Origin of the sequence: Pseudoalteromonas sp. UBA6610, assembly GCF_002433295.1 — a bacterium.
Taxonomy (GTDB): Bacteria; Pseudomonadota; Gammaproteobacteria; order Enterobacterales; family Alteromonadaceae; genus Pseudoalteromonas; species Pseudoalteromonas atlantica.
In genome coordinates this window covers 17,491-64,790 of sequence record NZ_DJHW01000090.1, presented here as the reverse complement: position 1 = coordinate 64,790, position 47,300 = coordinate 17,491, and the positions used below count along the sequence as shown (strand labels likewise).

At 41.0% G+C, this 47,300-nt stretch carries 41 protein-coding genes; 25 read left to right on the top strand and 16 right to left on the bottom strand.

Translation table 11 applies throughout. The features are described 5' to 3' along the window. The 3 genes from B4F91_RS12075 to B4F91_RS12065 form a co-directional block, all read left to right on the top strand. Positions 1 to 508 (top strand): energy transducer TonB (locus B4F91_RS12075; RefSeq protein WP_288635785.1); only part of this gene is annotated, 508 nt, incomplete at its 5' end. An 11-nt stretch (positions 509 to 519) separates the two neighbouring features. Continuing rightward, a complete protein-coding gene (locus tag B4F91_RS12070; RefSeq protein WP_004588132.1) occupies positions 520 to 1,779 on the top strand; it encodes a tetratricopeptide repeat protein in 1,260 nt (419 codons plus the stop codon). A gap of 63 nt (positions 1,780 to 1,842) precedes the next feature. Continuing rightward, positions 1,843 to 2,886: a hypothetical protein gene (locus B4F91_RS12065; protein WP_286939174.1), complete on the top strand. Its 1,044-nt coding sequence runs from the start codon at positions 1,843 to 1,845 to the stop codon at positions 2,884 to 2,886. 4 nt (positions 2,887 to 2,890) lie between these two features. Here B4F91_RS12065 and B4F91_RS12060 read toward each other — a convergent pair whose 3' ends face one another. Then, positions 2,891 to 3,223 (bottom strand): TraR/DksA C4-type zinc finger protein, encoded by a 333-nt coding sequence (locus tag B4F91_RS12060; RefSeq protein WP_004588130.1) that lies wholly within the window; start codon positions 3,221 to 3,223, stop codon positions 2,891 to 2,893. Between the two features lie 57 nt (positions 3,224 to 3,280). Then, entirely contained in the window at positions 3,281 to 4,261 is a 981-nt protein-coding gene (locus B4F91_RS12055; RefSeq protein ID WP_096041497.1) for a tRNA-dihydrouridine synthase, read from the bottom strand. 227 nt (positions 4,262 to 4,488) lie between these two features. Here B4F91_RS12055 and B4F91_RS12050 point away from each other — a divergent pair, with 227 nt between their 5' ends. From B4F91_RS12050 to adk, 11 genes are all read left to right on the top strand, one after another. Beyond that, positions 4,489 to 4,974 (top strand): hypothetical protein, encoded by a 486-nt coding sequence (locus B4F91_RS12050; protein ID WP_024033363.1) that lies wholly within the window; start codon positions 4,489 to 4,491, stop codon positions 4,972 to 4,974. Between the two features lie 113 nt (positions 4,975 to 5,087). Next, positions 5,088 to 5,915 carry a DUF692 domain-containing protein gene (locus B4F91_RS12045; protein WP_095206655.1) on the top strand — a complete coding sequence of 276 codons (828 nt, stop codon included), beginning with the start codon at positions 5,088 to 5,090 and terminating at the stop codon, positions 5,913 to 5,915. A 10-nt stretch (positions 5,916 to 5,925) separates the two neighbouring features. After that, entirely contained in the window at positions 5,926 to 6,678 is a 753-nt protein-coding gene (locus tag B4F91_RS12040) for a DNA-binding domain-containing protein (protein ID WP_286939171.1), read from the top strand. A 72-nt stretch (positions 6,679 to 6,750) separates the two neighbouring features. Further along, positions 6,751 to 6,873 carry a hypothetical protein gene (locus tag B4F91_RS12035; protein WP_004588125.1) on the top strand — a complete coding sequence of 41 codons (123 nt, stop codon included), beginning with the start codon at positions 6,751 to 6,753 and terminating at the stop codon, positions 6,871 to 6,873. A 172-nt stretch (positions 6,874 to 7,045) separates the two neighbouring features. Continuing rightward, complete coding sequence (gene apt, locus B4F91_RS12030) at positions 7,046 to 7,591, top strand: adenine phosphoribosyltransferase (RefSeq protein WP_004588124.1); 546 nt, start codon at positions 7,046 to 7,048, stop codon at positions 7,589 to 7,591. A 3-nt stretch (positions 7,592 to 7,594) separates the two neighbouring features. Next, positions 7,595 to 10,063 (top strand): DNA polymerase III subunit gamma/tau, encoded by a 2,469-nt coding sequence (dnaX, locus tag B4F91_RS12025; RefSeq protein WP_286939170.1) that lies wholly within the window; start codon positions 7,595 to 7,597, stop codon positions 10,061 to 10,063. 59 nt (positions 10,064 to 10,122) lie between these two features. Next, the gene (locus B4F91_RS12020) at positions 10,123 to 10,449 is read left to right on the top strand and encodes a YbaB/EbfC family nucleoid-associated protein (RefSeq protein ID WP_004588122.1); all 327 of its coding nucleotides are present in this window, start codon (positions 10,123 to 10,125) and stop codon (positions 10,447 to 10,449) included. A gap of 6 nt (positions 10,450 to 10,455) precedes the next feature. After that, positions 10,456 to 11,064 (top strand): recombination mediator RecR, encoded by a 609-nt coding sequence (gene recR, locus B4F91_RS12015; RefSeq protein ID WP_004588121.1) that lies wholly within the window; start codon positions 10,456 to 10,458, stop codon positions 11,062 to 11,064. Positions 11,065 to 11,330: 266 nt separating this feature from the next. Beyond that, positions 11,331 to 13,235: an MFS transporter gene (locus B4F91_RS12010; protein WP_286939169.1), complete on the top strand. Its 1,905-nt coding sequence runs from the start codon at positions 11,331 to 11,333 to the stop codon at positions 13,233 to 13,235. Between the two features lie 145 nt (positions 13,236 to 13,380). Then, complete coding sequence (htpG, locus tag B4F91_RS12005) at positions 13,381 to 15,294, top strand: molecular chaperone HtpG (protein ID WP_121637648.1); 1,914 nt, start codon at positions 13,381 to 13,383, stop codon at positions 15,292 to 15,294. 182 nt (positions 15,295 to 15,476) lie between these two features. Next, positions 15,477 to 16,121: an adenylate kinase gene (gene adk, locus B4F91_RS12000; RefSeq protein WP_004588118.1), complete on the top strand. Its 645-nt coding sequence runs from the start codon at positions 15,477 to 15,479 to the stop codon at positions 16,119 to 16,121. A gap of 113 nt (positions 16,122 to 16,234) precedes the next feature. Here adk and tpx read toward each other — a convergent pair whose 3' ends face one another. Next, positions 16,235 to 16,822 (bottom strand): thiol peroxidase, encoded by a 588-nt coding sequence (gene tpx, locus B4F91_RS11995; RefSeq protein ID WP_121637647.1) that lies wholly within the window; start codon positions 16,820 to 16,822, stop codon positions 16,235 to 16,237. A 216-nt stretch (positions 16,823 to 17,038) separates the two neighbouring features. On the opposite strand from tpx, the gene B4F91_RS11990 reads away from it, so the two are divergent. After that, positions 17,039 to 18,043, top strand: a complete 1,005-nt coding sequence (locus tag B4F91_RS11990) for a response regulator (protein ID WP_004588116.1) — start codon at positions 17,039 to 17,041, stop codon at positions 18,041 to 18,043. Positions 18,044 to 18,046: 3 nt separating this feature from the next. Beyond that, a complete protein-coding gene (locus B4F91_RS11985) occupies positions 18,047 to 19,018 on the top strand; it encodes a sensor domain-containing diguanylate cyclase (RefSeq protein WP_004588115.1) in 972 nt (323 codons plus the stop codon). Positions 19,019 to 19,170: 152 nt separating this feature from the next. Here the strand turns inward: B4F91_RS11985 and B4F91_RS11980 are convergent, their stop codons facing one another. The 4 genes from B4F91_RS11980 to B4F91_RS11965 form a co-directional block, all read right to left on the bottom strand. Next, positions 19,171 to 20,685 (bottom strand): SpoVR family protein, encoded by a 1,515-nt coding sequence (locus tag B4F91_RS11980; RefSeq protein ID WP_286939162.1) that lies wholly within the window; start codon positions 20,683 to 20,685, stop codon positions 19,171 to 19,173. Between the two features lie 17 nt (positions 20,686 to 20,702). After that, positions 20,703 to 21,986, bottom strand: coding sequence for a YeaH/YhbH family protein (locus B4F91_RS11975; protein ID WP_055255013.1), 1,284 nt, complete (start codon positions 21,984 to 21,986; stop codon positions 20,703 to 20,705). Between the two features lie 26 nt (positions 21,987 to 22,012). Then, positions 22,013 to 23,935: a PrkA family serine protein kinase gene (locus B4F91_RS11970; RefSeq protein WP_004588112.1), complete on the bottom strand. Its 1,923-nt coding sequence runs from the start codon at positions 23,933 to 23,935 to the stop codon at positions 22,013 to 22,015. 209 nt (positions 23,936 to 24,144) lie between these two features. Continuing rightward, on the bottom strand, positions 24,145 to 24,726 hold the full coding sequence (locus tag B4F91_RS11965) for a Fe-Mn family superoxide dismutase (RefSeq protein ID WP_004588111.1): 582 nt from the start codon (positions 24,724 to 24,726) through the stop codon (positions 24,145 to 24,147). Positions 24,727 to 24,993: 267 nt separating this feature from the next. On the opposite strand from B4F91_RS11965, the gene B4F91_RS11960 reads away from it, so the two are divergent. Next, positions 24,994 to 25,332: a Grx4 family monothiol glutaredoxin gene (locus B4F91_RS11960; protein ID WP_004588110.1), complete on the top strand. Its 339-nt coding sequence runs from the start codon at positions 24,994 to 24,996 to the stop codon at positions 25,330 to 25,332. A gap of 260 nt (positions 25,333 to 25,592) precedes the next feature. Here the strand turns inward: B4F91_RS11960 and B4F91_RS11955 are convergent, their stop codons facing one another. Next, on the bottom strand, positions 25,593 to 25,745 hold the full coding sequence (locus B4F91_RS11955; RefSeq protein ID WP_157686048.1) for a hypothetical protein: 153 nt from the start codon (positions 25,743 to 25,745) through the stop codon (positions 25,593 to 25,595). A gap of 436 nt (positions 25,746 to 26,181) precedes the next feature. Between B4F91_RS11955 and gltB the strand changes: the two genes are divergently transcribed. The 3 genes from gltB to B4F91_RS11940 all read left to right on the top strand — a co-directional run bounded on the left by gltB (position 26,182) and on the right by B4F91_RS11940 (position 33,303). Then, positions 26,182 to 30,639 carry a glutamate synthase large subunit gene (gene gltB, locus B4F91_RS11950; protein ID WP_286939161.1) on the top strand — a complete coding sequence of 1,486 codons (4,458 nt, stop codon included), beginning with the start codon at positions 26,182 to 26,184 and terminating at the stop codon, positions 30,637 to 30,639. A gap of 9 nt (positions 30,640 to 30,648) precedes the next feature. Beyond that, a complete protein-coding gene (locus B4F91_RS11945) occupies positions 30,649 to 32,064 on the top strand; it encodes an FAD-dependent oxidoreductase (RefSeq protein WP_004588108.1) in 1,416 nt (471 codons plus the stop codon). Between the two features lie 219 nt (positions 32,065 to 32,283). Next, positions 32,284 to 33,303: a GGDEF domain-containing protein gene (locus B4F91_RS11940; RefSeq protein ID WP_286937002.1), complete on the top strand. Its 1,020-nt coding sequence runs from the start codon at positions 32,284 to 32,286 to the stop codon at positions 33,301 to 33,303. 12 nt (positions 33,304 to 33,315) lie between these two features. On the opposite strand, the gene B4F91_RS11935 is transcribed toward B4F91_RS11940, so the two are convergent. The 4 genes from B4F91_RS11935 to nadK all read right to left on the bottom strand — a co-directional run bounded on the left by B4F91_RS11935 (position 33,316) and on the right by nadK (position 36,940). Next, positions 33,316 to 33,627 (bottom strand): hypothetical protein, encoded by a 312-nt coding sequence (locus B4F91_RS11935; RefSeq protein WP_286937004.1) that lies wholly within the window; start codon positions 33,625 to 33,627, stop codon positions 33,316 to 33,318. A 37-nt stretch (positions 33,628 to 33,664) separates the two neighbouring features. Beyond that, positions 33,665 to 35,338 carry a DNA repair protein RecN gene (recN, locus tag B4F91_RS11930; RefSeq protein ID WP_024033375.1) on the bottom strand — a complete coding sequence of 558 codons (1,674 nt, stop codon included), beginning with the start codon at positions 35,336 to 35,338 and terminating at the stop codon, positions 33,665 to 33,667. Between the two features lie 75 nt (positions 35,339 to 35,413). Continuing rightward, positions 35,414 to 35,980: a hypothetical protein gene (locus B4F91_RS11925; RefSeq protein WP_096041509.1), complete on the bottom strand. Its 567-nt coding sequence runs from the start codon at positions 35,978 to 35,980 to the stop codon at positions 35,414 to 35,416. 75 nt (positions 35,981 to 36,055) lie between these two features. Further along, positions 36,056 to 36,940 (bottom strand): NAD(+) kinase, encoded by an 885-nt coding sequence (gene nadK, locus B4F91_RS11920; protein ID WP_004588103.1) that lies wholly within the window; start codon positions 36,938 to 36,940, stop codon positions 36,056 to 36,058. A gap of 284 nt (positions 36,941 to 37,224) precedes the next feature. Between nadK and B4F91_RS11915 the strand changes: the two genes are divergently transcribed. Continuing rightward, a complete protein-coding gene (locus B4F91_RS11915; RefSeq protein WP_054983110.1) occupies positions 37,225 to 38,190 on the top strand; it encodes an HrcA family transcriptional regulator in 966 nt (321 codons plus the stop codon). A gap of 58 nt (positions 38,191 to 38,248) precedes the next feature. Then, complete coding sequence (gene grpE / locus B4F91_RS11910; RefSeq protein ID WP_024033377.1) at positions 38,249 to 38,863, top strand: nucleotide exchange factor GrpE; 615 nt, start codon at positions 38,249 to 38,251, stop codon at positions 38,861 to 38,863. Between the two features lie 28 nt (positions 38,864 to 38,891). On the opposite strand, the gene B4F91_RS11905 is transcribed toward grpE, so the two are convergent. Next, complete coding sequence (locus tag B4F91_RS11905; protein WP_286937006.1) at positions 38,892 to 40,091, bottom strand: Bcr/CflA family efflux MFS transporter; 1,200 nt, start codon at positions 40,089 to 40,091, stop codon at positions 38,892 to 38,894. 194 nt (positions 40,092 to 40,285) lie between these two features. Here B4F91_RS11905 and B4F91_RS11900 point away from each other — a divergent pair, with 194 nt between their 5' ends. Continuing rightward, positions 40,286 to 41,083 (top strand): M48 family metallopeptidase, encoded by a 798-nt coding sequence (locus B4F91_RS11900; RefSeq protein ID WP_024033379.1) that lies wholly within the window; start codon positions 40,286 to 40,288, stop codon positions 41,081 to 41,083. Positions 41,084 to 41,155: 72 nt separating this feature from the next. Here the strand turns inward: B4F91_RS11900 and B4F91_RS11895 are convergent, their stop codons facing one another. The 3 genes from B4F91_RS11895 to B4F91_RS11885 form a co-directional block, all read right to left on the bottom strand. Further along, entirely contained in the window at positions 41,156 to 42,169 is a 1,014-nt protein-coding gene (locus B4F91_RS11895) for an alpha/beta fold hydrolase (protein WP_286937008.1), read from the bottom strand. A gap of 162 nt (positions 42,170 to 42,331) precedes the next feature. Beyond that, positions 42,332 to 43,120: a hypothetical protein gene (locus B4F91_RS11890; protein WP_055255029.1), complete on the bottom strand. Its 789-nt coding sequence runs from the start codon at positions 43,118 to 43,120 to the stop codon at positions 42,332 to 42,334. 134 nt (positions 43,121 to 43,254) lie between these two features. Then, the gene (locus B4F91_RS11885) at positions 43,255 to 44,568 is read right to left on the bottom strand and encodes a Na+/H+ antiporter NhaC family protein (RefSeq protein ID WP_004588096.1); all 1,314 of its coding nucleotides are present in this window, start codon (positions 44,566 to 44,568) and stop codon (positions 43,255 to 43,257) included. Positions 44,569 to 44,907: 339 nt separating this feature from the next. Between B4F91_RS11885 and dapB the strand changes: the two genes are divergently transcribed. After that, positions 44,908 to 45,705 carry a 4-hydroxy-tetrahydrodipicolinate reductase gene (gene dapB, locus B4F91_RS11880; RefSeq protein WP_138685009.1) on the top strand — a complete coding sequence of 266 codons (798 nt, stop codon included), beginning with the start codon at positions 44,908 to 44,910 and terminating at the stop codon, positions 45,703 to 45,705. Positions 45,706 to 46,069: 364 nt separating this feature from the next. Next, on the top strand, positions 46,070 to 47,206 hold the full coding sequence (carA, locus tag B4F91_RS11875) for a glutamine-hydrolyzing carbamoyl-phosphate synthase small subunit (protein WP_004588094.1): 1,137 nt from the start codon (positions 46,070 to 46,072) through the stop codon (positions 47,204 to 47,206). The last annotated feature ends 94 nt before the right edge of the window (positions 47,207 to 47,300 follow it).

Below are 47,300 nucleotides of genomic sequence, written 5' to 3'. Positions count from 1 at the left end.
AAAAGAGCAGATCATAGTCGAAATAATGACGAATCCGCCTGAATCTAAGGTGCAGGAGAGGAAGCGTGTTCCGCCTCCGCCTCCGCCACCGCCAAAGCAGCCGCCTAAACCGCAGCCGCCACAGCCGGAGAATAACAATCCTAACCCTGGTGCTATGTCATTTAACATGGGTAGCATTGATGTAGGAAGTTCGGCTGGTGGACTAAGTGGTCCAGGTGCATTTGGACGAGATGGTGATGCGACACCTATCGTTCGTATTGAACCAAAATATCCAACGCAAGCAGCGCGTGATGGTAAAGAAGGTTGGGTACAACTTTCGTTCACAATTGATGAGTTAGGTGGTGTGACTGACGTTCAAGTTATTGACGCAGAACCAAAACGTATCTTTGACCGTGAAGCTAAACGTGCATTACGCAAGTGGAAATACCGTCCTAAAATTATTGACGGTAAACCACAGAAACAAGTTGGTTTACAAGTTCAACTAGACTTTAAACTTAACCAAGGCTAAGGAGGCGAGTAATGAGAAATTTATCTAAAGTAACTGCTCTTGCAATTCTTATGTCTGTGTCAGGTGCAGCTATAACTGCACCTGTATTAGCAGCGCCGGATTACGCTAAAATTGAAGAGCGTAAAAAAGCCAAGACTAAAATCATGGGCGAGCGTACTGGTAAAAAGGTAATTAAAGCGTTTGACTTGTACAATGAAGACAAAATTGATGAAGCAATTGCCTTGTTAAAAGAGATTGACGCATCTAACGACTTCGATAAAGCGACTGTAAATCGTTACTTAGGTAGCATGTACGCGCAAAAAGAGAAGTACGATGAAGCGATTAAATACTCTAGACAAGCTGTTGCCCCTGATATTTTAAACTTCGCAGATCACGAGCAAACTTTAAAGCTATTAGGTGATTTATACGCAGGTACTGAAAAGTTCCAAGAAGCCAAAAAAGCTTATACAGCTTGGATGGACTTCACCGGCGAAGAAGATCCTAAAGTGTATACTCGTATCGCGCAAGCTAACTATCAGTTAGGTCAGTTTCGTGATGTTTTTAAACCTGCCGACAAGGCAATCTCTTTACAAAAGGAGCCTAACAAGGCCCCTTACCAATTAAAATTAGGTTCTTACTTTGAACTTAAAGATTACGCCAACATGGTGAAAATTGGTGAAGAGATTGTACGTGTTTGGCCAGATGACAAAAAAGCCTGGGTTAGTTTAGGTAAATACTACCTACAAACCGAAGACTACTCTAAAGGTCTAGCGACCATGGAAGTAGCATTCAAAAATGGCTATTTTGAAGCGGAAGTAGATTACAAAGTACTTTCTAACTTTTACTCTTTAAACGAAATTCCATTTAAAGCGGCTAAAACCCTTGAAAATGCGATTAAAGAAGACAAAGTTAAGCGTACTAAGCAAAATGTTAACGCAATTGCTAGTAACTACCACCGTTCTAAAGACATCGAAAAAGCTGCTAAGTACTACGAAGAAGCTGCTAAATTTGACGACGATGCAGAGCTTTACCGCAAAGCAGGATCGTTACTTTTACAATCTGAGAACTTTAGTGCTGCTGTTGTTCGTTTGAACAAAGCGTTAGAGCTTGGCTCTGACAAAAAAGGCACCATTTATTCAGACTTAGCTGAAGCGTACTACTACCAAGCTAAATACAAGCAAGCTTATGCTGCTATTACTAAAGCAATGGACGACCCACGCACACGTAAGTTTGCTAAAGGTTGGTCTACATTTATTAAAGATAAAGCCGCTCGCAACGGTGTTAAAATTTAACTTTAATTTGTTTTAGCAATTATATAAAAAGCCCCTTTGGGGCTTTTTTTATTGGAATTTATAATGAATAAAACGCATTTTTTGTCTGTCCTATTTAGTCTGTTTTTGGTTGCTTGTTCAAAACAACCACTGCCTTTTGAATCTTATGATGCTGCGCAGCAGAGTATTAAAAGTTTAAACACGGCGCTAAAACCTGTGGGCACTGAAAGTGTATCCACTGAACAAGTACTGCCTTTTTCCTCAGCGTATTTATCGCTTCGTCATCAGATGTATCAGCGCCTACAAACAATGACACTTTCAAACGCGCAAACGCAGCAGCTAAATTACTTAATTATTGCTGAGCGTTTTCCTGAGCGCTTTTTCAGCTGGCCTGCACAGGTCAATGTGTTAGATAACTTTTTATCAGCGCAAATGCAAATTACTAAGTCTAACGAGGTAATTGAGTGGCTTAAGTTCACTCAAGATCAATTAGATAGTGCGCTGCAAAGCAATTTGAGATTAAACAAGATTGAATTAAACCTCCTGCAGGGTTACTTACAAACGCCACTATTAAAACAATCTAGCGCAAACGATTTAAAAGCCCAGATTGCAGAGTTTAATGATTACTTGGCCCAATACAAACCAAGGGGAAGCATTGGCTTACGTGGACTTGCTAATGGCAGTGAATGGTATCAAAGTAAACTAAATTACTTCAGTGGGGCAGTTAAGTCGCCTTTGCAATGGGTTGATACTATTAATCAGCATCTTCAAATTGACTCGCATACTGCGCCTAATTTGAGCTATATCGAGCAGCATAATACTTCGTTTATTAGCCAATACTTAAGCAAGGCGCCAAAAGTAAAAGGGATTGATTGGCAAACTGATTACATGCTGTTGCCCGCTATGGCTAAAAATAGCGAGCTAAGCCCAGAAGATAAAAGGCTAATGCTTGCGCTAATGGAAACCGATGTGGGCATACACTACCATGCATGGACCTTATCTCAGGCAAAAGTGAACTTAGTAAAACGATTAGCTATTTCACAGCGCGATGCGCAGTACTTAGTTGAAGATAGTGTGCTTTACCCAGGCCAGGCTTTTAGTTTTGCCGAGCAACTATTAACACTTTAAACGCTTATGTGCGCTTAGCGCACATTTCACAACGCTGTGTTGCAGGGTCTTTTTTAAGTAACCGCTCAGAAATTGCTTCTTCACAATCGCAGCAATAGCCGTATTGACCAATATCAATTTGGCTTATTGCCGCTTCTAATTCTGTCAGCCTATTAACTAAAGTTTGATATTCAGGACCTAAGTGGTAGGTGGCCGTGTCAAGCCATTCGTTATGCTGGCTAGTTAATATAACGTCACGTAGCTTAAGATGGGCAGGGTGTGCAGATTGGCTCAGCATCGCTAATATTACTGATTTAACGTGTGCTATTTCACTGTGCAGTTGTTGCTGATAAAGCATATTGGTATAACCTTCATTTAGCGTTTCGTTATACCGGTATTATCTGAGCTGCGCTGCTTATACGCTATGATTTGAATCAAGTTGCGGAGACTTAGCGTATTTTTTTAAAACCTGTGCTACATCACCTTTTACTTTAAGACGTCTTATTTCATCAAATAGTGCATTAGCTTGTGGGTATTGGCGTTTTAGATAACCCAGCCATTGTTTAGTACGAGAGGCAAAATATTTTTCATCTTGTGTGGGGTCTTGATGAATAGCAGAGTGAATCAAATGATAAATTATATGTTCCCACTCTAGGCCATTATATTGTTCATTATTAACATGAGCTTTAATTTTTTTTGCTAAATCAGGGTGAGAAAGCGCACCGCGCCCTAGCATTAAATCGCTACACTGGCTTCGGGTTTGGCAAAGTAGAGCATCTTCCACTTGCCAAATTTCACCATTGGCAACCACGGCTATGTTTTTACCTTTTATTAGCGGGGGGATTTTTTCCCAGTATGCAGGTGGGTTATAACCATCACGCTTAGTACGGGCGTGTATTGCAATACTATCTGCACCGGCGCTGACAACGGCATCTACAATTTCTTGGCTATTGCTATCATCATCAAAGCCCAAGCGTATTTTAGCGCTTACTTGATGTTTACTATCTACCGCATCCCTTACCGCTTTGATTATGTTATACATATGATCAGGGTCTTTTAGCAGTACAGCGCCCCCGCGGCTTTTATTTACCGTTTTTGCAGGGCAGCCAAAATTAAGATCTATACCGTGGGAGCCTAATTCGATAGCTCTAACCGCATTTTCTGCTAATACGTCGGCCACTTGCCCTAATAACTGTACGCGCACAGGAGTACCGGCTTTGGTTAAACCGTTATTATTGAGCTCAGGGCAATAGCGATGAAAAACTTTAGCCGGTAAACATTTATCAATTACTCTAACAAATTCTGTTACGCATAGGTCAAAGCCACCAATATTGGTAAGAAGTTGGCGCATTTTAAAATCAACAACACCTTCCATAGGCGCTAAAACAAGTTTCATAGAGTATTTTTATTGAAAAAACGGGTGCGTAGTGTACCTGCAAAGTATGGTTTGATAAAACTTAAATTACTGCCCATATTTGTATGTATAAATTTAAAAGTAAAAAAAATGAAAATAAATGAAAGTTTTTATTTGATAGCGGGTCTATTTAATTATACAAGCAACGCATAATTGACAATAATTAGCTTGCGTTATCTTAATACACACTTATATAAGAGAGTCATACAATGAATACAGTAAAGAAAAACTCAATCGCGTTAACCTTAGGTGCAGTAGTTGTTGGCTCTGCAAGTTTTGCCTCTGCAGATGCACAAGCAAACCCATTTGAATTTCAACAGCTAGTAACCGGATACCAGCTTGATGCGGCAGAAGGTAAGTGCGGTGAAGGCAAATGTGGCGGCGACGCAAAAGGTAAAAAAGAAGGTAAGTGCGGCGAAGGCAAATGTGGCGGTGACGCAAAAGGTAAAAAAGAAGGTAAGTGCGGCGAAGGCAAATGTGGCGGCGACGCAAAAGGTAAAAAAGAAGGCAAGTGCGGCGAAGGCAAATGTGGCGGCGACGCAAAAGGCAAAAAAGAAGGTAAGTGCGGCGAAGGCAAATGTGGCGGCGACGCAAAAGGCAAAAAAGAAGGTAAATGCGGCGAAGGTAAATGTGGTGGCGACGCAAAAGGCAAAAAAGAAGGTAAATGCGGCGAAGGCAAATGTGGCGGCCAATAACAGGCTGATTTAAGTACCTGATTTACTCAGATATACGTTATGCTAAAAGGGCCAAAAGGCCCTTTTTGTTTTAGGAGATAATGATGAGAGCAACACAGAACTCAGCATTTGGGATGGTGGGCTTAGGTCTTCGTCGAGAGATGCTTGATGAATTACTAGCGCATACACCAAAGCAAATTGATTTTATGGAAGTAGCGCCTGAAAACTGGCTTAAGCTGGGAGGGCGCTTTAAAAAACAATTTAAAACCTTAACTGACGCCAATAATTTTGTTTGCCATGGTTTATCGCTTTCTATCGGCTCGCCTGAACCTCTTGATATTGAATTTGTTAAATCGCTAAAAACGTTTTTTGATCAGCACAACATTAAACTATTCAGTGAGCACCTAAGTTACTGCTCTGGAAAAGGGCATATGTACGATTTAATGCCAATCCCTTTTACTGAAGATGCCATTGCACACGTTGTACCTCGCATCAAACAAGTGCAAGATATTTTAGAGCGCCAAATAGCCATCGAAAATGTCTCTTATTATGCGGCGCCTGGCCAGCAGTTATCTGAGCTTGAATTTACAAACACGATTTTAGAGCAAGCCGATTGTAAACTACTGCTTGATGTAAATAATATTTATGTTAATTCCATTAATCATGGTTACAACGCCGAAGCGTTTTTATTAGGGTTGCCTTCAAAACGCATTGCATATGGGCACGTAGCTGGGCACTACAATGAAGCCGATGATTTAATTGTTGATACCCACGGCGCTGATGTTATTGACCCCGTATGGGACTTACTTGATAAAGCGTACCAAGCGCATGGGGTGTTTCCTACCTTATTGGAGCGTGATTTTAATATTCCAAGTATAAATACACTTACAAAAGAGCTTGATATTATTCACGATTTACAAAATAAGCAGTTATGCGCATCGCCTACTCAGCAATTAGCATAAAGGAAGAAATATGAGCTTTATTGACAGCCAGAATGAGTTTATGGCGCACATACGTGAGCCTGAACATAACCCAAAGCCTAAAGATATTGAAGATAGACGCATGGCGATTTACCGTGACTTATTTTTTAATAATATTGCAGGGTTTATCTCATCTGGTTTTCCGGTGCTTAAAACTTTATATACACAGCAGCAATGGCAAAAATTAATAAGGGCATTTTTTAGTGAGCATGACTGCATGTCGCCTTATTTTTTAGACATAGCAGGGGAATTTATTAATTACTTATCGAGCAGCTATACCCTGCAAGAGTACGATTATGCATTTATGCTGGAGCTGGCACATTATGAGTGGATAGAGCTTGATATTTCCGTGGCTAATGAAGATACCAATGAGCAACGCTTAAAAAGCACTGAACTAACCAATTCTACACTTTACTTATCGAGTGTAGCGCGTAATTTAAGCTACCAGTATGCGGTGCAAAATATCAGCACAGAGTATAAACCCAGCACGCCATCTGAGCAGCCTAATTACTTTGTTGTATACAGAGATGATAACGACGACGTACAGTTTTTAGCCACAAATGCAATGACCGCCTTGCTACTTTCAATAATAGAATCCAATGCGGGCATTGACTTTGAGAGTGTATGCCAGCAGGTTTTAGTCCACGCGCCCAATTTTAGTGAACAACAAATTGCACATGGTGCGTTAAGTACGCTTAATGCAATGTGCGAGCGCGGTATTATCGTGACAAAAAATCAACATTAAGGTCTTTATAGATGTTTTTACTTCGTCTATCATGGCAGCCTTATTTGTCGTGCTTAAAAAAAGGTTATACCAATGTCAGATGATAAAGACTTTAAAGATCCGTTTAACGCTACTTACTTTATTGCTTTTTTAGCAGTTTTTGTAGGTATTGGCTGTTTAAATGCGATTTTAGGCTGGATCACAAGCCTAACTTAAAGCTCCTTGCTCTATTAAGGCTGTTGTTTATATCAGCCTTAAGCTTCTTTTCTTCCTCCACCCTTATAATTTTCAAACCACCTTGGTATTAATAACAGCAAACTCGCATTTTAACGTCAGTTAAGGTTATAATCAGCTGCTTTGAAATATAAACTATTGAGCAATTAAACTTATGACTCAAGTAACACCCGCTATTATTAAAAACAGTATCGCAACCATTGCCGACTATCCTAAACCAGGCATTATGTTTCGTGATGTAACAACACTAATGGCAAATCCAGAAGCCTTTAAAGCAACAATCGATGCTTTTATAAACGAATATAAAAACCAAGGCTTTACAAAAATTATTGGTACAGAATCTCGCGGCTTTATTTTTGGTGCACCGCTATCTTACGCGTTAGGGATCCCTTTTATTCCTGTTCGTAAGCCAGGCAAGCTACCACGCGAAGTGATTCGCCAAGATTACCTACTTGAATACGGTGAAGACACATTAGAGCTTCATGTTGATGCTATTGTCCCAGGCGACAAAGTATTATTAGTTGACGATTTATTAGCTACCGGTGGCACAATTGAAGCCACAGCAAAGCTAGTTGCAAAATTAGGCGGCACAGCCACTGATGCAGCGTTTGTTGTTTCATTACCAGAGCTTGGTGGTGAGCAGCGTATAGAAAAAATGGGTATTAAAATCTTAAAACTGGTTGAGTTTGAAGGCGAGTAATTGATGAGTTATCAGGTTCTAGCGAGAAAATGGCGTCCGCAAACCTTTCATGAATTGGTTGGCCAGTCTCATGTAAAGCAAGCGCTTGTTAATGCGCTAACGCAAAATAGACTGCATCACGCTTATTTATTCACTGGAACCCGTGGTGTCGGTAAAACGACCATTGCGCGTATTTTTGCTAAAAGCTTAAATTGTGATGAGGGTATATCGGCATCTCCTTGTGGGCAATGTAGCAGTTGTACTGACATAGAAGCAGGGCGATACATTGACTTACTTGAAATCGATGCCGCTTCTCGTACCAAAGTAGAAGATACTCGTGAAATTCTTGATAACGTTCAATATGCACCCACGCGTGGACGTTACAAAGTATACCTAATAGATGAAGTACACATGCTCTCTAAGCATAGCTTTAACGCGTTATTAAAAACGTTAGAAGAGCCGCCAGAGCATGTGAAATTTTTATTGGCAACCACTGATCCGCAAAAGTTACCTGTTACCATTTTATCGCGCTGTTTACAGTTTAACTTAAATGCACTTTCGCAAAGCGAAATTAAAACTCAGCTTGAGCATGTCCTTACTCAAGAGGAGTTAAAATTTGATAAAGATGCGCTAAGTATTATTGCAAAAGCCGCCGATGGCAGTATGCGTGACGCGTTGAGCTTAACAGATCAAGCTATTGCGCAAACCAACGGCGACATAAACAATCAAGCCGTACAAGCTATGCTTGGTTTAATGGACACACATTACAGCCAAAGTTTGCTTGCTGCTTTGTTAGCACAAGATGGTGGCGCACTGATGGACGAAATAGCCCAAGTAGCGAGCCGTAATCCTAACTATATTGCACTACTTGATGATTTAATTGCATTAACTCACCTTATTCAATTAACTCAGCTTGTCCCGCAAGCAGCGCAACTTGATGATAAAAACGCCGATTATATTAGCCATGTTGCACAGCACACCCAGGCTCAACAAATACAGGTTTATTACCAGTTACTATTAAACGGTAAAAAAGACTTACAATGGGCGCCAGAGCCTCGTTTAGGCTTTGAAATGATAATGCTGCGTTTATTAGCATTTGAGTCTGCAGGTACAACGTCTGCTCAATCGCTTCCTGAGCCTAGTGACACACCAAGTGCTGCAATGCCTGCGCCTACTAGTAGTAAAGGCCGTGCCGATGCGCTGCGTGATATATTAAATAAAAATAAAACACCTTCGCAAGACGAACCCCCTGCTCCGCAAGCAATGGTTGAGAAAAGCCAAAACCAAAGCACAGCGCAAAGCCAAACAATTGATGAACCAGTAGAGCAACCGCCCACAGAGAAGCTAACACGCTCGCCAAGTGAGCAACACAGCAACAGCGTATCACCTGCGGCTCAAAGCCTGCAAAACGATATACCGAGCCCTGTGCGGCAAAGTGCGCACATTGCTAAGAGTGACGATGCTGCTGAGCGCCAAAGTGAAGACGATGCTTATCTGCAACACAGTAATATGGAGCAAAGCTTAGCTGCACAATTTGATGATGTTATGAGCAGTGCGGTAGATCAAGGTTATAACCCTGCACCTGTAGCGCAACACACACAACCCGCGCCTGAAAACGCCGATGCTAAAGATAGCAGTGTGCGTGAACAAGAAGCTCAAGCACAATCAGCAATTGCGCGAATTTTACGGGATAGAAATATATCGGGGGCAGGCAGGCTTTCAGGGGGGAGTGTAAATACCTCTGAGCAAGCGCAAACACCAAAAACACCTGCCCAAGCTACGCCTAACAGCGAAGCAAAGCCACATAATACAAGCCCGCAAGCGAGTGAGTCACAAAACGATTCACCGCCATGGCATGACCATGCGCAAGGCGATAGCGAAAAAAAGCCAACGCTCCCAGTAACAGGGAGCCAAACGCCAGCTGAGCCAGTAACGCAAAGCCAGCCAGTGCGTAAGGTTGATTTTAAAGAAAAGCATCAAACAATTACTGAAAACTTAGCGCCTGAGCTGCTTGAGCAAATTAACCCGCAAAAAAAGCCTGAGGTAATAGAGCATGAGCCCGCTATACCGGTCCCAGATGATTTTCAAAGCCCAATTAGCGAGATTAAATTTGCGCATCAGCAAGATGAGTGGGCTTATTTAATTAAGCGTATGGGGCTTGGTGGGCGAATGCGCCAATTTGCATTACACTCGATTTTTACTAAGCAAGGCGACAGTTTACATATTGACGTGGATGAATCGCAAAAACACTTAGATACGCCCATGCTTAGGCAAAAGCTCGATGCGGCGTTATCAAGCATTTACGGGCATAACGTATCGCTGAGTATTAACTTTGCAAAAGGGGTGATTGACTCGCCTTATTTAATTCAGCAAAAAATAGATGCAGGGCGACACCAGCAAGCAATTGATGTGATCACATCTGATGAAAACATAGTACAATTTCAGCAGCTATTTAGCGCCGAAATTGACGAAAACAGTATTCAGGCATTGTAATTAAATACAATCGCCCTTATCTTCATGACAACTAGAGTTTAAAAGAAAGAGAGAAAATTATGTTTAAAGGTGGAATGGGTAACATGATGAAGCAAGCGCAGCAAATGCAAGAGCGCATGCAAAAAGCCCAAGACGAAATCGCGACAATGGAAGTTGTTGGCGAAGCCGGCGCAGGCCTTGTAAAAGTAACCATGCTTGGTAATCATAACGTGCGTCGTGTTGAGCTTGATGAAAGCCTTATGGAAGACGACAAAGACATGATTGAAGATTTACTTGCTGCAGCATGTAACGATGCTGTTCGCCGCGTTGCTGACGAAACGCAAGAGCGTATGGGCAAAGTAACTGGCGGTATGCAATTACCACCAGGTATGAAAATGCCGTTTTAAGCAAATATGCAACTTTCAGATAGTTTAACGCAGCTTATAGAAGCGCTACGTTGCCAACCGGGTATTGGTCCTAAGTCGGCTCAACGCATTGCGTTTCATTTATTAGAGCGAGATCGTAAAGGCGGTACTCAACTTGGTAACGCATTGACCAAAGCCATGGGCGCGGTTGGGCATTGTCAGTCGTGCCGCACTTTTACTGAGCAAGCGCAGTGTGATATTTGCTTAAGTACAAAACGCCAAGACAGTGGTGTGCTGTGTGTTGTTGAATCGCCTACCGATGTGTTGGCAATAGAGCAAACGGGCCAATACCTTGGTTTGTATTTTGTACTTATGGGGCATTTATCGCCAATTGACGGTATTGGCCCTAAAGAAATTGGCCTTGATATACTTGAACAAAAGCTCTCGCACGGCGGTATTAACGAAGTAATTTTAGCAACCAACCCCACGGTTGAGGGCGAAACCACTGCACATTATATTGCCCAGCTTTGCCATAAATATAAAGTAGGGGCCTCGCGCATAGCGCATGGTATACCTGTTGGTGGCGAGCTTGATTTAGTAGATGGCACAACGTTAATGCATGCATTTAGTGGCCGCCGAGCGGTTATGCAGGACTAACACAACTATCTGAAATCGTTTTAAAAGCCTACATAGTAAAATATGTGGGCTTTTTTGTGTTTGCTATTTAATTACCGTATAACGTGTGTGAGTTTGCCGGTAATCATATTAAATTAATAAATGAGTTAAACTTGGCGACGTTGTGTTATAAATTATTGACTAACAACAACTAGATAACGTGATAGTTGCACGGCTCACGCGCCTTAAAAATATCGCTCAAGTTGGTATAAAAACATCAGGAATTTATCTGATTAGTAAGGAGTACTATGCAAAATAATAAACACGACAATAAAGGCGGCTTACTCAGCAGTAAGCGCTTTTTACCGCTATTTGTAACGCAGTTTTTGTCGGCTATGAATGATAATGTGTATAAGCAATCCGTGCTTATATTGTTAGTGTTTCAAGCTGCAACCCTTGGCGATGGTGCGCTGTATTCAAACCTTGCAGCGGGCTTATTTATATTACCGTTTTTTTTATTTTCAGGAATGGCGGGGCAATTAGCCGAAAAAACAGAAAAATCAAAGCTGATCCGGCTTGTTAAATTTTGCGAAATACCGATTATGGTTATTGGCGCAGCCTCTATTTTTACGCAATATGTATGGCTAATGCTGACCACCGTGTTTTTTATGGGCTTGCAAAGTACTTTTTTTGGCCCGCTTAAGTATTCAATATTGCCGCAGCATGTGGCGCCTAGCGAATTAACAAAAGCCAATGGCTTGGTTGAGTCTGCCACTTTTGTCGCTATTTTAATTGGTACTATTTTTGGCACCTATTACATTACCCAAACAACAGGTCCAACTATTATTAGTATTGCCGTGTTGATACTTGCGGTACTTGGCTTTTTCAGCAGCCGCTTTATTCCTATAAGCCAAGCCAATAATCCTAATTTGCACTTTACCTATAATATTTTTTCATCCACTAAAAATGTATTTAAAGCGCTTAATGCTCAAACAGAATCGGTTGGTAAATCGGTGTTGGGTATAAGCTGGTTTTGGCTAATAGGCGCGGTTATTTTAACGGCATTACCTAATTACGTTAAGCATGTAATGGGTGGCGATGAACTCGTGGTAACCAGTGCGCTGGTGGTGTTTTCGCTAAGCATTGCCGTGGGGTCTTTGTTGTGCGAAAAGCTCTCACGCTCACGTATTGAGCTGGGCATTGTACCTTTTGGCGCTATTTTAATTACGCTATTTTTGTATTTATTAAGCCAAGAGCCGGCTATTAGTCAATATATCGCGCCCTCTGAAAATTTATTAACGCTTAAACAAGTGCTTAATACAGGCGACATGGTATGGCATTTTGTTTGGATGGCAGGTATTGGTATTGCATCCGGCTTTTATACTGTGCCGCTGTATGCGCTTATTCAACAGCGTACCGAGGAGGCAAGTCGTTCGCGGGTGATAGCTGCTAATAATGTGCTTAATGCGCTCTTTATGGTTGGCAGTGCCATATTAAGTATTGTAACGCTCTCTGTTTTAGAGTGGCATATTTCGTCGTTACTATTGCTTTTGGCGGGGCTTAATTTGCTTATCTCTATTTATATTTACACTAAGGTACCGGAATTTTTCTTGCGCTTTGTTATCTATATTTTAGCTATATGCATGTATCGCGTGCGCACAAAAGGGCATGAAAATATTCCAAGCGAAGGCGCAGCCGTTATTGTGGCTAACCATGTAAGCTTTGTAGATTGGATGTTTATTTTAGCCACTTCGCCTAGGCCTATACGCTTTATGGTGTTTGCTCCCATTTATTACTCAAAAGCGCTGCATTGGCTATTTAAAATGGCAAAAGCTATTCCAATTGATAGCGAAAAAGCCAACCCAAAGGCGTTTGCAAAAGCATTTGATGAGGTTGCCGCAGCGCTTGAACGGGGTGAGTTAGTTGGTATTTTTCCTGAAGGAAAACTAACAAGTAATGGTGAAATGGACATGTTTAGGCGGGGCATTGAGCGCATTATAGCGCGCACACCTGTGCCTGTTGTGCCCGTTCACTTAGGTGGCTTGTGGGGCAGTATGTTTAGCCGTAAAGCCAAGTGGCAACTACCACGCCTTAAATGGTCGTTAGTATCGGTGAGTGTGGGAGAGCCGATTGAAGCTGAGCAGGTAAGTGCTAATTATTTGCACGAACAAGTCAGCGCTTTAAAAGCCCAGCACGCTAAAAATGCACCGTAATTTAACTCTAAAAGCCACATTTTTATGTGGCTTTTTATTTATGTCAGCGCAAAAGCTGCTTTTTTAAATTTTTCCCTTGAAGTTACTCCACCTCACCCCATATTAAGTGCATAACGCAGACACTTTGCTAATTGGAGATACATAAATGACTGCAGCACAAAAAGAAACATTAGGCTTTCAAACAGAAGTAAAACAACTATTAAACTTAATGATTCATTCGTTATATTCGAATAAAGAAATATTTTTACGTGAGCTTGTATCAAATGCATCAGATGCCGCCGATAAGCTACGCTTTTTAGCGCTTTCAAATGGCGACCTTTACCAAGGTGATGCCGATTTACGTGTACGTATTAGCGCAGATAAAGAAGCGAACACAATTACCATATCTGACAATGGTATTGGTATGACGCGTGAAGAAGTGATTAGCTCTTTAGGAACTATTGCTAAGTCGGGTACTGCTGAGTTTTTCAAAAACTTAACCGGTGACCAAAGTAAAGACTCGCAATTAATTGGTCAATTTGGTGTTGGTTTTTACTCGGCATTTATTGTGGCTGATGAAGTGACAGTGCGCACGCGTAAAGCGGGTGAAACACAAGCGTACGAGTGGCAATCACAAGGTGAAGGTGAGTACACGTTACAAGAAATTGAAAAAGAAGGCCGTGGTACGGATATCATTTTACACCTGCGTGAAGAAGAAAAAGAATACGCGGATGAATACCGTTTACGTAGCATTGTTACTAAATACTCAGATCATATTTCTACGCCTGTACAAATGTATAAAGCAGAAGTGCCTGAGTCTGAAGGCGAAGACGGCGAAAAAATCCCAGCAGTTCCAGGTGAATGGGAAAGCATTAACCGTGCAACCGCTTTATGGACACGTGATAAGTCAGAGGTTTCTGATGAAGAATACAAAGAGTTTTACAAGCATGTAAGCCATGATTGGGAAGAGCCGCTAAACTGGGCACACAATAAAGTAGAAGGTAAAACTGAGTACACAAGCTTATTGTATATCCCTAAAAAAGCGCCGTTCGATTTATGGAACCGTGAGCGCCAAAGTGGCTTAAAACTGTATGTTCAACGTGTCTTTATTATGGATGACGCTGAGCAGTTTATGCCAAGCTACCTGCGCTTTGTAAAAGGCTTACTTGATTCAAACGATTTACCGCTAAATGTATCGCGCGAAATTTTACAAGATAACAAAGTAACGCAAGCGATTCGTAAAGGGTGTACGTCTCGTATCTTAAAAATGCTAGAGCGTATGGCTAAAAACAAAGCCGAAGACTACCAAACATTTTGGAACGAGTTTGGCCAAGTAATCAAAGAAGGCCCAGCAGAAGATACAGCGAATAAAGAAGCCATTGCTAAATTGTTACGCTTCTCATCTACGCATACCGACTCAGAAACACAAGATGTATCGCTTGAGCAATACATTGAGCGTATGAACGATGAGCAAGATAAAATTTACTACGTGGTTGCTGATTCGTTTACAGCGGCTAAAAACTCGCCGCACTTAGAAATCTTCCGCAAAAAAGGCATCGAAGTATTATTACTAAGTGACCGTGTTGATGAGTGGATGATGAGCCACTTAACTGAGTTTAACGAAAAACCATTCCAGTCAATTACACGTGGCGACCTTGATTTAGGTAAGCTTGACGACGAAGAAACGAAAAAAGCGCAAGAAGAGTCTGAAAAAGAAGTAGAAGGCTTAATTGAGCGCATTAAAACAGCGCTAGGCGAAGAAGTTAAAGAAGTACGCTTTACGCATCGCTTAACAGACTCTCCTGCCTGTGTTGTTAGCGATGAGAACGACATGAGCTCGCAAATGCAAAAGCTTATGGAGTCAGTAGGGCAACCTGTACCAGAGGCTAAGCCAGTGTTTGAGCTTAACCCTGAGCATCAGTTAGTTAAGCACTTAAACGATGAGCAAGACGAAGATAAGTTTGCCCAGTGGTCTCATGTATTACTAGACCAAGCTTTACTTGCTGAACGCGGTACATTAAAAGATCCTACCGGGTTCGTAACACGTTTAAACAAGTTAATGCTTGATTTAAATAAGTAAGGCTAACAGGCTCTTTTAATTGCTAAAAGAGCCTAAAATATAACCATAATTATAAAGGAAGCGTATGCTTCCTTTTTTTATGCGCTCTAAAGTAGGCAATTAGTATAAGTTGCTTGAGTATCTGCAGCGCTTGTGGAAGAATTCAGGCTTTAAAATAAATATCCATACTAGGGGACAATGATATGCGCATTATTCTTTTGGGCGCGCCAGGTGCTGGTAAAGGTACTCAAGCTCAGTTTTTAATGGACAAATACGGTATTCCACAAATTTCTACCGGTGATATGCTTCGTGCAGCCATTAAAGAAGGTACACCACTTGGCTTAGAAGCGAAAAAAGTAATGGATGCAGGTCAGTTAATTTCTGACGATATCATCATTGGTTTAGTGAAAGAGCGTATTGCTAAACCAGACTGCGAACAAGGCTTTTTACTTGATGGCTTCCCACGTACCATTCCACAAGCAGATGCAATGAAAGAAAATGGCGTTGTGGTTGATCACGTTATTGAGTTTGACGTTGCTGATGAAGTAATTGTTGAGCGTATGGGTGGACGTCGCGTACATCCTGGCTCTGGCCGTGTTTATCACGTTGTTTACAACCCACCAAAAGTGGAAGGTAAAGACGATGAAACAGGCGAAGAGCTTATTATTCGTGCAGATGACACGGAAGAAACAGTTCGTAAACGTTTAGCTATTTACCATGAGCAAACTATGCCATTGGTTGATTACTACCAAGCTGAAGCGCAAGCAGGTAACACGCAGTACCATAAAATTGATGGTACGCAAGCTGTTGAAACAGTAAGTCAGCAACTAGCAGAGCTTTTAGGTTAATATAATCTAAACACAGCTTAGGTATTTAAAAACCGCCCTTGGGCGGTTTTTTTGTATTTAGTAGCTTTTAACAATTTAAAATTAAACCACCAAAGGTCAACACGCCCTGTTACCTACAACGTTTTTAGCTTTTCTATTACTGAGTCGTAGTTTGGCTCGGTAGATAAATTAGACACGAGCTGTTTGTATATCACTGTATGGCTTTTATCTAAAATAAGCACAGCGCGAGTTAGTAGCCCCATATCTTTTATAATTAAGCCATATTTTTGGCCAAAGTCTCGCCATACAGAGTCAGAAAGGGCTGTTACTTTGTCGATGTTTTCAGCATTACAAAAGCGTTTTTGAGCAAAAGGTAAATCGGCACTGATGGTCAGTATTGCGGTAGCAGGAAATTGCGTTGCTACTTTTTCATTAAAATGTTTAGTTTGTAAGCTACAAATGCCAGTATCTAAACTTGGCACCACGCTGATTAATACAGCTTGCCCTTTATAATCATTAAGATTTACAGGGGCAAAACCACCATCAACCACTTTAAAATTTGGCGCATTATCACCTACACTTACACCTTTACCTAACAAAGTGACAGGCTTACCTTGAGCAGAGACCTTACCTGCATCAAGCGTGTTTTCTGGGTACTGTGATGCGTGCACAACTGAGCTTAAAGCCAGTGTGCTTAGTGCAAAAATAAGAGAGCGTACCATAGGTTATTTCCTTTTAAATTAACGCAATAGGTTTGAGTGTATTATACTCAATATCACTGACCAAGCGATTAAATATCACTGTAAAAGTAATAATAAGTTCTGTGATATATAAATTGTAAACTGCAAGAACTTTTATTAACATGTAGTTACAAAATGTATCTTTAATAAAGTCATAAGGCCTATTGACAACATTGGGTTAAATAATAGAGAGATAGTATGTCAACATCCGTATTAATATGTGACGACTCAAAATTAGCGAGGCGCCAGCTAGCTCGCTCTTTACCAGATGACTGGGATATTAAAGTAGAGTTTGCTCAAGATGGTGTTGATTGCATCAAAAAACTAAAAATAATCGAGCCTGAAATCCTTTTTCTTGATTTAAACATGCCTGAAATGGACGGTTACGAAGTCCTTATGGCCATGAAAGAGCAAGGCCTTAATATTCTAACCGTGGTTGTATCGGGCGATATTCAGCCAAATGCGCACCAACGCGTACTTGAATTAGGCGCCATTGATTTTATCCAAAAACCTTGCTCACCTGAAAAACTTGCCGATATTATCGAGCATCATGGCATTAAAGATAAAGCCATGCGCGAGCGTCTTGCTCATTCTTTAGGTGAACAAGTAGACCCAGATGTGCGCGATATATACCAAGAGCTTACAAATGTCGCTATGGGCCAAGCAGGCGATTTGCTTGCACGGCTTTTGAATGTGTTTGTAGAGCTGCCAATTCCGAATGTGAATGTGCTTGAAGTTAATGAACTGGATATGGCGCTGCAGTCAATTGACAATAATGCTGCCACATCAGGGGTGTGCCAAGGCTTTATTGGCGGTGGCGTATCGGGCGAGGCATTACTTTTATTAAATGATTCAAGCTTTAAAGAAATTGCGTCACTGATGAATTACGACGGTGAGCTGAACGACAAAGTTGAGCTTGAGCTACTTATGGATATTAGTAATATTTTAATAGGCTCAATTTTAACGGGGCTTTCTAAACAGCTAGATATGTCTTTTAGCCAAGGTCATCCCATTGTACTTGGCCAACATCGCGACGTATCTGAATTGGTTAAATCAAATAAATCTCGTTGGCAAAGAACCTTAGCGATAGAAATAAGCTACGGCATCGAAAACCACGATATTAACTGCGATCTTATGCTGTTATTTACCGAAGATTCACTTAAAACTTTGAAATACAAAGTTGCTTACCTATTAGAAGACTAAGTTATGGCCGCTGATTTAGAAATGAATGAGATCCATTGGTTAATGGATATGTTTAACACGGTTGATGTGGGCCTGGTTGTACTGGATAGAAATTATAAAGTGTGTGTGTGGAATGGCTTTATGGAAAACCATTCTGGGCTATTACCAAGTGCTGTAAAAGACAAAGACCTATTTGATTTATTTCCTTCGATTGATGAAAAATGGTTTAGGAGTAAATCAGAGTCTGTATTTGTACTTAAAAACCGCTCTTTTACTATCTGGGAGCAGCAACCTTACATCTTTCGTTTTAAAAACTACCGCCCCATTACCGGTAAAGCAGATTACATGTACCAAAATGCGACCTTTATTCCACTTACCAATACACTGGGTGAGGTAAGTCATATTTGTATCATTATTTATGATGTTACCGATGTGGCGGTCAATAAAAAAGAATTAGAAGATTTAAATAAGCGTTTAGAGCAAGTAAGCCAAACCGACAGCTTAACGCAACTGTTTAACCGTGGGCATTGGGAAAGCACACTGCACCAAGAGTTTTTACGTGTTAAGCGCAGCGGTGGCAGCAGCACATTATTGATGTTTGATATCGATCATTTTAAAAAAATTAATGATGAGCATGGCCATAGTTGTGGCGATGAAGCGCTACGCCACCTTTCAGAACTGCTACGAACGACGCTTCGCGAAACCGATATAGCAGGGCGTTATGGTGGGGAGGAGTTTGTTGTTACTTTACTCGATACCGACAAGCAAGGCGCAGCAACTTTTGCCGAGCGCATAAGAGCGTTAATAGAAGCCAACCCTTTTGTTTATAAAAACACAAAAATAGAGATGACTGTGAGTGTTGGTTTTGCAGGAAATAGCCCTGACTTTGCAAAACATGAGCGGTGGATTGAAGCCGCTGACAAAGCCCTGTATCACTCAAAAGAGCATGGCCGTAACAGAGTAACCGATTTTGAGGATATAAAAAATGACGCATAAGCGTCATTTTTTATGCGCTGCTAAAATTAAAGCAGCGGTAATATTACTGCTAAATTAAAGTAACCAAGGATGCACCTAATTGCGCTGCAAGCTTTGGCAGTCAATACTTAACAAGGGCTTGGTTAAAGTGCCGTTTTTATCAGCCGTTTTATTTACTCTGTAGTATGGCGAGTATCATCTGCTGGGCATTGGCCAAGAGTAGACACATCGCCTGTACTGGTCTCTTGCTCTAATTGAACCTTGAATCCCCATAACCTGTAAAGGTGTTTTAGCACTTCTTTATGCGAGTCAGCAAGGGGGATATTATTGTGAGGAACATAACGCAACGTTAAAGAACGATCGCCTCTAACATCAACATTATATACTTGAATGTTAGGTTCGTGATTACTCAAATTATATTGCGCTGAAAGCGCTTCGCGTACAGCCTGATAACCGCTATCATCATGTATTGCGCCTACTTCTAGATGTGGATTACGGCAGTGATCGACAATAGTAAACAGCTTAAAATCACGAATCAACTTAGGTGATAAAAATTGGCTTATGAAGCTTTCATCTTTAAAGTTTTCCATCGCAAAATGCAGTGTGTCTAGCCAATTAGTGCCTGCATATTCAGGAAACCAGCGTCTATCTTCATCTGTTGGGTTTTCGCAAATACGGCGAATATCCACCATCATATTAAAACCCAATGCATACGGGTTTATACCTGAATAGTAATTGCTGTTATAAGGTGGCTGATAAACCACGTTGGTATGGCTTTGCAAAAACTCCATCATAAAGGAGTCGGTTAATTTACCTTCATCATATAAGTGGTTCAAAATGGTGTAGTGCCAAAAGGTGGCCCAGCCTTCGTTCATCACTTGGGTTTGTTTTTGCGGATAAAAATATTGCGATATCTTTCGTACAATACGTATTACTTCTCGCTGCCAAGACTCTAATAAAGGCGCGTTTTTCTCAATAAAATATAAAATGTTTTCTTGCGGCTCTTGCGGAAAATGCCTTTCTTGCTTTTTAGCTTCTTGCTGTTGAGCGGGGATAGTGCGCCATAGCTCGTTTACTTGAGATTGCATGTAGTCTTCACGCTCTTTTTGGCGTTTTTGCTCTTCAAAAAGGGAAATTTGCTGCGGGCGTTTATATCTATCTACGCCGTAATTCATCAATGCGTGACACGAATCAATTAAGCTTTCTACTTGTGTAATACCGTATTTTTCTTCGCAGCGGCTAATATAATTTTTAGCAAACACTAAGTAATCTATGATGGAGTCGGCGTCAGTCCATGTTTTAAATAAGTAGTTTCCTTTAAAAAATGAGTTATGGCCATAACAGGCATGCGCCATAACCAGTGCCTGCATAGGGAGTGTGTTTTCTTCCATTAAATAAGCAATACAGGGGTTTGAATTAATCACAATTTCGTAAGCCAGCCCCATTTGCCCACGCTTATAATTTTGTTCGGTTTGTATAAATTTTTTACCATATGACCAATGGCTGTAGCCTATAGGCATGCCAACGCTTGAATAAGCATCCATCATTTGCTCAGCTGTTATTACCTCAATTTGGTTAGGGTAAGTGTCTAACCGGTAATGCTCTGCAACACGGGCTATTTCAGTTTGGTATTGCTCAAGCAGCTCAAAGGTCCAATCTGGGCCATCGCTAATTCGTTCAGTGCTCATAGTAAACCTCGCTTAGGCTAAGCAGCCCCTTGTTGTTGACGATTTTTTTTAAATAGCTCCCTAAACATAGGGTAAATGTCTTCAACACTTTGAATATGTTGTATTGCAAAGTTGCTATGGGTTTGGGTGATGTTTTGATATTCGCGCCACAAGCTTTGGTGCGCACGCGTGGTAATTTCTATATAGGCAAAGTAGCGTACCGCATTAAGTAGCTTATTGCGTAATATTTCACCGCAGTGTGGGGTGTCGTCTGCCCAGTTATCGCCATCAGATGCTTGCGCTGCGTATATATTCCATTGCTCTGAATCATAGCGCTCTTTTATTATTTCGTTCATTAATTTAAGGGCACTGGAGACAATGGTGCCGCCAGTTTCTTGAGAATAAAAAAACTCTTGTTCGTCGACCTCTTTAGCTTGTGTGTGGTGGCGTATATACACCACCTCAATGTCTTTATAACTTCGAGTCAAAAATTGATAGAGCAAAATATAAAAACGCTTTGCCATGTCTTTTGTGGCCTGATCCATCGAGCCTGATACATCCATAATACAAAACATAACGGCTTTGCTGGTGGGGTGGGGGCGTTTTTCATAATTACGAAAACGTAAGTCGTAATTATCAATAAATGGTACGGCTTTTATTTGCTGTTTAAGTTGCTCAATTTCCTCTTGTAATAATGCAATAATGGCTTGGTCGCTGTCGGTTTGCTCACACTCCATCGCAAGTTGACCTTCAAGCTCTGCTAGGCGTCTTTTTTTACCCGCACTCATGGCGACTCTTCTGGCGAGTGAGCCCTGTAATGAGCGTACTATATCAATATTACTGGGCATACCATCGCTACAAAAACCAGCCCGATGAGTTTTCATTTGTACAAGCTTATCTAGCTGGTTTTCTTGTAAGTTGGGCAGTTCTAGGTCTTCAAAGAGTAAATCAAGGTATTCATCTTTAGAAATAGAAAACACAAAGTCATCTTGGCCTTCGCCTGAATCACTTGCATCGCCATCGCCTGCGCCACCACCTTGGCCGCCTTTAGGGCGCTCAATTTTGTCACCTGTTGAAAATTGATCGTTGCCAGGGTGAATTTGTTCTCTGTCGCCCCCTTTACCTTGGTGAAAAATGGGCTCGCTAATATCTCGTTGCGGGATAGATATACTCTCCCCTGAACTTGAGTCGGTAACGCTGCGTTTATTAACCGCATCAGACACTGCTTCTTTTATTTGCTTTTTATAGCGCCTAATAAAGCGCTGACGATTAAGCGTGCTTTTGTTTTTACCATTTAAGCGTCTATCTATAAAATGCGCCATACTGTTCCCCCTAAACTACATGAAGGTTACTGCGATTTTCTAACCCGTAAATACCACTCAGAAAGTAAACGCACTTGTTTTTGCGTGTAGCCTTTTTCAACCATGCGGTTAACAAAGTCCTCGTGTTTTTGTTGATCTTCAGCGGAGGTTTTTGTATTAAAGGAAATAACAGGCAGTAGATCTTCGGTATTTGAGAACATTTTTTTCTCAATCACAGTGCGTAGTTTTTCGTAGCTTGTCCATAACGGGTTTTTACCATTATTGTGAGCGCGTGCACGTAATACAAAGTTAACTATTTCGTTCCTAAAATCTTTGGGATTAGAAATGCCGGCGGGTTTTTCTATTTTTTCAAGTTCTGCATTTAACGAGGCGCGGTCAAATAACTGTCCTGTATCTGGGTCTCTGTATTCTTGATCTTGTATCCAAAAATCAGCATAAATCACATAGCGGTCAAAAATATTTTGGCCATATTCAGAGTATGACTCTAAATATGCGGTTTGTAGTTCTTTACCAATAAACTCAACATATTGCGGAATTAAATAGCCTTTTAAAAAACTTAAATAGCGCTCTTCCACTTCGGCGCTAAATTGTTCACGCTCTATTTGTTGCTCCAAAACATAAAATAAATGCACCGGATTAGCTGCAACCTCGGTGGTATCAAAATTAAATACGCGCGACAAAATCTTAAAAGCAAAACGAGTGGAAAGGCCGGTCATGCCTTCATCTACCCCTGCGTAATCACGATACTCCTGATAAGATTTTGCTTTAGGGTCGGTATCTTTTAGGGTTTCACCATCATAGACCCGCATTTTTGAGTAAATACTAGAGTTTTCAGGCTCTTTTAATCGAGATAAGGTAGTAAATTGCGCTAACGCTTTAAGCGTACCTGGTGCACACGGTGCACTGGCAAGTTCACTATGCTGAATAAGTTTGTCGTAGATTTTTATTTCTTCGGTCACGCGCAGGCAATAAGGGACCTTTACAATATAAACACGATCTAAAAACGCTTCATTGTTTTTATTATTTTTGAATGTTTGCCATTCTGACTCATTTGAGTGGGCTAAAATCATGCCGTTAAAGGGCAGAGCGCTAATACCTTCAGTACCGTTGTAGTTACCCTCTTGCGTTGCGGTAAGGAGTGGATGCAGCACCTTGATAGGGGCTTTAAACATTTCTACAAACTCCATTAAACCTTGGTTTGCTAAACATAAAGAGCCTGAGTAAGCGTAGGCATCGGGGTCGTTTTGAGCAAAGTGCTCAAGCTGGCGAATATCTACTTTGCCCACCAATGCAGAAATATCTTGATTATTTTCATCACCGGGTTCGGTTTTGGCTATACCTATTTGATTTAAAATAGAGGGGTAGCGTTTGACGACTCTAAATTGGCTAATATCGCCGTTAAATTCTTTTAATCGTTTACCAGCCCATGGCGACATAATCGTTTTTAAATAACGTGGTTTAATACCGTATTCTTTTTCGAGAACGTTGGCATCTTCTACTGGGTCAAACAAACTGAGAGGGTGATCGTTTACCGGAGAGCCTTTAATTGAATAGATAGGCACTTGTTGCATTAAATATTTTAGTTTTTCTGCAATTGAAGATTTACCTCCCCCAACAGGGCCGAGTAAATAAAGGACTTGTTTGCATTCTTCTAGGCCTTGAGCCGCATGCTTTAGATAGGAGACAATTTGTTCTATGGCATCTTCCATGCCGTAAAAGTCTGCAAAGGCAGGGTAGCGTGCAACCACTCTATTAGAAAATAACCGGCTTAAACGTGCATCGGTTGCAGTATCAACCATTTGCGGCTCGCCTATTGCCATAAGTAAACGCTCAGGGGCGCTGGCATAAGCTGATTTGTCATTTTTACAAATTTCTAGAAATTCGCTAATGCTGTATTCTTCTTCTTGTGCTGCTTCGTATCGTGCTTGGTAGTGCTCAAAAATAGTCATAATAACCTCCGAAACCCGCTTTAAAAAGGTGCTTACTTTTTAAAGTTTAGTCAGAGATTGATATTTTTGTGCAATAAAATTAAAAATTTAAGTGAAAAAAGATCATGTGGCTAAATTAGCAATTTCGCGCGTATAAAGGCGGTTTTAATTTTATAAAGGCATAAAAAAAGACGCCGAGGCGTCTTTTTAAATCAGCGTATAATAGCTAATTAAGCGAAGTTAGCGTTCGCGAATTCCCAGTTAACAAGCGCCCAAAAACCTTTAAGGTAATCAGGACGAACGTTACGGTAATCAATGTAGTAAGCGTGTTCCCATAAATCCACAGTTAGGATTGGTGTAACACCTTCGTCTGTAAGCGGCGTTGCTGCGTTAGACGTGTTTACGATATCTAATGAACCGTCAGCTAGTTTAACTAACCATGTCCAGCTAGAACCAAAGTTATTAACCGCTTTGTCGTTTAATGCATCTTTAAACGCGTCAAAAGAGCCCCATTTAGCGTTAATAGCGTCAGCGATAGCACCTGTTGGCTCGCCGCCGCCATTTGGAGATAGACAGTTCCAGTAGAAAGTGTGGTTCCAAATTTGTGCAGCGTTGTTAAATACGCCACCTTCAGATGAACAAACAATCTCTTCTAAAGATTTGTTTTCAAATTCAGTACCTGGAATTAAACCGTTTAATTTAACAACGTAAGTGTTGTGGTGCTTACCGTGGTGATACTCAAGAGTTTCTTGTGAAATATGAGGCTCAAGTGCATCAATTGCATATGGTAGTGACGGTAGTTCAAATGCCATTTTTTTATCTCCATCTTCTTTTGGTTGATAACTCGCTTGATAGTACGTAATGCCTGATAGAACAGAGCACTTACCTATACCAAACGAAAATATAGTGTTACTATAATTGTTGAGTATTTTACTCAAGTTTAAGCAAACAGCAATGCTATTGCTAAAGACTATTTCAATTGCGGCTTTATTTGCCCATTTTAAGTTATATATCTGTGGCCACAATGATTTATTTTCAAGCCCTAGGTATATCAAGCTATCGTCATTTTGAGGTTGTAGATGGAAACCATTGATAAAATTAAACAGCAGATTTCAGAAAACCCAATTATCCTTTACATGAAAGGGTCGCCTAAATTACCAAATTGTGGTTTTTCTTCACAAGCGTCACAAGCTCTAATGTCATGTGGCGAACCATTTGCCTATGTTGATATTTTACTTAATCCAGATATTCGCGCTGAGTTACCAGCATACGCAAATTGGCCTACTTTCCCACAGCTTTGGGTTGAGGGCGAATTAGTAGGTGGTTGTGACATTATCATTGAAATGTTTCAACGTGGTGAATTACAGCCACTGATCACTGAAACTGCAGCTAAGTATAAAGAAGCTGACGCAGAGTAATTGCTACTTTGCTAGATTATTAAAGCCACGTTTTACGTGGCTTTTTTGTGCCTATATATAACTTTATTACGTCTTAATCTCTTGGTCAGCCCATCAGTGGGTGATTATAACTATTAATTTGTGCTCAATAGTTAGCAAACTCAGCCCTTGCTCCTTGTTTAGGTGCACCTAGTCAGGATAAGTAAGCAACAAAGCTACTTAATATAAGCGCGAATTTTAATTAAAATATGAGTTTTATATCAATGCGCAATAAGACGTAATCATTTTGCGGGGCTAAACGTGTCGCTATCTGCGTTAAGTAATTCTTTTTTAGAACAACTAAATAGCGAGTTTTTTGCCCAGCTATCAACACGTTTTTCCAGCTTTACAATAGTTCGCTCAATCAAGCGAATTGGCATTAAATAAAAATTCACTACATCTGCACTAAAAACGATACCACAATTAATAACTATACTAATGAACGCTAAAAAAGCGTGATCCTAAACCTCTAATTTATTTAAAACGCATTAAACTATCTAAATGTTAACTGAACCTGTGGGAAATTAGTGAATATTTATTCATTGCTTTGATGCTTTACGTTTACGTAAAGGGTATTGCTTTAACGCCTTTGTTTTTACAAAATGTTAAAATTGACACCAGTGTCATGAAAAAATAACGCGCAAATAAGCGCTAAATGTTAAAACTTATGGGTGAAAAAGAAATCTTGCCTTGAAGTGAGAAATATTCAAGAATGTGAATATGTATTCAAAATAATATTGACTCTATTTACTATAGAGGCTAGTTTTGTGCGTCTGTTAGCAAATCGTCGAGCAGTTCATTCACGTTAACAGTGCAGCAAGGGAGGGGTCTATGTTATACGACTCAACATTAGAAAAAGATAATTGTGGCTTTGGCTTAATAGCCCAAGTAAATGGTCAAGCTAGTCATCGGCTTATTCGTACAGCTATTACTGGACTTGATCGCATGCAGCACCGCGGTGGTATTTCTGCCGATGGTAAAACAGGTGACGGCTGTGGTTTATTATTACAAAAACCTGACAGTTTTTTCCGTGCTATTGCGAGTGAGCATAATTGGCACTTAGGTAAAAATTACGCCGTAGGCATGGTTTTCTTAAATTCAGATCCCGTTTTAGCACAAGCTGCAAAACAGGTTTTATGTGAAGAATTAGAACAAGAAACACTTAAAATACTCGGTTGGCGTGAAGTGCCTACTGATCCTTCAATGCTAGGGCCAATTGCTACACAGCAATTACCTGGTTTTGAGCAAATTTTTGTTAGTGCGCCTGAAGGATGGCGCTCTAAAGATTTAGAGCGACGTTTATATGTAGCACGTCGCCGTGCAGAAAAGCGTTTAGCAGAGGATGAGTCGTTTTATATTGCGAGTTTATCGGGGTTAGTGACTATCTATAAAGGCCTTATGATGCCTGCAGATTTGCCTAACTTTTATTTAGACTTAGCTGATATTCGTATGACCAGCGCTATTTGTGTATTCCATCAGCGTTTTTCTACTAATACTCAGCCGCGTTGGCCTTTAGCACAACCATTTAGGTATTTAGCGCATAATGGTGAAATTAATACCATTGAAGGTAACCGCCAATGGGCTCGTGCACGTTCGTATAAGTTTTCATCGCCACTTATTCCTGATTTACAAAGTGCAGCGCCATTTGTAAACGAAACCGGCTCTGACTCTTCAAGCTTAGATAACATGCTGGAGCTGTTTTTAGCGGGTGGCATGGATTTATTCCGTGCTATGCGTATGCTTGTACCACCTGCATGGCAGAAAAACCGTGCTATGGATGATGACTTACGCGCATTTTACGACTTTAACTCTATGCACATGGAGCCGTGGGATGGCCCTGCGGGTATTGTTATGTCTGATGGGCGTTTTGCAGCCTGTAACCTTGACAGAAATGGCCTGCGTCCAGCGCGCTATGTTATTACCCAAGATGGCTTTATTACACTTGCCTCTGAGGTAGGGATTTGGGATTACACTGCAGATGAAGTGGTTGAAAAAGGCCGTGTAGGACCAGGTGAGCTGTTAGTAATTGATACTAAATTAGGCAAAATTTGGCACTCAGACGAAATCGACCAAGATTTAAAATCGCGTCATCCTTATAAGTCATGGCTTGAAGAAAACGTTAAACGTTTAACCCCGTTTGAAGAGCTTACCGAGCAAGATGCGGGTAATCGCTCATTTGATGACGAAACACTTGTTAAATACCAAAAAATGTTTGGTTACACTAACGAAGAGCTCGATAGTGTTATTCGTGTAATGGGTGAAAATGGCCAAGAAGCAACAGGTTCTATGGGTGATGACACGCCATTTGCAGTACTTAGCGAAGGGCATCGTTCATTGTACGATTACTTCCGCCAAAAGTTTGCACAAGTGACTAACCCGCCAATCGACCCGCTGCGTGAAAACCACGTAATGTCACTGGCAACGTGTATTGGTAGTGAGCAAAACGTATTTAATGAAACTACAGGCCACGCTAAGCGCCTACAGTTTGATACGCCAATTTTAATGTATGCTGACATGCAGCAGCTACTTAATGCCGATGACGAGCATTACAGCTACTGTAAAATTGATATTACATACACAGCAGAGGAAGGTTTAGAAAAAGCGGTTGCACGTATTTGCGACGCTGCACAAGAAAAAGCAGCAGCCGGCTGTGTAATGCTTATTTTATCTGACCGTAACTTTAGCGAAACCCAATTACCAATTCCTGCTGCTATGGCGGTAGGTGCTGTACAAAAACGTTTAGTAGATAATAACTTACGTTGTGAGTCTAATATTATTATTGAAACGGGTAGCGTACGCGATGCACACCAATTTGCCGTATTACTTGGTTTTGGTGCAACCGCAATTTACCCATACCTTGCATACGAGTCACTGGTTGCGATGAGCGACAGTAAAGTGATTGATAAATCGTACTGCGAAGTGACGCTTTCGTACCGAAAAGCCATTAATAAGGGCTTGTACAAAATTATGTCTAAAATGGGCATAAGCACAATTGCATCGTACCGTTGTTCAATGCTTTTTGAAGCGGTTGGTCTATCTGATGCTATGGTAGACATGTGTTTTAAAGGTGTGGCAAGTCGTATTAAAGGCGCCTGTTTTAGCGATTTTGATATTGATCAGCAAAAGCTACATAAACTTGCTTTTAGTAAACGTAAATTATTGAGCCATGGTGGTTTATTAAAATACGTTCACGGTGGTGAATACCACGCTTACAACCCAGATGTTATTCAAACGCTACAAAAGGCCGTACGTTCAGGTGATTATAAAGACTACGCAGCCTATGCTGATTTAGTTAATAACCGTCCTATTGCAACGCTGCGCGATATGTTAGCGCTTAAATTACCTGAAAAAGGCATTAGCATTGATGATGTTGAGCCGGCTGAATTTTTATACCAGCGCTTTGATTCTGCAGCTATGAGTATTGGTGCACTTTCGCCAGAGGCGCATGAAGCGCTTGCCATTGCAATGAACCGCTTAGGCGGGTGTTCAAATTCTGGTGAAGGCGGCGAAGATAAGCTGCGCTACAACACCGAGAAAAACTCACGTATTAAACAAGTTGCCTCGGGTCGTTTTGGTGTAACGCCGCACTACCTTCGTAATGCGGATGTAATTCAAATTAAAGTGGCGCAGGGTGCTAAACCTGGCGAAGGCGGGCAGTTACCAGGCGAAAAAGTAACGCCGTATATTGCAAAGCTTCGTTATTCGGTACCCGGTGTAACATTAATTTCACCACCACCGCATCACGATATTTACTCAATTGAAGATTTAGCCCAGCTAATATTCGATTTAAAACAAGTAAACCCAGAAGCGATGATATCGGTGAAGTTAGTATCTGAGCCGGGTGTAGGCACAATTGCCACAGGTGTAGCTAAAGCGTACGCCGACTTAATTACTATCTCAGGTTACGATGGTGGTACCGGTGCAAGCCCATTAACGTCAGTTAAATACGCGGGTAGCCCATGGGAGCTTGGCCTTGCAGAAACCCAGCAAGCGCTTGTTGAAAATGGTCTTCGTCACCGTATTCGCCTGCAAACAGATGGTGGTTTAAAAACAGGTTTAGATATCATTAAAGCCGCTATTTTAGGTGCAGAGAGCTTTGGCTTTGGCACAGGCCCAATGGTGGCGCTAGGTTGTAAATACTTACGTATTTGTCATTTAAATAACTGTGCGACCGGTGTTGCAACGCAAGATGAAACACTTCGTCAAAAGCATTACCACGGCTTACCAGAAATGGCGATGAACTACTTTAAGTTTATAGCCCAAGAAGCACGTGAAATTATGGCAAGCTTAGGTATTGCTAATCTAACTGACTTAATTGGCCGTTTAGACTTATTAGAAGCGATTGAAGGTAAAACAGCGAAGCAAAAGAAAATAGATTTATCGTCTGTAATTGCTCAGCCAAATAACCCAACGGGCGAAACCTTATTTTGCAGCGCACCAAATAGCTCGCATTATTTAGGTGAACTTAACGAAACGTTACTAGGTAAAGCGCAACAAGCGATTGATAACTCATCGGGTATTTCGCTCGTGAGCCGCATATGTAATACAGACCGTTCAGTGGGCGCAATGCTGTCGGGTTACATAGCCTCTAAGCACGGCAATCAAGGTATGGCAGCAGATCCAGTATCTATTGAGCTACATGGTACAGCAGGGCAATCATTTGGTGTTTGGAATGCCGGTGGCCTTGAAATGACCCTTATTGGCGATGCAAACGACTACGTGGGTAAAGGCATGGCTGGTGGTAAGCTTGTTATACGCCCACCACTGGGATCATCGTTTGAAAGTCATAAAGCGACTATTGCTGGTAACACATGTTTGTACGGTGCTACAGGTGGTAAGTTATTTGCCGCAGGCTGTGCTGGTGAGCGTTTTGCAGTGCGTAACTCTGGCGTGCAAGCCGTTGTTGAAGGCGTAGGTGATAACGGCTGTGAATACATGACTGGCGGTGTTGTATGTGTGCTAGGTAATGTAGGCGTTAACTTTGGTGCGGGTATGACAGGTGGTTTTGCTTATATTTTAGATGAGCGAAGTGACTTTGAAAAACGCATTAATCCTGAGCTTGTAGAAGTAGTAACACTTGATGATTTAAGTTCGCACCAAGAGCATCTGCGTGGCCTAATTGCCGAGCATTTAGAGCTAACGGGTTCATGTCGAGCAGAAACCATTTTAGCTAATTTTGAACTGTACTTACCTATGTTCAAACTAGTTAAACCAAAATCAAGTGATGTAAAAAGTTTACTCGGGCACCGCGCTCGCAGTAGCGCAGAACTTCGTGTTCAAGCGCAATAAGGGGGCAGTATGAGCGAAAATGTATATCAATTTATAGACGTGCAGCGTGTTGATCCGCGCAAAAAACCAATCTCGTCGCGTAAAAAATCTTTCGTGGAAATTTACGAACCCTTTTCTGAGAATCAGGTAAATTCACAAGCTGACCGTTGTTTAGATTGTGGTAACCCTTACTGTGAATGGAAATGCCCAGTGCATAACTACATTCCACAGTGGTTAAAACTAATTAGAACTGGCCGTATTTTAGAAGCGGCTGAGCTTTCTCATCGAACAAACAGTTTACCTGAAGTATGTGGACGCGTATGTCCACAAGACAGACTGTGTGAAGGTTCATGTACGCTTGATGAAGAGTTTGGCGCAGTAACGATAGGTAATATTGAAAAATACATTACCGATACCGCTTTTAAAATGGGCTGGAAACCAGACATGTCATACGTGACATGGACGGATAAAAAAGTGGCTATTATTGGTGCGGGTCCGGCTGGTTTAGGGTGCGCAGATATTTTAGTGCGTAACGGTGTAAAGCCAGTGGTTTTTGACCGTCACCCAGAAATTGGTGGATTACTTACTTTTGGTATCCCTTCTTTTAAACTTGAAAAAGAAGTAATGCAAAAGCGCCGTGAAATTTTCACCGAAATGGGTGTGGAATTTAAGCTAAACGTTGAAGTGGGTGTAGATATCACTATGGACGAAATTTTAGCTGACTACGACGCGGTATTTTTAGGTGTAGGTACGTATCAGAGTATGCGTGCTGGTCTTGAAAACGAAGACGCGCCAGGCGTACACGACGCACTGCCATTTTTAATTGGTAACACAAATCGCGTTATGGGTTACGATGAAAAAAACCAAGCGTGCATTGATATGGCCAATCAAAAGGTTGTGGTACTTGGCGGTGGTGATACCGCGATGGACTGTGTGCGAACGTCTATTCGCCAAAATGCAGCTAAAGTAACCTGTGCTTATCGCCGTGATGAAGAAAATATGCCTGGCTCTAAGCGTGAAGTTAAAAACGCTAAAGAAGAAGGTGTAAACTTTACCTTTAATGTACAGCCAACGGGTATTGTACTTGATGATAATGGTCATGTTGCAGGCGTTAAAATGGTTAAAACACAACTGGGTGAGCCTGATGAAAACGGCCGTAGCCGAGCAGAAGTTGTACCAGGCTCTGAGCACGTACTTGAGGCAGACCAGGTTATTATGGCGTTTGGCTTTAAACCACACAAAATGGACTGGTTAGAAAAGTATGATGTAGAAATTAACCACTGGGGCGGCATTAACGCACCAGAGCAAGGTGAATTTACTCATCAAACAACTAATCCGAAAATATTTGCAGGTGGCGATATAGTGCGAGGCTCTGATTTAGTGGTAACGGCTATTTTTGAAGGGCGTAACGCTGCTGAAGGTATTATGGATTATTTAGAGGTTTAATTATCTCGTTAAGTTTTAAATATAATAAAGGCAAGCCAACTGGCTTGCTTTTTTTTGCTTTTTTTCAAATGAAAAAGTATTAAAAAATTGTCATTAACCAATAATTAACGTGTAAATCTTGCTTAAAGTACTATTTCAGTACAAACTTGCTGCTAACTTCTTTTTTAAATCCTCGGAAAATGGGCTTTTAAAGCTCGCTTGCAAATAAAAAATAATAATATGAATGCATACTCAGACAACAGAGAAAGAAAGCTAATTGTTCGCTTTTTTTCGACCATCGGATTTATAGCTACCTTCGCTATGGCGTGTAATGCATTGTCTAATGCTGATGTAGTGCTTGGTATTATGCTGCTAGTTTCAGCTGGTTTTTATGCGTGGGCTTTTAGCCTTTACCGTGCAGTCGAAAAATCAGCGACCACCATTTTATATAACCTTTACTGTTTAATGCTGTATTTAGTGATCTCGGGCGGAGCTGAAGGTACTGGGCCAATTTGGATATTTATTGTATCACCGGTGACTTACTCTATCAGAGGCCTAAAAAAAGGAACATTTGATATTATTGCCTTTTTATTTGCCGTGATCGCCGGCTTTATTATTACAGATAACTTTAATATTTATGATTATCAGCCTGAAGCACTTCCACTAAGGGTGGTCATTTCTTTTATTATTGTTGCTTTATTAAGTGGTTTTTATGAGCGCTCACGGGAAAAATACAATGAAAAAATAGTCGCGCTGAGTCAAAAAAATGAGCGCCTTGCCACAATAGATCACTTAACTGATTTACCTAACAGACGTTTTATGATGAAAGAACTTGCTGAGCTTAAACATCTTCATAAAAAAAATAAGCAGCAGTATGTAATTTTGCTAGCTGATGTTGATAATTTCAAAAACATTAATGATAACTACGGCCACGACTTTGGTGATGAAGCGTTAACCCAACTTGCCAATATTTTAAAAAAGAGCATGCCAAAGCAAGGTATTGCTTCTCGGTGGGGCGGTGAAGAGTTTTTAATTGCACTACCAAACAGCGACAAAGAGCAGGGGCAAAGTATTGCAGAAAAAATTCATGCCGAATTACAAAAAAATCCAGTGCGCATGAATGGAAAATCGGTGGTATTAACTATAAGTATGGGGCTTGTGCAAAGCCAGTTAGATACAACCATAGCCCAAGACATAAAGCTTGCGGACGAGCGATTATACAAAGCAAAAGAGCAAGGTAAAAATAGAACTTGCTCTTAACGCTTGCGTTAGTTAATCCATAGAAAAACTATCAAGGCTGGGGCGGCTTTTACTTTTTCGCCGCTGTAAACTTAAATAGCACATTGCACTGCACAGTACCTGTGCTAATAAAAGTAACCATTGATTATTAGCCACTATGTTGCCAATAATAAACCACTGCCAAACACTCACCGTTACTTGATAAACCAATATAAGTTTTAAAAAGCTAAAGAGTTTTAGCTTAAATTCTGCGTGCTTAAACTTACTAAACCCAATAAGCAAAAAGCTCAAAACAACAAGTAGCCACCCAGTAACATGGCAAAAATTTATCAGCATGCTTTGCATTTAAAACGTCTCTCCACTGTTGTAGCAAAAGTATAACTTAGGCGTGCGCCATAATAAGCTCTTTAGCATTTGCTTTAGCGGTTTTACTTATATTATCGCCACCAAGTAAGCGTGCAATTTCATTAATACGGCCATCTTTATTTAGGCTGAGCATTTGAGTAAAGGTCTCGCCTTGTGCTATTTCTTTTGCTACAAAAAACTGCTGATGCGCACTACTTGCAACCTGGGGTAAATGGGTTACACAAATAACCTGTGTTGATTTTCCTAGTTGGCGTAATAACTTGCCTACAGAGGAGGCGGTAGGACCTGATATACCTACATCCACTTCGTCAAAAATAAGCGTTGGTGTTGTCACTTTTTGGGCAATGATCACCTGTATGGCAAGGCTAATACGCGACAGCTCACCACCCGAGGCAACTTTAGCTAAAGGTTGCAATGGCTGCCCAGGATTAGTAGAGACTAAAAATGAGACGCTATCAAAACCTAATGCATTGGGTTGGCGCTCAGCTTCTTGGGTAAGCTGAATTTCAAAGACCCCATTTTCCATTGATAAATTAGCCATGCTTTCACTAATTAATTGATTTAATGTATTAGCATATTTATGGCGACTTTCGCTTAGCTGATCACTGGCGTGCTGGTATGCACTTAGCGCATTAGTTATTTCATCGTCTAATTGCGCCAAACGTGAGCTATTGTTACTAATTGATTCTAGCTCTTGTGTTAAACCTTGATGAAACTCAACCAGCTCTTGAGGCTTTATATGATGCTTACGGGCTAAGTCCATCGCGCCACTTAAGCGGGCTTCTACTTCTGTTAATCTTGCAGGGTCTAAGTCGGCCTGCTCTGCGTAGTTTCTTACTTCTCTGCTTGCTTCTTCAACTTGCACTGCGGCTTCATCTAATAATGCAGCTACACTTGCTAAGCTTTCGTCATAATTTGCAAGCTCGGCAAATTGTTGAGCGCTGTGTTGCAGCATTGAACAGGCATTTTGCTCATCACTTTCGTATAAATGCTGAAGTTCGCGCTGGCAGGCTTCTAAAATGGTTTGGCTATTACTTAGCTTGTAATGTTCGGCTTCTATTTGTTCAAACTCGCCGTCTTGTAAGGCAAACTCATCTAATTCGGCAACTTGGTATTCGAGTAATTGTTTTTGAGCGGCTTGTTGTAATTGCTGTTGCTCAAGCTGTTTAAATTCTTTTTGCAGGTTTGCATATAATTTAAAGCTTTGGCTAACCGCTTTTACAAGCTGGTTGTGGCCTGCGTAGGCGTCAAGCAGTTGCAGCTGGTGTTCAGCTTTTAAAAGGTGTTGATGAGCGTGCTGTCCGTGTATAGAAATTAAATACTGTCCCAGCTCTTTAAGTTGAGCTGCTGTAACAGCGCTGCCATTAATATAGCTTTTGCTACGGCCATTTTTACATACAACGCGTCTAAGTAGGCATTCGTTGTCGTTACTCGTTAGCATGTGTTGTTCTAAAAATGCTTTAGCAAGAGGAAGGGCAGTTAAATCAAATTGTGCGCACACTTCTGCTTTATCTGTGCCAGGGCGAACCGCCGACGCTTCAGCGCGCTCGCCTAAACACAGTGAAAGTGCGTCAATGGCAATCGATTTACCCGCGCCGGTTTCACCCGTGATCGCCGTCATGCCGTTATGCCACTCAGTGCTTAAGTTACTTACAATTGCAAAATTTTTAATTTCTAAACCAATTAACATACTGTTCATCCATCCAGTGAATTAACTGTTAATTTATACAGTGTTTAGGTTTTTTGCAAATTAATTTTTTACTTTTTAAGCAACACTCGCATTTTGAGAAAACTGACTATCAGAGTCAGTACTTTCATCAGAAGGTGTTTCGTCAGTATTTTCAAGGCTTTCGCTTGGGTTTTCAGGTGTGTCAGTTTTAATTTGTACAATCAATGAGGGTAAAATTTCGTGATAAAACGCTTTATTATAAAGTATGCCTTGCTGGGGTAACTCACTCACAAAGTACTGTATATTATCTTGTAGCGCTTGGGCGTTTTCACTTTGCAGTGCTTTTTGAAACTCAATCGAAAGCGTGCTCACTAAGCTGTCGCTAATATCTTCTAAATGTTGTAGGTTTTCATCTGTATGGGGCTGAACCACAAAAAAATTGGCCACAATTGCCTGAATTTGCGCTACATACTTAGGTCTTATTATTTTGGCTTCTAATAAATTGTTTAGCTTGGTTTTGAGGCGAGTGTTTACTTGGGCAACACGTTCGTTAAATTGTTTTTTCTTGGTTTCTAACGCTTTTTTTCTATTGTTTTCAACTCTAATATAAGCGCCAAGCAAAGTGATAAGTAATAACAAAGCAAAGATAACAACATAAGTCATTGCTAGATATTCCTAGTTTGATTAATTTTTATTTGTCTTGTATTTTGCGCTAAAGCACTACGCTTGGCAATAAAATTAGTATAAACGGCTGCCCCAATTAAGTTTAGTACGTAAAACGTTGTAGTAAGAGTAGTTTTTTGGGTGAATTAAGCGCAGTTTTCTGTCGGCTTTTTTAATAACCACTTCATCGCCGGGTAAAACGGCAAGCACTACATGGCTGTCGCAACTGACTTGTAAGCTGTCGGTGTTCTCAAGGCTTAACTTTAAGCGTACCTCGTTATCGGCATCAACCACTAAGGGTCTGCTTGATAATGTATGCGGGAACATAGGCACTAACGAAATTGCATTAAGCTCAGGTGTTAAAATGGGCCCGCCACCCGATAAAGAATAAGCTGTAGAGCCGGTAGGGGTTGATACAATTAAACCGTCAGAGCGCTGAGAAAACACAAAGTCGTTATTTATAAAAGCCTCAAACTCAATCATGTGGGCAACTTTGTCGGCATGTAGCACCGCTTCGTTAACGGCTGAATTTGCACTTTTAAGTTCGTTATGGCGATATACTTCTACCTCGAGCAAAAAGCGTTTTTCTTCTAAATATTCGCCGCTTAACACTTGCTCTAGGCTACCTTCAAAGCCCTCTGGATTTAAGTCGGTTAAAAATCCTAAATTACCTCTGTTTACGCCTATTACAGCTACATCAAAGCGTGCAAGTACGCGTGCAGCACCAAGCATATTGCCATCACCCCCTACAACAATAGCAAGGTCGGCTTGCTCGCCTAAGCTAACAAGGTCAACTTGATGAGTATCAGGGACATCCGATAACTGCCCACCGGTGCGCTTTTCTACAATCACGGTAAAGCCAAGAGCCGATAAAAAAGTATGTAAACGCTGTAACGTAGCCGCAGCTTTAGGGTGGTTTGGTTTACCTATAAGGCCAATAGTTTTAAACGGTGAGTGCATAACGGCTGCAATAAAAAGTAATAATATTTTTGTAGGGTAACTCAAAACAGAAGTGTTTGAAAACACAGATTTACCAATATGATAATGATTCAATTACGCCTGTATATTGCCAAGCTCACCTAAGAGCTGATTATTGGCTCAACAGATTAAATTACCCCTTTAATTTTTATATTTAATGCTTAAAAATAGTTGCAGCAGTGTTTTATTGTAATGCATGCAACAACATATTCACTTAAAGCGTGCTTTAGGCTTGAATTTGTTTTAACTGCCCCGATATCTCTTTCATGCAACAAGATGTAGATAACATGAATATAAACCCTCGAGATCAACAAATTTTTTCAGCAGTGATGAGCCTTTATTGTAATGGTGAAGGGTTACCCGTTCCATCAACAAAAATAGCGAAGCAAAAAGGCATGGCGGTTTGTTCTGCCACGGTACGAAATGCTATGGCGCGACTTGAAAAAGTAGGCTTGTTATATTCCCCTCATACATCGGCAGGGCGTGTGCCTACAAACCAAGGGTTTGATTATTGGTTTGATGAGTTTTTTCCGTTAGCTGAAATAGCTAATTACTGGCAGCCACAACAAGCACAACTTGTGGAGCTGGCCCATGGATTAAGTAAAAAGTACCAAGTATGTTGTTGTGTAGGCTTACCCCAAGCAAGCTCACAACAAGTGTTTAGAGTAGAAGTGCTTGAGTTTGATTCTAACGATTGGCTTGTACTGCTAATAGATAGAGCAGGGCAAAGCCATAATATTTGTATCAACAAACCTGATGATTCCTCAGATGCCGTGCGTTATCAATTTGCAACTTGGTTAAACACAGTATTTAGCCAACAAACCTTAATGGAAGGTTTGTACAGAATGCAAGCAATGGCAAACACCGCACCGCGTAATTGCCATGACTCACTGACACAGTGGACGCGCCAGCTTAGTCATAAGCTTGGATCAGATAACAGTATTGTAGTAGGCGAAAACTATTTATATAAAAAGGTCGATTGCGAGCAAAGCTTAAATATTGGCGTTTCATTTTTAAATTTTGTCGAAGATAAACTCGCATTTAAAAACGGGGTATCAGTTTTAAACACTGAAAACTTACCGTTTACAGAGTGTAATGAGCTGATAGTAATTAGTGTGCCGTACTTTCAAAATCAAGAGTATCAAAGCCGTTTTTGCGTAATTTGCCCTAAATCGGCGCAAATTGAACAATTAATCCAAGAATTTAAATTATTAGAGCCATCTAACTCTTGAATCTTTTTATTCAATCCCCATAATTACCGCAGTTGTAAAGAATTGGAGCACGTATTTTATGTCTGAGCAGACACAAAACCCAGAGCAAGAAGTAGAACTAAACGAAGAAGTAGCTCAAATGGAAGCTGATGTTGAAGCAGCAGTAGAAGCCGCAGAGCAACACGAAGCAGACCAAGAGCAAAGCCCTGAAGCTGAAATTGCAATGCTATACGCAGAGCTTGAAGCTGCTAAGCAAACCATTGCGGATCAAAAAGACAGCGTTGTACGCGCCGCCGCAGATGTAGATAACATTCGTCGTCGTGCTGCACAAGATGTAGAAAAAGCACATAAATTTGCACTGGAAAAGTTTGCTAACGAATTACTTCCAGTAATCGATAACCTAGAGCGCGCTATTGAGTTTTCTGATAAAGAAAACGAAACCTTAAAGCCATTGCTTGAAGGTATTGATATGACAGTTAAAAGCTTTAACGATGCGGTTGCAAAGTTTGGCGTTGAAATTGTTAACCCACAAGGTGAGCAATTCAATCCAGAATTCCACCAAGCAATGTCTATCCAACCAAGTAACGATGTTTCACCAAACACGGTACTTGCAGTAATGCAAAAAGGATACACATTAAATGGTCGTTTATTACGCCCTGCAATGGTTATGGTATCTAAAGCAGCAGACGCTTAATTAGTCACTGTTTATAAAAAATGCCTCATTATGAGGCATTTTTTTTGTCTATTTTATAGTGGATTATCTGCACCAGCATAGTTAATAGCACGGCGCTAAACATTAAGCTTGAAAACGGTACAGCACTTTTTGCATGCACCACCGCAAGCAAAGGGCCAACGAGCGCGCCACTGCCAAAGCGCAGCGTTCCAATAACAGCGGTGGCGGTACCGGTGTTTTTTTCAAACTTCATTAATATTAATGAATCAGCATTACTTGCTGTTACCCCTAGGCTCATCATTAAAGGCGCAATGGCCGCTACAATGTAATATAAAGAAAGCTGCAACAAGCTAAACGTAAGCAGTGCCAGCCCAGAGGCAAAGCCACATACAAGCCCTATGTACAGCATTTTTCGAGAGCCAATTCTTGGTACAATTCGGGTATTTAAAAAGTTACCACACATAAGTGCCATGACATTAAATGCGAATAAAATACCAAATAATTGCTCAGATACATTATATAAATCTAGGTATACAAAAGGCACTGAGGTTAAAAAGCAAAAAAAGCCAAACGAGACAAACATAGAGCTTAATATGTCTGCACGTGCATCTTTATTACTAAGTACCGTTTTATAGCTGTCGAAAAACAAGGCTAGGCCTTTTTTCTCATTTTTATGAATGGGGATATCAATTAAATACACTTGTACAAACGCTAAAATTAAAAAGCTATAGGCTGCAAGAACCAAAAATATGGTTGACCATACCGAGAACCCTAAAATAAACGAGCCCAAAGAGGGGGCAACTAAAGGCGCTACCATCATAATCATAGATACATACGACATGCCCTTAGCGGTGTTTTTTTGATAAATATGCCTAATTACGCCAGGCACAACCACCGTAGCTGCCGCGCCGGTGAATGCTTGCACGGCTCTAAGTACCCAAAAGGTGTGTATTTCGGTGGTAAAAGCCAGCGCAAATGAGCTTGCACCAAATAAGGTTAAGCCAATCCGGGCTAGTTTTCGTCGACCGAGTTGATCGGCAATAGGGCCAAAAAATAACATGCCTAGCGAGTAGCCAGCCAAATAAATACTTAGCGAAATTTGTACATTTGGCATAGTGGTTTGTAAATCGTTCGCAATAACCAACATGGCCGGTAAGTACATGTCTATAGCCAGCGGCGTAATAGCAACAATACTGGCTAACAAGGGTAACAAAATTCGGGTATTAAAAGACGAGGCCGAGGCGTCCATGTAGTCACTCAACATTCACTAAAAACAAGGCTTATAGTGTAACAGGGCTATGCAAGGGTATAAACTTAGTTTGTCTGGCAAGGTCATTTATTTATTAAAAATAAAAAGCGGCGTAATAAAGAGCAAAGATTCTAAACTGGCACTGTGTTTGCTATTCTACAACTAATAAAAATTAAAGACTTGAAGGAAACACCATGAAAAAGCTAGCCCTTGCCTTACTCGCAACCGCAGTTTTAGCCGGCTGTAAAACATCGCCTACGGGGCGTACTCAAATTGCGCTGTATTCAGAGCAACAAATGAGTGAAATGGGCACCGCAAGTTTTGCTCAAATGAAGGAATCACAGCCAATCAATAAAGATGCAAAAACCAATGCGTATGTAAATTGTATTGCTGAAAAGGTCGTGGCTGTTTTACCAAAAGAATACGCCTCACAAAATTGGGAAGTCGTGGTATTTGAAGATGAGTCGGCAAATGCCTTTGCATTACCTGGTGGCTACATAGGTGTTCATACGGGGTTATTAAAAATAGCCACCAATCAAGATCAGCTTGCAACCGTACTAGGGCACGAAGTGGGCCACGTTATAGCAGAGCATTCAAATGAGCGTGTATCGCAAAGCTCAATTTTAGATACCGGTATGCAATTAGGCAGCGCTGCGCTTGAAATGGGCAATGTACAATACCGCAACGAAATTATGCAAGGTTTAGGCTTAGGCGCGCAGTACGGCGTAGTTTTACCGTTTAGCCGTTCACACGAATCAGAGGCCGATACCATTGGCTTAGATTTAATGGCGCAGGCTGGTTTTAACCCACAAGAGTCAGTAACGCTTTGGCAAAATATGAGCGCAGCAGGCAGTGGTAGCACACCTGAGTTTTTATCTACTCACCCTGCACCGAGCAATCGAATTAATAATTTACAAGCACAAATGAGCGAAGCTCTTAGCGAGCAAAGTACGGCTAAATCGCAGGGTAAAAACCCGCAATGTACGCTGTAAATTAGTTTTTATATAAAAAGCCCCTGTAAGCGGTTTACTTACAGGGGCTTTATTTTATTAGGCATAAAGCTATTACTCACTTAGTGCTTGTTTAAACACTGCCTTAAATCGCTCAAAATCTTCTACTTGCGGTAAATGACCTAAATTATCAAGCTCAAACAGTTGCGCATCAGGAATGAGCGCAGCAGCGTGTTTTCCTAATTTGTCGTAACGCCCCAGCTGATAATCTATCCCGTCTTTTTTCCAGTTTCGGCCAGGGCCTGTTCTGTCACGCGTACCAATAATTAATTTAACGGGCACGGTTAAGTCTTTAAATTCAGTGATCACCGGTTGGGTAAAAATCATATCGTAGGTTTTAGCGTTAACCCAAGCAATTTGCTCTTTATCTGGGCCTTGTATTTGCCCTGTAATAAAGTCGGTTAATGCTGAATACTGAGCATTCCATTGGCCATCGTAATAGTTTTTTTGCTGGTACTTTTTAACACCTTCGGGCGTTTTGTTAAGCTCATTTTTATAAAAAAAGTTGGTGTCTTTGTATTTTACATAGTGTAAGTAGTTTTCAAGCCCTATTGGATTAAGCAAAATCAGTTTAGTGGTTGTATCTGGGTACATTAATGCAAAACGGCTCGCTAGCATTCCCCCCATCGAGTGGCCAACAACAATCGACTTTTCAAGCTTTAGCGAGTCCATTAATGCATGTGTATGATGCGCAAGCGCCGCAAATGAATATTGATAGTTAGTGGGCTTTGAAGACTTACCAAACCCAATTTGATCGGGGATCAGCACCCCAAACCCAAGCGACTGTAAGTAACGAGCTGTGGGGCTCCAGTAGTCGGCATTAAAGTTTTTACCGTGCATTAGCGTCACTGTTGGCATATTTTTTTGTGTGGGTTTTAAATAAATATACGCCATTTTTAGCGATTGCTTTTGTGATGCAATATCAAAATAATTTACTTTAAAATCATACTGGTAATTTGTTAAAAGTGCATCGTAAGAGAGGGTTTTAGAGGGTTCTGTACTACTGGCAAATGCATTATTAGTAAAGGCTAATAATGCAGACAAACAAATAACTTTAATCGCTGGCATTTCCTTACTCCTATTAAAGGCAAGCACACGGCTTTAATTAAAGTAAGACAATAACTAAGTATTAAAGGCTGTTCAATTAAATAGTTTTCATGGCAAAAAAAAGAGCACTGTTTAAGTGCTCCGTTTAAAAGTAATGTTGACTCTGTTTTACACTGTATGGACTTAAAAAGTCCACTCAACGTGTATTTGTGGAACCGATTCAGTGACCTCAGTGCCTAGCTTATTATGCCAGTATTGCAGTTCCATACCCAGTAATAGGGTGTTTTCTTTCATTTCTAACGCGTGGCCCATATCCCATACTAAAATAGGCTGTGCAAGTATCCACGCTTCTACGTCGTTACCAAACTCATCTTCGCGCTCTGCAATGTATTCAGCGTGTCCTTTAAAGCTAAATTTTTGCGAGCCTAGGGTAAACGGGTATTCAAAGGCTACATCAAACATCCAGCTGTTAGTTTCAATAGGGGCACCGCCTTTGGCTACGCCTTCACTGTCATCAATATAGGCAGTGACAAGTGTTTGAAAAAAGTTGAACCCAGGTACATCCCAGCTTAATTTAACACCCGGTAGGTATTTCATCATTTTGGCATCGCCGGCAACGTTAATTCCGCCAGTAAGGCCTACATCTAATAATGCACCAGCGCCAATTTTCTCACCGCTAATAGCCGATAAGCTTAGCGTTGAATACCATTCGCCGTAAAAGTCGCTATCTTGGTAGCCGTCGGTTGTATCGTCTTTGCTGTAATCAATAAAGAAAAAGTTATCACCGTAATCATAGCCCGATGCATGTTGCAGCGAGTAAACAGTAGTGTCTGATTCTTGCTTGGTAAATGGGTTTTTTTGGTCGCCATTATTAACATGTAATGCGGTACTGCTCCAATTAGCAGCAAGGGCAGAAGATGATAAAGCGATTGACGTAAGGGTAACGAGGGGAAGTATTTTTTTAAATTTCATAATCTGTATTTAACTATAATTTTAGTGACACGCGAAAGCGCGCATTATAGCACAAGGTATTGATTTGTAGATTATTATTTTAACATATGTTGCAGCTTATTTATTAAGCTGCAACATAAGGTTTTGCAAGAAATTTAGGCTTTATTGCGGCGCAAACAAATAACGGCAATGGCAGTAAAGGCTAAGATAAAGCAGTAGTAAGATGACGTTGACACTTCCCACGGGCTAATTTTAAACGTAGCACCTAACAGTAATGCTTGAGCACCATAGGGCAGTGAGCCTTGCGTAACACAAGCAAAAATATCGAGTAAACTTGCAGAGCGTTTACCACTTATTTCGCCATCATCAGCAAGTTTTTTAGCAATAGGGCCTGCAACAATAATTGATACCGTGTTATTGGCTATACACACGTTGCTGGTTAATACCAATGCAGCTATACCAAGCTGATCAGCTACTTTGCGGTGCCACTTGGCAATCACTTTTGTAATGGCTTGAATTTTTTGTGCCAGAAAATCAAGGCCGCCGTTAATACGAATAAATTCAGATAAGCCACCAATAAACATAGAAAGTAAAAATATTTCCTGCATATCGGTAAAGCCTTTGTAAATATCTTTTACAAAGCTTGCGCCTTCGTAGCTGCCGGTAAAGCCCATTAGCGCGGCAAATACAATACCGCTAAATAGCACCACAAACACGTTCATACCGGCAACAGCCAATACTAAAATAAAGGCATAAGGCAGCACTAATAATAAATCAAAATCTTTAGTTTCTACTGCTTGTGGAGCAGGTGTTAAATAAAGCAGCAAAGCAATGGTTAATACGGCAGCAGGAACCGCTATTTTTAAGTTTTCTTTAAACTTGTCTTTCATTTCACAGCCTTGCGTACGCGTTGCCGCAATGGTTGTGTCTGAAATAATAGAAAGGTTATCACCAAACATTGCGCCCGATACTATAGTGCCGGCCATTAGTGCTGGGTCGATGCCTGTTTTAACCGATACCGCATAAGCAATTGGCCCTATAGCACCAATGGTACCCATTGATGTACCCATTGCAGTAGAGACAACCGCAGCAATTAAAAATAGCCCAGGTAATAACAGCGACGGGGGAATAAGTGACAAGCCTGCGTTTACAACCGCATCCACACCACCGGTGGCACTTGCTACTGCCGAAAATGCACCAGCAAGTAAATAAATTAAACACATGGTAATAATGTTGTTGTGTCCTGCGCCTTTAATAAAGGTTTCAACACATTGGTTTACAGTGCCTTTGTTTAAAATAAAGGCAAGCATAATAGCGGGTAGTATAGCAACCGGCGCTGGGAGCTGGTAAAAAGCGTAATCAACCCCTTGCGATTGTAAATATAAACCTGAGCCTAAAAAAAGGGCAACAAAGGTAAGAAGGGGAAGCAAAGATAGAATTGCTTTGTTTTTATTAAATGTTGGCTGCATTGTATTCCTCATAACCAGTTAATATAACCACAGCCAAAACTCCTCTTTTAGCTGAATTTAGTAGATCACTCTTTAATAAAAAAGTAGATGACCACAGCGCCCGCAAGCCAAAGACCAAATCGACGCGAAAGAGAAGTTTAAATGTATAGATGGCTAAAGTAAACTGGTATTGTTATTATTATTTAATTAAGGGCTTACCTGACTATTGCACGACTTTTAGATAATATCTACCGGTGTGCGATTATATGCGGCTAATAATTGCTCAAAGCAAGTTTAGGGCGGCAAATTAGTCAGGGTACGCAACAACAGATCCAACTAAATAAGATTAAGGCAATAACAATGAATCGAATAGGTGTTTTTGGTGCTAACGGCAGAATGGGCTTAGCCCTATTAGAAGCCGCGACAATTAAAGAGCAAACACAACTTGGTGGTGCGTATGTTCGCAGCAGCTCATCGTTATTGGGTATTAATGTAAATCAAGTAAACAGTGCAGCCGACAAAGCCATTAGCTTTAGCGACGAGAGCAAGGTTGCTGATGTTGATGTACTTATCGACTTTACGTTACCAGCAGGTATGCGCAATCACTTAAAAACAGCGCTCGATAAAAAACTGCCTATGGTTATAGGCACCACAGGTTTAACTAGCGAAGACATGGCATTATTAGAAAATGCTGCTAAACATATTCCTATTGTGTTTGCGCGTAACTACAGCGTTGGCGTTAATGTGCTACTTAACCTAGTGCAAACAGCGGCCACTAAGTTTGGTGACGACCTAGATATAGAAGTTTTTGAAGCGCATCATCGTCATAAAATAGATGCGCCCTCGGGCACAGCATTAGCCATTGGTGAATCTATTGCACAGGCTAAAGGGTGGGATCACGATGAAGTAGCGGTATACGACCGCAGCCAAGTAGAAACCGCAAAATCACAAAATGAAATTGGCTATTCAGTACTAAGAGGCGGGGACATAGTAGGTGAACACACCGCCTATTTCGCAACTATGGGCGAAAGGCTTGAATTAACCCACAAAGCAAGTTCGCGAATGACCTTTGCATTAGGAGCTATACGGGCTGCGCAGTGGTTGCAAAATAAACCAGCAGGACTTTATGATATGCAAGATGTGCTAGATCTGAAGTAGTTTAGTTACTTTTTTAGCTGTTTGGGTCTATTTTTGCCTAAAGCGACTTATTTGTAGTATTTATCTAAATAACGTTAGACCTAAATAGCATCTTCATGTAGAATGCAGCCAATTTGCCAAAAATTACTAAATGCGTGTTTCCAATTATACCCAAGTGGCTAGTAAAACCAGGGGTTTCAGTGGGAATGAAAAGAGTTTTAGGCAAGAAAAATGATTGAAGGTTTAGCGTTTTATATCGGCATCATTTAAGACTGCGTAAAACAATTTAAGCTCACAAAAAAATCTGGTTTTGACGATCCCTCTGGGTATTGGCGGGGTGTTAAGCATTTGCTTACTCCCGTTTTTTACTGTTAGGAGGTTTAACTTGACTAAATCCGCTCTGTTAGTCCTAGAAGACGGCACAGTGTTTCGCGGTACTGCAATCGGCGCTGACGGCATGTCAGTCGGTGAAGTAGTATTCAATACGTCTATGACTGGTTATCAAGAAATTTTGACTGATCCATCATACGCGGAACAAATCGTAACTTTGACGTACCCACATATCGGCAATACGGGTACCAACAGCGAAGACGAAGAAGCGAATCAAATTTGGGCTAAAGGCCTAGTGATCCGTGATTTGCCACTGCTAGCAAGTAACTTTCGTAACGAGCAATCGTTAGATGATTACTTAAAACAACGTAATATTTTAGGTATTGCGGACATCGACACCAGAAAGCTTACCCGTATTTTGCGCGACAAAGGCGCACAAAACGGCTGTATTATTGCCGGTGACGAGTTAGACGAAAACAAAGCGTTACAAGCCGCGCAAACCTTCCCAGGTTTAAAAGGTATGGATTTAGCAAAAGTTGTCTCAACCAAGGAAAATTTTGAGTGGCGCGAATCAAGCTGGACATTAGGCCAAGGATTTAAAACCCTTAGCAGCGATGATGAAAAGTTTCATGTAGTAGCCTACGACTTCGGTGTTAAACGTAATATTTTACGTATGCTAGTTGATCGCGGTTGTAAATTAACCGTTGTACCAGCGCAAACCTCAGCCGCCGATGTACTTGCTTTAAACCCAGATGGTATCTTCTTATCTAATGGTCCTGGCGATCCAGAGCCATGTACTTACGCTATTGATGCAATTAAAACCTTTTTAGAAACCGACACACCAATTTTTGGTATTTGTTTAGGGCATCAATTATTAGCACTGGCCTCAGGTGCTAAAACAGTAAAAATGAAATTTGGCCACCACGGTGGTAACCACCCAGTAAAAGACTTAGACCGCGATGTAGTAATGATCACCGCACAAAACCACGGTTTTGCTGCCGATGAAGACACACTACCAAGTAACTTACGTGCCACGCACAAATCGTTATTTGATGGAACACTACAAGGTATTCATCGTACTGATAAGCCAGCGTTTAGCTTCCAAGGTCACCCAGAAGCAAGCCCAGGCCCGCACGATGCTGCCCCATTATTTGACCACTTCATCGACCTGATGCAAGCGCGTAATAACTAATTTAACTGGAGTAATAATGCCAAAACGTACCGATTTAAAAAGCATTCTTATCTTAGGCGCAGGCCCAATTGTAATTGGTCAAGCTTGTGAATTT

Coding starts and splice junctions, on each gene's coding strand:
- adk (WP_004588118.1), top strand. CDS start 15,477: ATGCGCATTATTCTTTTGGGCGCGCCAGGTGCTGGTAAAGGTACTCAA.
- B4F91_RS11945 (WP_004588108.1), top strand. CDS start 30,649: ATGAGCGAAAATGTATATCAATTTATAGACGTGCAGCGTGTTGATCCG.
- B4F91_RS11985 (WP_004588115.1), top strand. CDS start 18,047: ATGGCCGCTGATTTAGAAATGAATGAGATCCATTGGTTAATGGATATG.
- B4F91_RS12065 (WP_286939174.1), top strand. CDS start 1,843: ATGAATAAAACGCATTTTTTGTCTGTCCTATTTAGTCTGTTTTTGGTT.
- B4F91_RS11905 (WP_286937006.1), bottom strand. CDS start 40,091: ATGGACGCCTCGGCCTCGTCTTTTAATACCCGAATTTTGTTACCCTTG.
- htpG (WP_121637648.1), top strand. CDS start 13,381: ATGACTGCAGCACAAAAAGAAACATTAGGCTTTCAAACAGAAGTAAAA.
- B4F91_RS12035 (WP_004588125.1), top strand. CDS start 6,751: ATGTCAGATGATAAAGACTTTAAAGATCCGTTTAACGCTACTTACTTT.
- B4F91_RS12045 (WP_095206655.1), top strand. CDS start 5,088: ATGGTGGGCTTAGGTCTTCGTCGAGAGATGCTTGATGAATTACTAGCG.
- gltB (WP_286939161.1), top strand. CDS start 26,182: ATGTTATACGACTCAACATTAGAAAAAGATAATTGTGGCTTTGGCTTA.
- apt (WP_004588124.1), top strand. CDS start 7,046: ATGACTCAAGTAACACCCGCTATTATTAAAAACAGTATCGCAACCATT.
- B4F91_RS11960 (WP_004588110.1), top strand. CDS start 24,994: ATGGAAACCATTGATAAAATTAAACAGCAGATTTCAGAAAACCCAATT.
- B4F91_RS11980 (WP_286939162.1), bottom strand. CDS start 20,685: ATGAGCACTGAACGAATTAGCGATGGCCCAGATTGGACCTTTGAGCTG.
- B4F91_RS11900 (WP_024033379.1), top strand. CDS start 40,286: ATGAAAAAGCTAGCCCTTGCCTTACTCGCAACCGCAGTTTTAGCCGGC.
- nadK (WP_004588103.1), bottom strand. CDS start 36,940: ATGCACTCACCGTTTAAAACTATTGGCCTTATAGGTAAACCAAACCAC.
- B4F91_RS11885 (WP_004588096.1), bottom strand. CDS start 44,568: ATGCAGCCAACATTTAATAAAAACAAAGCAATTCTATCTTTGCTTCCC.
- B4F91_RS11935 (WP_286937004.1), bottom strand. CDS start 33,627: ATGCAAAGCATGCTGATAAATTTTTGCCATGTTACTGGGTGGCTACTT.
- B4F91_RS12070 (WP_004588132.1), top strand. CDS start 520: ATGAGAAATTTATCTAAAGTAACTGCTCTTGCAATTCTTATGTCTGTG.
- B4F91_RS11990 (WP_004588116.1), top strand. CDS start 17,039: ATGTCAACATCCGTATTAATATGTGACGACTCAAAATTAGCGAGGCGC.
- grpE (WP_024033377.1), top strand. CDS start 38,249: ATGTCTGAGCAGACACAAAACCCAGAGCAAGAAGTAGAACTAAACGAA.
- dapB (WP_138685009.1), top strand. CDS start 44,908: ATGAATCGAATAGGTGTTTTTGGTGCTAACGGCAGAATGGGCTTAGCC.
- B4F91_RS12050 (WP_024033363.1), top strand. CDS start 4,489: ATGAATACAGTAAAGAAAAACTCAATCGCGTTAACCTTAGGTGCAGTA.
- B4F91_RS12055 (WP_096041497.1), bottom strand. CDS start 4,261: ATGAAACTTGTTTTAGCGCCTATGGAAGGTGTTGTTGATTTTAAAATG.
- B4F91_RS11915 (WP_054983110.1), top strand. CDS start 37,225: ATGCAACAAGATGTAGATAACATGAATATAAACCCTCGAGATCAACAA.
- B4F91_RS11890 (WP_055255029.1), bottom strand. CDS start 43,120: ATGAAATTTAAAAAAATACTTCCCCTCGTTACCCTTACGTCAATCGCT.
- dnaX (WP_286939170.1), top strand. CDS start 7,595: ATGAGTTATCAGGTTCTAGCGAGAAAATGGCGTCCGCAAACCTTTCAT.
- B4F91_RS12010 (WP_286939169.1), top strand. CDS start 11,331: ATGCAAAATAATAAACACGACAATAAAGGCGGCTTACTCAGCAGTAAG.
- B4F91_RS11925 (WP_096041509.1), bottom strand. CDS start 35,980: ATGACTTATGTTGTTATCTTTGCTTTGTTATTACTTATCACTTTGCTT.
- B4F91_RS11965 (WP_004588111.1), bottom strand. CDS start 24,726: ATGGCATTTGAACTACCGTCACTACCATATGCAATTGATGCACTTGAG.
- B4F91_RS12040 (WP_286939171.1), top strand. CDS start 5,926: ATGAGCTTTATTGACAGCCAGAATGAGTTTATGGCGCACATACGTGAG.
- B4F91_RS11895 (WP_286937008.1), bottom strand. CDS start 42,169: ATGCCAGCGATTAAAGTTATTTGTTTGTCTGCATTATTAGCCTTTACT.
- B4F91_RS11975 (WP_055255013.1), bottom strand. CDS start 21,986: ATGGCGCATTTTATAGATAGACGCTTAAATGGTAAAAACAAAAGCACG.
- recR (WP_004588121.1), top strand. CDS start 10,456: ATGCAACTTTCAGATAGTTTAACGCAGCTTATAGAAGCGCTACGTTGC.
- tpx (WP_121637647.1), bottom strand. CDS start 16,822: ATGGTACGCTCTCTTATTTTTGCACTAAGCACACTGGCTTTAAGCTCA.
- B4F91_RS11940 (WP_286937002.1), top strand. CDS start 32,284: ATGAATGCATACTCAGACAACAGAGAAAGAAAGCTAATTGTTCGCTTT.
- B4F91_RS12020 (WP_004588122.1), top strand. CDS start 10,123: ATGTTTAAAGGTGGAATGGGTAACATGATGAAGCAAGCGCAGCAAATG.
- B4F91_RS11970 (WP_004588112.1), bottom strand. CDS start 23,935: ATGACTATTTTTGAGCACTACCAAGCACGATACGAAGCAGCACAAGAA.
- B4F91_RS12060 (WP_004588130.1), bottom strand. CDS start 3,223: ATGCTTTATCAGCAACAACTGCACAGTGAAATAGCACACGTTAAATCA.
- recN (WP_024033375.1), bottom strand. CDS start 35,338: ATGTTAATTGGTTTAGAAATTAAAAATTTTGCAATTGTAAGTAACTTA.